This window comes from Alteribacter salitolerans, assembly GCF_016901055.1.
GTDB lineage: Bacteria > Bacillota > Bacilli > Bacillales > Salisediminibacteriaceae > Alteribacter > Alteribacter keqinensis.
On record NZ_JAFEUX010000004.1, the window covers coordinates 286177 to 341555 of the forward strand.

A 55379-nucleotide genomic window follows, 5' to 3' on the forward strand; every position below is an offset into this window, starting at 1 on the left:
AGTCCCAAACCTCTTTGAGGAACGGGTTCACGAACGCTTCGCCACGGCCGTTTTTCCACACTTCGCCGCTGTCTGTCGTAAATGACCACTCCGGTTTTTCTTCAGCAAGCAAGGTATCCTTAAATACTACCACCCGTGCAATCGGATACACCTCATGCTCTTCAAGACGGCTCATCATTCCTTCAGGATCACTGATGAAGGGGCGGCTGATGTCATAAAAGGGATCGTCCTCTTCAGGCTTATACGTTAGAAATCCATCATCATCTTTAATATCGATGACCATGGAATTTAAATCCGTTGTATCCATCAGGTCAAGGAGTGACTCCATGCGCGCACCGCCGGCTGAATGAGCGGTTACAAAAATCCCCCGGACGGCATCCGGATACTCGAATGTATAGCCCGAATCAAACGAAAAACGCGCCACACGATCCGGCCACTCCCGGACCTCAAGGGCGTTTGCCTTCTCGCCGTGAACGTTCATCGACACCGTTTCTTCTTCTGCAGAAGCTTGTCCTGATACCATGAACAAAGACACCCCTGCCACAAGCGCTGCTACCGTACTTTTACCGAATTTCCCCATTTTTTCACTACCTTTTCTGCCGAGTTATGTAGGCCACTATTTCCTTTATTTTATCCTATTGCCTACATTATACAACGAATTCCAGTGAAACCCAACGACATTTCCCGGCGGATTTTGTCGCATTTTCGCCAGTTCAAGGGATTGTCATTCACCCTAGCTGTGTTTTTCCTTTATAATAGAAACATATTGTCCGAAACGAGACTAAATTTGAGGTGGAACTGTTTATGCATCGCAACTTACGATCCTTTATCGATCAGTTAAAAAAAGAAAACGACCTTGTGGAAATCCACGCCGAAGTCGATCCTTATCTTGAAATTCCCGAAATTCACCGGCGCGTGATTGACGAACAGGGCCCGGCCCTTCTTTTCACAAACGTCAAAGGAAGCACTACGCCTGTTGTCACAAACCTGTTTGGAACCGTTAAACGCGTCGATATGGCCTTTGGCCCAAAGCCTGAAGCCTTTGTTAAACAAGCCGTAGGTGCACTGGATAAACTGATGCCCCCAACCCTCGGCTCACTTTGGAACGAGAAAAATCTGTTTACAGATGTATTAAAAATGGGAACAAAAGGCGTCAGCCAGTCAAAAGCACCCGTCATGGAGCACCATACAACCGATGTAAACATGAAAGAACTCCCGGCCCTTACAGGCTGGCACCATGACAGCAATCCGTTTGTGACCCTTCCCCTTGTGTACACAGAGCACCCGGATCATAACGAACATAACCTGGGCATGTACCGGATTGAAATTAAAGAAGCCAAAAAGACCGGCATGCACTGGCAGATTCATAAAGGTGGCGGCTTCCATCACAGTGTTGCCGAAGAAAAAAATCAGGCACTTCCCGTTTCCCTTTTTGTAGGGGGACCGCCGGCACTGATCGTTTCTGCGATCGCACCGCTGCCTGAAGCTGTGCCTGAACTGATGTTTTCATCTCTTCTTATGGGTGAAAAATTAAACGTAGTGAATGTGGACAACCATCCGCACCCGATTATCGCTGAAGCAGAATTCGCTTTTGCCGGAGAAGTTCCTCCACACGTGAGAGAACCTGAAGGGCCGTTCGGTGACCACTACGGCTACTATTCTCTGGAGCATGACTTCCCGGTATTTAACGTAAAGCAGATGTGGAAGCGGAAAGATGCCATTTATCCGGCCACAGTCGTTGGTAAGCCGCGCCAGGAAGACTACTTTATCGGAGAGTACCTCCAGCGCCTTATGAGCCCGATCTTCCCGGTTGTCATGAACGGGGTAAAAGATCTGTGGACTTACGGGGAAACAGGTTTCCACTCCCTTGCCGGAGCCGTTGTCCGTGAAAGCTACTATAAAGAGGGCCTTGCCCACGCCCTGAGAATCATGGGTGAGGGCCAGCTGACCCTTACGAAATTCCTGATGGTGACGAATAAACCGGTGGACCTCTCCAACTTCCCTGAACTTCTGGAAGCTGTGCTTGAGCGTTTCCAGCCGGAGCGCGACCTTCTTATTTTAAACGACACGTCCATGGATACTCTTGATTACACCGGACGTAAGTTTAATGTAGGTAGTAAAGCGATTATGACCGGACTCGGGGAGCCGGTCAGGGAACTTGCCCGTACGTATGAAGGCGGCTCCATTCCGGGGGCAAAAGACGTAACGCCTTACTGTGGCGGCTGTCTCGTCATAAGCGGTCCGTCCTTTGAAGAAGATCCTGAATTTGGAGATGCCCTTGTAAAGCATGCCGGCACACAGCTGAAAGACTGGCAGCTCGTCTTCCTAGTCGATGACACTCGCATCACAGAATCCCAGCAAGCGATGCTCTGGACGACGTTTACCCGTTTCGATCCGGCCTACGACCTTTATGCGGACCGTGATATTGTCCGGAACAACATCCGCTACAAAGGACCGGTCATCATCGACGCCCGGATGAAGCCATTCTATCCTGACGAAGTGGAAACACGGGAAGACATTGACCAGCTTGTTACCGACCGCTGGAAAGAATATTTCCCCGGATAACCCAAAAAGCACTGGACCGGGAGGAACGCTCTGATGCTACAAGCACGGAACCGGCTTGTAACAGACAAAAACTCGAATGGAAAAGCCTGACCCGCAACCGGGTCAGGCTTTTTCGCTGGCATTTGGGTAGTGCTCCGGCGCTTAAACAGGTTCGGAGCGGCTTTAAACAGCTTATGCATGGATTTAAACAGGTTCCGCTGCACTTTCAACAGATTGCCCGCCGCATTAAACAGGTTCATTCCCCTTTTAAACAGGTTAGCCCTTTTTCCTCCCGAATTCCAAGGAATATTATGTTAAAATGTATGCAGAAATAAGCAGGTCCCACCTTTGTAAACTGACAGGAAAATAAAATAAAGCGGAGGTTTGCTTTGAAAAATAACAAAACCGCACTAATGATCTCTATTTTGGTATTAACAGGCTTCCCGGTTTTCTTCCTCTTTGTATCATTGTTTACAGGGCAATGGAGTTATCTTGCCTGGAGTATTCCACCTTCTTTTCTTGCTGGATTCACCGGCCTGATGGTTACTCTGAACCAAATAAAAAAAGGCACTCAATGATCCCTCTCCTATTTCGTTATAAGTCCTTTTTGACATGAACTGCACCTAAGAAGGAGAGCTCAGAGCCATCTGGGCTTGCTTTTCTGTTCACTATTTACTTGGCCCCGAAAAATGCACAGTGTAACCGCTACAGCAAACGAATCGTAATGAACCGTTTAAATGAAAAATCACCCTAAAAGGAGTGAACGCCTTGGAACTTTGGGATATCTATAATAAAGACAGAAGCCTGACAGGCAGGAAAAAGCAGCGTGGGGATCTATTTGAAGCCAACGCTTATCATCTAGTGGTGCATGTATGTATTTTTAACGAACGTGGCGAGATGTTAATTCAACAACGACAGGCAGATAAAAGCGGATGGCCCGGGATGTGGGACGTAAGTGTTGGCGGAAGCGCATTGGCCGGGGAAACAAGCCAGGAAGCCGCAGAAAGAGAGACGAAAGAAGAACTTGGGTATACACTATCTCTAAAGGATCACCGCCCCTGTCTTACAGTCAACTTTGAAGCCGGGTTTGATGATTATTTCCTTTTGGAAAAAAACATTCAAATCGACTCACTGCCAATGCCGACAGAAGAAGTGAACCAAGTGAAATGGGCGTCAAAACACGAAGTTTTGTCCATGATTGACGAAGGGGTTTTTATCCCTTATCACAAAAATCTGATTAAACTATTTTATGATATGAGAGGCCTGATTGGTGCTCATACTAAAAGGTGAAAACAATTTTTTCTTCATCATGCCTGAAAGAGTGCAGAATTAGAATTAATTCAGTCATATTCCCCTGGGACGGCTCATATGATTACTACAGTGACCATTCTTTCAGAGGAGTGAATCCATTCAAAGACAAAATCACCCTGCTTACATCAGAGTTGAATTCGCTCTTAAACAAGCTTTATGAACATAATAAAACGTCCCAACAGGTAACTGAAGTATTGATTGCCAAAAACACGGTTCAGTTTATTTGGAAAAAGGTATTGACGCTTATCTCCCTTAAAGGGTTGTTTGCCTTCCTTCTCGTTTTCGTTCCAGGATCGGTTCTTTCCTTTATGACAGGGGTTTTTCATCCCCTGTGGAACTTACCCGCCCCAACCCTTTTCTTTGCAGCCCTCATTTTTCTGACTGTCTTCTTTTTTCTCATCAGAAAGATCGTCCTTTATGAAATGACCAGGCTGGACAGCCCGTTTTTTCACATCGGTCTTTATGAAAAACTCCGCCCTGCTGAATACCAGTCTCTTGTACCCCTTGCCAGACAGAAGGACTTTGTAAACAGGTTAAGAGAGGATCTTTTTCACGCCCTTAAGGAATCGCCTGACACACTTGAACCCCTATTGGAAGAAAAAAATACAGCGATTCGCCGCCTCCTTGTTCAGCTTGAGAGCACGGAAGAAAAGGTCCTTCTTTTTAAAGAAAAGTACGATCTCCTTCTTCAGTTTCTGTTTCAGCTAAAACGAAAGCTGAATCTTCTCGTAAACGACCGCTTTACACTGGACAGCATAAACTTCGGAACGAACTACTCGTTATATAAAGTAATTAATCAGCGTCTGATCTTTATCGATGCCTATGGCGTCAATAAAGCCGAGCTTGATGAAACGATTGATACTGCCGACACGAGCAGCCCCTTTGTTCAGGCACTCCATTACTCGTTTAAGGACCCTCTTATAAATGAACACATGATCAGCTGGAATCGAACGCTTCAGGACAATTCCGAGTGGGTTCTCTCTCTTCATCTTGACGAATCCAACCGGACGAGGTTTCTGGAGAATACGGACGTGGCAAGGCTGAACCTCGCAATCACACAGGAACTTCTGTGGATCTGCTGCGAACTCGTAAATAAATTTAAGCAAAAAGGATGATAAAAGGCCCGTAAACGTTCCTTTTATCATCCTTTTATTTGTCCAACGCTTTGTTGGCTTCTTCTTTCGCTTTTTCATTGTCTTTTTTCAGATCATGGATCATTGCGTCCATCATCTGGGATGATTGTGACTCAGCCAAAATAAGTCCCTCCTGCATACGGGTTGTCCTGTTCAGTGTATCCGGTTCTTTTTTACCATATACGCGGGATATGGAATTGGTGCATCTAGACGTGTCCTGTTGCTGTTTCTTTAAAGAGAAAAATGAGATATGAGTGAGAATTCAGCATAAATGAAAAAAAGAATCATGATATCTGTATGGAAATTCATCATAATCTGAATGAACAAGTCGTCCCGAAAAAACAGACTCCCGGATTTTACACCGGGAGTCTGTTTTCCACTTTTATTTATTCATCCATCCACTCCGGCTTGCCGAAGCCCTGGAACTCTTCATCGATTGTATTCGCAAAGGCTTCAGATTCAACAGCTTTTCGGAGATCCTCTGCAAATGGCTCGTCAAGTGAGTCGGTGTTCACAACCACACGGTTTCGGTAGTCATCGGGCATTTCCTCCAACGCCAGTGCATCAAGCAAATCCATTTCCGCTGCGAGAGCAAAGTTCCCGGGAACTGCTGCCAGGTCAACACTGTCTACAGCTCTCGGCAGCTGGGCAGCTTCAATCGCCTGGAACTGCAGGTTTTTCGGATTGTCTTCAACATCACGTTCCGAGACAGTTGTCGGTGTTGCATCATCACTTAGTGTGATGAGACCCTCGTCCTCAAGCATTAAGAAAACACGGGCCACATTGGTCGGGTCATTTGGAACGGCAATTTGCGTACCGTCTTCAATGTCATCAAGTGAGTCATATTCATCTGAATAAATCCCCATAGGTGCCGTTGGAACAACAATCACTTCAGAGAGATCAAGTCCGTTGTCCTCTGCGAAAGTTTCCATATATATCTTATGCTGAAACAGGTTTGCGTCGATGTCGCCGTTTGCAAGAGACAAGTTTGGCTGAACGTAATCACTGAATTCCACTACATCAACCGAATAGCCTAACTCCTCCAGTGATGGTTTGATGGCTTTTTCCACCATATCGCTGTACGGCCCTGCAGTCGCACCGATTTTCAGTTCTTTTTTCTCTTCTCCGCCTGCTTCACTCTCTCCTCCGGAACATGCTGCAAGTACGCTTAATCCAAATCCTAATCCTAAAAGTGCTGCTTTTTTCATCGTATCATTTCCCCTTATGTTAGTTTTTAAAATTCCTGCTCAAATATTATGATTTTTTATCCACTACCCGGGCCATCCGGTCGCCGGCAAATTGAATAAGCTGAACGAGACAGATCAACACCACAACAGTGGTGAGCATCACGGTGTTGTCATAACGGTAATACCCGAACCGGATTGCCAGGTCACCGATTCCCCCGCCTCCGACAATACCTGCCATGGCAGAGTAGCCGATTAAGCTCACTGTCGTAATTGTCACGCCTTTAATCATCGCCGGCTTCGCTTCGGATAAAATAACGTCCTTGATGATCATCCACGGAGTGGCACCGGCTGCGATCGCCGCTTCGATTACCCCTTTTTCAATATCCCGGATGGATGATTCTACGATCCGGGCAAAAAACGGTATCGCTGCGACTGACAGAGAAACAGACGCTGCAGTAGGACCGATCGTCGTTCCCGTGATCCATTTGGTAAACGGCAGTAATGCCACAAGCAGAATAATAAATGGAATAGAGCGGATTAAGTTAACCACCACATCCACGATCGATTTGAGTATCGGGTTTTCCAAAAACAGATCCTTTTCAGTAACAAATAATAAAATGCCGAGTGGCAGGCCGAACAGTATTGCCACAAACAAGGCGATCGCAACCATATAGACCGTTTCAAAGAAAGCTTTGTTCAACTCAGGCAAGAGCTCGATGATGGCTTCCATGCTGAATCACCTCCGTTGACTGGGTTCTGTTTTTCAAATACTCAATCGTTTTTACGACTTCGCCAGGCTCCCCTTTAATCTCCATAATGAACGTCCCAAGAGGCCTGTCCTGAATGTATTCGATATTTCCGTGAAGGAAGTTGCCTTTAACCTGAAATTGCTGAAGAGCATCTGACACGATGGACTCTTCCGCTGCTTCTCCCTGGAATTTTACTTTTACAATCGTTCCTTCACATCGGTCGATTAATGGCTGTGGAAGATCAAACTGAATAATCGTTTTAATAAAGTCCTGTGTTAGCGCTTCTTTTGGTGACGCGAAGATGTCATACACAGGTCCTTGTTCAATCACCTGCCCGTCCTGCATCACAGCCATCCGGTCACAAATGTCCTTCACCACTTCCATTTCGTGTGTAATAAGAACAATCGTTAGGCCAAGCTTTTTGTTAATATCCTTTAGCAGGTTAAGTATGGATTTCGTCGTACTCGGATCGAGTGCTGACGTCGCTTCATCACATAAAAGAACTTTAGGGTCATTGGCCAGGGCCCTTGCAATGCCGACCCGCTGTTTCTGTCCCCCGCTCAGCTGGGCAGGGTATTGATCTTTTTTGTCATAAAGACCCACAAGAGTGAGGAGATCATCGACTCTTTTACTTGCTTCGCTCCCGGATTTCCCCGCCGCTTTTAAGGCAAACGCTACATTGTCATGAACGGTTTTGGAGCTGATCAGGTAAAAGTGCTGAAAGATCATCCCTATTTTCTGCCGCGCTTCCCTCAGTCCTTTTTTGTCCAGTGACAAAAGCTCTGTTCCATCCACTTTAATCGATCCCGATGTCGGTTTCTCCATCAGGTTAATACACCGGAGAAGGGAACTTTTCCCGGCACCGGAGTAGCCGACGATGCCAAACACTTCCCCCTTTTTTATGTGAAGGGACACATCGTCAACTCCGATTACTGTACTCTTTTTTGTCTTGTATTCTTTCACCAGGTGGTCAATCTCGATCACGATGACCTCTCCTTTCTTTAATAACAGTCCTTACCGGAGTATAACGGTAGTTTTACTCCAACCAATTGTGAAATAATAAACATTCAGGAAAACAGAATAACCTCTTTCATCTGAAAGAGGTCATGGACACGTTCATGTCTTATCTTCCAGAATCTACATTCTGCAGGAAGTGGCACCGTTCCATCATGGAGGTTGCCGGACGTCATAGGGCCTGATCCCTCAGTCACTCTCGATAAGGAGTATGAAATTATTATTTTATAATAAAGAAAAGTTGGACAATTGTCAATAATCTTCTTTCAAAGTTGCTTCAACCTCAAATATCGTTTAAAAAAGATTCACAAGATCCTCAGGTACTACATTTAGCTTTCTTTTTTTCATATCCTCTATAGAAATCCATAGAAGCTTGAACATTTCCCCGTTACTTTCCACACCTTCAAAGGACTCTTTATCGTAATACGCGGGATCCGTGAACGCCGCATCATACACCTGGACGATCTCGTGACCCGTCTTACCGTTAAAGGTAAAGATGTTTTCAATCGTTCCAAGGTATGTAACGCCTTTGACCGAAGTCCCGAGCTCTTCTTTTACTTCCCGTACGACTGCATCCTCACTCTTTTCCCCGTGATCGATGCCTCCGCCGACGGGGCGGTAAAAATACTCATCCTTTACATAGTCATAACCTTCAGCGACTAAAATGCTGCCGTTATTTGAAAACACACAGACAGCCAGCGTCCTGATCTCGTTTTCTCTCATATGACTTCCCCCTTTTACCACTGACCATGAAACATCATCCGTTCCATGACCGCTACGAAAAGTGTTGTAATGATATTTACGGTAATGATTACAATAAGTAATGTTTTTACCTGACGCGTGTAGCGTTTCAAAGCGTAGTAAACAATCGGGACTTCAACTAAAACCGTCAGCCCAAGGTAGCCGAGCAAAATAATATAGTAAGGACCGGATGTGGCTGCCATGTTCCAAGCAATGCCCCATTCACCGCTGTAGATAAGGAAATTCCCGGCCCTCACGGCATACGGCAGGATAAATGATACGAAGTTTGCCAGTACGACCGCTCCAATTCCTATGACGAGTACCCGGACTGATTTTACCAGTCTCCCAAATAGAAAAATCCCGGTTATTTCAATAACGAGCGTAAGGGCAATCGCGACCGGCAAAAGCGTCCGGGGACTGTCCGTTACCCACTGCCATGACGAATTGGCAAACGCCGGTGATGAAAAAACAATTAAGACAAGGATTACTGCAGCTACACTTACGGGTACTTTCTTTTTCACCACGGTTTCTCCATTCTTTTACTGTGTTCTATTTTATATCGATGTCGTACTCCATACGCTTCGCTGTCGTCTTCGCCACTTCAGCACCAAGAATCCTCGTGATGATGTGAAAGCTCATATTAATGCCCGCAGATATTCCTGCAGATGTGAGAATTCGTCCTTCGTCCACGAATTTGACGTTTTCTTTAACCGTTAAATCCGGAAACTCGCGGCCCAGCCGCTCCAGGCTTCCCCAGTGGGTAGTGGCAGCTCTCCCCTTTAACAGCCCCGCCTTAGCCAGTAAAAAAGAGCCGGTACATACACTTGTCATGAGGTCCACCTTTTCGTTCTGTTCAGCAATCCATTCGATGACTCGTTCGTTATGGAATTCAATCTCCCGTGCTCCCCAGCCGCCGGGAACGATAAGAATATCCAAATCCGGTGCGTCATTAAAACTATAGTCAGGAACAACCTTCAATCCGTTTCTTGCCTTCACGGGCTCCCCCGTTTCAGAGACCGTGCTGACCTGAAACGGCTGAGTGCCGTCTTTATTTACAGTTACGGAAAACACTTCGAACGGCCCGGCAAAATCGAGAACCTCTGCTTCGTTAAACAAAAAGATTCCAACATTCCATTTGTTCTTTCTCATCGGATCGACTCCTCTCTAACCATTTAGATGGTACTGTTCTAGTTTAAATCCTTTTTAAACACAAAACTCACCTTTTCGTACCCCATCTTTTCTTCATAAAAGCGGTGGGCGTCTGTACGCTGCAGACCTGAAGAAAGGGCCACTGAAGCATACCCGTGCTCTTTTGCCCAGCCATGAACAAAGGTAAGCAGTTTCTCCCCCGCTCCCTTTGAACGTAAGTATTCATCCGTTACAAGATCACAGACCCACACAAACTTTCCATAATACAGTGTGGTCATCGGCTTAAAACCGGTAACAGCCGCAAGCTTTCCATCTGTTATAAGAGCAAACATCCTGTAGCGGTCATTCTTCATGGCATCCTGTACGAGTTCTATGTAATCCTGTTCATTCAGATGTGTACGCAGCTGGTTCATGACAGGATAAGCCCGGCGCACCTCTTCTTCTGTGACAAGCTCCTTAATCAAAATATTCAGCTCCCTTTATTCGTCTGCCCCTGGAAAACACGCCAGACACCCGTTACTCTAATTCCTCATCAGACAAGGTAGTTCCTTCTTTCCATGAGGAAACGGGTGCTAACCCGTTAAAAGGGGATTTTAAGCCGTTAATGATGCTGTTGAAGCCGTGAGAGCGAGCTGGGAAACCGTTAATCAGAGCTAATGTCTAATTCCCTCCTTACCGTTCAGTCAGGCGGGGAACTCATCCTTTCACGACACTGTTACGGACACAAAAACAACAAACAGGCTGGGACATAAAGAAAGTGTTTAGCCTGGAATCCGAACTATTCCCTGACATATCGAATGAACTATACGTAGACTCACGGGGGATTAAAAGAAGCCACTGGAAAAAGTTAAAGATCGAACTTCTTCAGTGCCTTCGATGAAAAGCCAAGGTGAGACCCCGCAGTGACGAGCGTTAACTTCATGAAAATGCGACGAGTTGCTTCGACGCAGACAGCTGCAAAGGTTAGCCGGCCGAGGAAGAAGCAGGGAAGCTGGAGGAGGGTAACTCGCTTCCCGCGGAAAACGAAGTATATTTCAGGAACGGTTTATCAGCGCCGCTTTGGTTTGTTCGGATTTTCGTTTGACTAACACACTTTTGTCCCAGCCTCTTTGCCAGTCCTATCACTTATCCTCTTTTTCCTTTACTGCAGCTAAAATTAGCACAACCATTAATGGAATAAAGAAATACCAGTGCATAAATACGTCTGCACCTGTCTCTCCCGTTTGAATATAATGATAAATACTGTTTATGACCATAGCTGCCGCAAAAATACCGATCAGAACTTTAAACACCCACATGGGTACAGGTCTCAGGATGTCTTTTAGCATAACGATAACTCCTTTTTTTACAAGTGCGTTTATTTTATCATATCCCCGGATAATCAGGCATTCCGGTCTGGACATTAGGACAGATATTGTATACACCTCTGCCCATACTAATAATTAAATGTTGACATCCCCCCCTAGTCATCCGTATAATCTATAACAATATACTTCTTTAAGGAAGCCCGGATGTTTAAACTTTTTACAGAGTGTTAAATAAATAGAAAAGGAGGTTTTGTATATGTCACGTGTAACGATGCAGGACATTTTGAATCATGAGATCACACAGAAATTTGTAAAGCGGTCGGGCCTTGCCCATGCAGTAGCGACGGCGGAATATGCGCTTAAACTTTCAAAAGTGCACAGAGTCAATCCCGACCTGGCCGTAAAAGCTGCTTTTCTTCACGATATCGGTCACTACACCTGGTACCGGAACGGAAAATGGGACTACTCTCTTTATAAAGAGAACGATATACACGCCATTAAAGGAGCCGAACGTGCCCACAAGCTCCTCATCCGTCTCGGGGAACACCCGGTTAACGCTAAGAAAATTGCTCTGGCTGTGCTCCTGCACACCGATTCGTACCTGCCGGAAGGCGAACTTCACCTGGATCCCCTTCAAAATGTCGTCGCCCTTGCGGACAAATGTGATGAAGAACCCGGCGGCAGCCATCATTACAAACAAATCTCTGATTACGATGCTTTCCAGCGTCTCGGAGAGCTCGATGAACAGATTGAAAAAGCGCTTGAAACAGATGAAAATGCTCAATCAGCCTCTGTGTCCTGATTGGGCATTAATTTTACACAACTTTACAACGAAAGATCCGTTGACGGTTTGAAGGCATCGTGCTACATTTTTAGTAAGAAAACATTCCTTTGTAAAAAGGGGAGTAGCGACCGGGAAACCGGTTAGCGAGTCGTCACTTCAGTGCGTTACGCACTCGGTTCGCTAAGCTTGTCTGCTTTCTATGAAACAATGAAAGCAAAAGTACGCAAGACCTTTTTATGAAATGAAAGTCTGAGGCTTTTTCAGGCTTGATTTCATAAGAAGGTCTGTTTTTATTTTACCGGGGCTTGTCCCTGAAAATAAAAGGAGAATGTTGATATGTTTCCATTTGTCTTGTTTGCTCTGGCTGCGGCTGTAACTGTGATTGCCGCTGTACGCTTATCCACCTACGCTGATGTGATCAGCGACCGTACCTCCCTCGGAGGAATGATGGTCGGAACCCTCCTCCTGGCAGGAGCCACGTCTCTCCCGGAAGTGACCACCAGTGCGACAGCCGTGTTTGTGGGAAGCCCGGATATTGCCGTAGGAAACGTACTGGGAAGCAATTTGTTTAACCTGATGATTCTCGCAAGCTTTGATATTCTGTACCGGAAAAAGAGACTTCTTGGAAACATTCACTCCGGACATCAGATGAGCGGATTTGTGAGCCTTGCCCTCACCGCCCTGGTGATGGTGATGATTCTCGCACCGACGGGCGTTACGATTTTAGGCATCGGCATTGAGATGTACCTGATGGTTTTCTTCTATGTTTACAGTCTGCGTAAAATGAACGAGCAGGAAAAAGCCATTCCTGAAATTGCGGCAGCAAATGAAGAAGGAGAAGAAGCCCTTCAGAAAACAACGAGCCACATTCCGTTGAAAAATGCCAAGATCGGATTTGCCATCAGTGCCGCTGTCATTTTCGTTGCAGGATCCCTTTTAACGATTGCAGGTGACCAGATCGCCACAATAACCGGACTGGAAGCAAGCTTTGTAGGGAGTTTCTTTATTGCAGCTGCCACTTCCCTTCCTGAAGTTGTCACTGTTCTTGTCGCTCTTCAGCTTGCCAACTACAACCTGGCTGTAGGGAACATTCTCGGGAGTAATGTTTTCAACATGATGATTCTCGTCGTGTCAGACCTCTTGTTCCGATCCGGCGCGATCCTCGGGGCCGTGAGTCCGGTCCTCGCCCTGACCGCTTTCTTCGCCATCGTCCTGAACCTGATCGTTCTCGGCCACATGGTCTATTTACGACAGAAGAGTCCGAACCGGTTTTACATTGTTCCGTCGGTTGTTCTTCTGATCGTGTATTTTGTGGCGAGTATTATGATGTTTTAACTATACCGCAAAAAATCCCCGGCTCTTTCTGATGGAGATGACGGGGATTTTCGTTTATTCGAGGGAAGACAGTGACTTTGGAAACGGCGGACTCCCTGTCATGCTATTTTTCAATTTCAAATTCATAAATTTCATCTTTTTCTATATCCCGGACCCTAACCATCCAATGGTCACTTTTTTCCTCCACATCGGTGACCGCCACAACATATCCTTCAGGTCTCTCAATCCATTCGAGAGCTTCTTTTACCGCAGGCTGGCTTTCCCTGTTTAACACTTCAACCAAAATGGCCTCGGATTGTCCGGGCTAGGAGGTGAGCACGTGGTCGTACTCAATTTTCACGTAGTCCCCTACTAAGACATCGTCACCGGCACCTGAAAAATTGATCGCTTCATAATCCTCTGAAACACCACCGGTTTCAGAGAAGTCCTGACTCCCGGGTGCTACAGCCAGGACGGTGTCGTCTTCTTTCTCAATGATATACGCTTCCATAAACATATAGGGATCTTCATCGTTTGTTCCGCATCCGGTTAAAGTAATGATTCCTGCGCAATAAACAATACGAACCATTTCATCTCTTTCCCCCTCCCCGTTGGCTGTACATTTACCTTACCACACCGAGTTTCCATACAAAGGTTGCTAAAACAAACCAGCTGTTCGAGAAGTAACGGGTTCACTTCAAAGGTGCAAACAAGGAATTCCCCCCTCACTTCATTGGTGGAAATAAATATATTCATCTTGTGATTTCAGTGTGATTTGCCTAAGTTTTTTTCCTTATTACAAATAGTTTGCTTCAAATCCTTTCAATTAGAAAAAAATGGTGTTGACTATTCAGTTGAACTGTATTACTTTAATATTAAGTTGAACTAAATAGTCGAACTGAATAGAGGGGTAAAAATATGAAACATAAATTATTGCCGCTGTCTGAAACCATGCATTATATTTTATTAGCTCTGCGTGAGCCTCTCCACGGCTATGCCGTAATGCAGAAGATAGAAGAAATAAGTAACGGTACCGTTATTTTAGCTGCTGGTACTTTATACGGTGCAATTGAAAACCTGAATAAACATGGCTGGATTGAACCAGTAGGAAATTCAGGCCGGAAAAAAATCTATAAGATTACTGCAGAAGGTAACGCCATTTTAAAAATGGAACAGGAACGGCTATTGCATATTTTATCTTTGTATGAAGGAAGTGAGTGAAATGAAGAAGTTTAAAGTATTTTTTGATATTGAAAAAGAGGAGCAATGGCTGAACGAGCAATTACAAAAAGGCTATCGCTGTACAAATATTAGCGGCCCGGGAATATACACTTTCGAAAAAACTGAAAAGAGATATGTTATGCGCCTTGATTATCAGGATTATTTATCCAAGGAAAAGTACGAGGATTACAAAGAGGTGTATGAGGATTTCGACTGGAAGGATATTAAGAGGCCCTGGTATAGCGGCATTCGATACTGGCAAAAAGAAAACGATGCTCAAAATGAAATCTTCTCTGATCGTCAGTCAAAGGGAAATTATTATCAAAGAATAATGGGTTATTCGTTTTGGCTCGGTACGCTCTGTTTGACTTTTTCTTTTATGCTCTACATGGACTCGGGTTTATTATATCATCAAGGTCTTTGGAGTATGGAAGGTTCATTATTCTGGAAAGCATTGTTATTTGAAACTCCCTTTGTCCTTTTAAAGCTGTCACCGGCAATTATGATTGTTCTTTTCGGTATAAGTTTCTATAAAGCATATGGAAAATATTCGATGTTAAAAGAAAGATAACACGTGGAGGTTAAGGGCTCATTTCTTAATAAGAAGGCATCTTAAGGAAATGACGATTGAGTTCATTGTGTTGTGTAAACATTGTGAAGTATTAAATTTAAAGTAACAGGATCCTTTTAGGTAAAGAATCAAAAAAAATTAAGGACATGGAATTCAAGCTCCATGTCTTTATTTAAAGTAAAAACTATTGTTATTGAAAATTGTGATAATTACTTACGTTGTCTGGTCTGCGATTTACGATTAACCTCACAAGTAAGCCAGGTGGCTGAGAGGCACCTGGCTTTTTTTACTCTTTATTCATTAAAGAACGGATCCGACTCCAGCATCTGAGGAGACAGGCTACCTAAAATACGTTTGTATACTTTCTGGTTCTCATCTACAAGGTACACCGTCGGCATTCCGACGATTTCAAACTGTTCTTTGACCTGGCCGTCTGTATCGACGAACACAGGGAGGGACTCCCAGCCGCTGAAATACTCCTTGAGGTCGGCATTGGTATCAATGTCCTTTAAATGAACCCCGACGATTTGCGTGTCAGCCAGTCCTCCCGCTTCCTTCATCTCTTTTAACCCCGCCCAGTGCTCCGTACATACTTCACACCAGGTGGTAAAAAAGATGACGACCGCTTTTTGTTCCCCAATAACATCATAAAGGTTCTCCTTTACACCCTGCGTGTCCGGCAACGTAAAGTTTACGATCTGGTTTCCTTCATGAACGCCTTCATCTGCAGCAACCATCGCCCGCTGGGACAACGCCCAGTCGTGCTGTGACTGACTGGCCCAGAAAGCTCCCGCTGCCAGGAGCAGACACGTAATTACAAGCGGCCACTGCCGAAATCGTTTAACAACCATACCCATTCCCCCTAAAAAAGACTTGTCTCCTATAAAGGTATGTCCATTTACGGAAAAAATGAATAGGATGATTTTTTTACAATAGAACAAGGGGTTAGTTTCATCACGGATTGGGAAAACCATGAACTAAGGAGGGATACTTATGTCAAAAGATCATAAACATGACGTTCACGAAAACCATCCTCACGAGCACAGCATCGCCTGCGGTCACACGAAAATCCGTCACGGTGACCACATTGACTACGTTCATAACGGCCATCTGCATCACGAACATAATGGGCACTGGGACGAGTGTACCATTCCCGTAAGCGAAACCAACCCTGATGACTGCAACAAAATCAGCTGCGGGTGTAATCATGAAGAGGACTGCGGTCACGAAATGGTTCCCCACGGCGATCACATGGACTATCTCGTAGACGGCCGCCTGCACCACGTCCACGGTGACCACTGCGACGACCACGGTCCTGTAGAAATCGTTAACTTAAAGTAGCTGGTAGGTAAAAGCCTCTTCCTAAAGGGGCTTTTTCTCATGACACAACTCCCCCACAATTTTACACAAAATCGTGCGGGGACAGTCCCCCACCGCTTTAGAGAACAAAAGAGGTTGACACAAAAGGTCGGTTTTACCTTTTGAGTCAACCTCAAAGCAATGAGCAGAGCTGCTGCCCTCTTTACAGAGCCCGGCAGGAGTGGGTTTCTCCTGCCGGGCGTGCAGCGTGCGGAGCTATTTGCCAATCTCCTTTGTCCTTTCGGGACATCCTTTTGATAAGGTTTATTCTGCTGCACTTTCCTTCTTGCTGAACTTATTGACGATCATGTTAATCGCTCCGTCACCTGTAACGTTAGTGGCAGTTCCGAAGCTGTCCTGAGCCATATAAAGAGCAATCATCAGACCGACTGCGGCTTCTGAGAAACCAAGCTGTGTGGTGAGCACTCCGAGTGCCGCCATAATCGCCCCGCCCGGCACACCCGGTGCTGCAATCATGATCACACCGAGCATCGCGATAACGGGAACCATCTGACCAAATGTCGGTACAGAGTATTCACCGAGAACACTCATGACAGCCACTGCTGTCGTCACGATCGTAATGACACTTCCGCTCAAGTGAATCGTGGCACAGAGCGGCACACCGAAGTTTGCCACTTCTTCACGGACATTATTTTTCTTCGCCTGGGCAAGCGTAACAGGAATGGTAGCCGCACTGCTCATCGTACCAAGTCCGGTAAAGTAAGCCGGGAGCATTGTCTTAAGAGCTCTGAACGGATTCTGTCCTGTTACTGCACCGGCTGTGATAAACTGAATCACGATCCATAGCCAGTGAGTTGAAATCGCCACGAGAAGCACGACACCAAAGACGCTCAGTGTGTTGAACACTTCCCCTTCTGCTGCAATTTCAACGAAGATACTCGCAATGTATACAGGTAAAAATGGAATGATAATTTTACGTATCACAAGATCGATAATGTTTTTACCTTCATCAATGACTTTCATAAGCGTCAGGCTGTTTGTTTTCGCAATCCCGATACCAAACAGGAATGCGGCTACAAGTGCGGTTACAACGCCCATCAGAGGTTCAATTTCAAACTGGAAGAACGGCTGAAGCCCTTCACCTTCTGCTACAGGAGCTTGTTCCGTCGAAAGCATAGGCACAATGGCAACGGCAATAAAGAAAGCCACCACACCAGCTAAAAACGTGGAGAGGTAGGCTGTTCCAACTGTCGTACCGACCATTCTGCCCGACTCGCCGCCAAGCTTTGAGACCCCTGCTGCGATAAAGAATAAAATGATAAATGGAATAACAAAATTAATAAATTGCCCGAACAATTCCTTGATTGTCACAAAAAGCTGCGTAACCCCATCGATATTCATAAGACCGATTAAAATACCGGCTGCGATACCGATGACGAGTTTGAGTATGAGCTTCATCTTTTTTTCCCCCTGTTCTTCTTGTTGTACATTGTCCATGACACACGGACAAGTGTCTTTCGATATGAACATGCCTTATATCTTGCCTTCTTTTTGGATAAAATGCAAGTAGTGAGCATAAAGTTTTATTTTTCTGATAATTAGTCCTGTTGCTTATTGACCAGAGGTTCGCTATAATAGCTTCAATACATACGATTGCGATGAGAAAGAAGAGTACGCTTTTCCATGCATTACCAGAGAGTCTGCGGTTGCTGCGAGCAGACAGTGCAGATTGGCGGAATGGACTTTCGAGCATTCAAACCGAACAGCCGCACCCGGCTCAGTAGGCTTTGACGTTTCTCATACGTTACAATGAGACCCCTTCGCGTCATGCACGCCGAGGGTAATGAGTGATTTTTCCACTGAGGAAAAATAACCAGGGTGGCAACGCGGTCCATCGTCCCTGTTTTACAGGAGCGATGGGCCTTTTTGTATGCTCAAAACGCAACCGTAATCTCAAATCGAAAGGAAGATAAACGAATGAAAACCATCTTTTCAGGCATTCAGCCAAGCGGTACACTGACCATCGGTAATTACCTTGGTGCGATGAAACACTTCGTCGGACTCCAGGAAGACAACAACTGTTATTTCTGTATCGTCAACCAGCACGCCATCACCGTCCCCCAGGATAAAGAAGCGCTTAAAAAGCAGACCCGCTCCCTTGCTGCTCTTTACCTGGCCACTGGAATCGATCCGGAAAAATCCACTCTGTTCATTCAGTCGGAAGTTCCGGGCCACGCCCAGCTGGCATGGATGCTTCAATGCGTGAGCTACATCGGTGAGCTCGAGCGCATGACCCAGTTTAAGGACAAATCAGCAGGTAAAGAAGGCGTCTCAGCCGGTCTTCTTACTTATCCACCGCTGATGGCGGCTGACATTCTTCTCTACAACACCGACATCGTTCCGGTCGGGGAAGACCAGAAACAGCACCTCGAGCTTACCCGCAATTTAGCCGAGCGCTTCAACAACAAGTATAACGATATCTTTACCGTGCCTGAAGTGCGGATCCCGAAAGTAGGCGCCCGCATCATGTCACTGACCGAGCCGACGAAAAAAATGAGCAAGTCTGCCGAAAACCAGAAGAGCTTCATCTCCATGCTCGATGATGAAAAGACAATTACGAAGAAAATTAAGAGTGCCGTTACAGACTCGGAAGGAATCGTACGCTACGACAAGGAAAATAAGCCTGGCGTATCCAACCTCCTGTCCATCTACTCTCTTTTCTCCGACATGAGCATTGAAGAGCTTGAAGCGAAATACGAAGGCAAAGGCTACGGGGATTTCAAAGGTGACCTGGCAGAGGTGGTCGTTGCGGCACTCAAGCCGATCCAGGACCGCTACAATGAACTCATCGGGAGCGATGAGCTCGACCGCATTCTGGATGAAGGGGCGGAAAAAGCAAACCGCCACGCCCGCAAGACCCTTTCGAAAGCAGAAAGAGCGATGGGACTTGAGAGGAAGCGCAGATAGGTATGTTTGGAGGACCGTCCGTTGGGGCGGTTCTTTTTTATGGAGAACTTTCTTTGATTTATGCAGACTTTTCACGGTTTTATGGAGAATTCGGGGCTGTTTATGGAGAACTTCAGACCATTTATGCAGACTTTTGGCTCACATAAAGAGAATTAGTCAATTTACGACAAAATTCGACCTCTACCTCCGCACTCCCCCCTCACAAAAAAACAACCGGCAAAGGAACCCTCTTCCCCCACCGGTTGCTCATCCAATCTCCTATTTCACACTCTCACCCTGCTGCAGATCCCACAGCTTCTCGAAAAACGGCTGCCCCTTGATCATCGCCTGACAGTAGTCATCATGCTTTTTTGACCAGCCGTCCTTAATATCCTCAAACAGCCCGTCCCAGCACTCATCAAATCCACAGTTCTGAATAAACGCATACTTCTCAGGAGCCCACTCCGTATACCAGTACCGAAGCTCCGCCAGCGTGGCTTCCGCATAAAGCTGATCCAGCGCCATAAACAAAATCTGCTTCACCTGCCGCTCACGGCGGATCAGCCCGTGCATGAACGACGGATCCGGCGAAAGAATATGGTACTCCTTTTCAGGCGCCCCGTTATAGTAGCCCATAAAGTACTGACGCATAGGCTCGTCCTTCACAAGCTCAAGCACCTGCCCCTCCTGACGCGGCACCATCCGACTCTTCCGCACAGGCGTGTGGTACCCCATCGTATCCACCACAAGACAACGATCCCCGTCCGTTGCAACAAAACAATAATCGAGTTCCTGGCGCTGACTGTTCTTTCTCACATAGCTCTGCTGGTGTACATCCGCCAGAAGCTCCTCCGGCAATTCCTGAAGCGAATTCTCTATGTAGTCAAAAAGATCCTCACTCAGCTTAATAATCACCGCCTGATCCAAAAGCTCAATCCGGTCCTCTTTCCGCCATTCAAAAAACTCACACACGTTGTATCCGTTCTCTTCACCTTCAAACCAGTTTACCCATACGTCCCTCAAGTGCAGCATCGCTTCGGAACCCCCTTGCACATTGGCTTTTTTGTTATTCCTAAGTATGGGCAGACACTATCCAGTTTATTCCACACTCTATATATTTTTCTCCTCGTCCTCATTTTTCCCGGGATAATAAATCGCCAGCCAGATCATCCCGATCCCCGCAAAAAACAAATACGACTCCAGCCTGAGCGCCATAAACAGCACATACTTCATAAACGAAAATCCCACCGTAAACAAGTTCAGGTACGCCACAAACGTTATCCCGCCCAGCACCGAAAACCCAAATCCCACAAACAGTCCCACCACGCGAAACATCTGCTTTGCACCTCCTCTTTCTTCAATACTATGTGGGAAAAAAAGAAGCATGTCCGAAACCTCACAGCGGATTGTCTTATCCCTTTCTCCTCTTATCACAGACCAGCCGATTTCCGGCCGGGGCCATTCTTCAGAGCTTCAGCCCAGAATCAGATCCCCTCCGCCCCGCCTAAACCTGAAGTTTACAGAAACCACCAGAGCGGGAATAACCAACTGTACTCGGGAGAAATCTACATAAAAATAAAAAGGAGATGACCTATGAACGTAAAAACCCCCATCCCAAAAGCAAAAGGTTTTGACAACACACTCACTCTCATTAAAGAAGGCTTTGATTTTTTACCAAAGAGGCGGCGTGAGCTCGGCTCCGACATGTTTGAAACCCGTCTTCTTGGCAAAAAAGTCGTCTGCATCGGCGGTGAAGATGCAGCCAAAGTATTTTATGACAATAACTTGTTCAAGCGAAAAGGTGCCGCTCCTGCACCGCTGAAAAAGTCTCTTCTCGGAAAAGGCGGCGCCCACGGCATGGACGGGGAACCCCACAAGCACCGGAAGCGGATGTTTCTCTCCATGATGACACCTGACCGCCTGGAAGAGTTAAAGCGCATCGTCATCCGTCAGCTTGACGCCAAAGTCACAGAATGGGAGAAGATGGACAAAGTCATTTTTTTCAACGAAGTTCAGGAAGTACTGACCCGCACCGGCTGTGAATGGGCAGGCGTTCCATTGGATGAAAAAGAAGTCAAACAACGAACCCGTGAACTGGCTGCCATGGTCGACTCTTTCGGCGGTTCAATTACCCGGTTCAACGCTGGAAAAAAAGCAAGGGAAAGCCAGGAAAAATGGCTGAAAGGAATCATCAAAGCCATCCGGAACGGGGAGCTCGCCCCACCGGCCAACACCGCTGCCTATATCATTGCAAACCATCGTGAAATGAACGGGAAGCCACTTGACGATCACACTGCTGCAGTTGAGTTAAACAACGTCATCCGCCCGCTCATTGCCACAGCCTACTATTTAACTTTCGGTGCTGTCGCACTGTTTGAACACCATCAAGTGGTTCAGAAAGTAAAAGAAGACAAAGACAACTACAGTCACATGTTCGCCCAGGAGGTGCGGCGCTACTATCCGTTCGCCCCGGCGATGGCGGCAAAAGTGAAGCAGGACTTTACCTGGCACGAGTACCAGTTCAAGAAAAACATGCTTGTCGTTCTCGATATTTTTGGGACGAACCGCCATCCCCTATCCTGGGACAACCCCGATGAATTCCGCCCGGAGCGCTTTAAGGACTGGAAGGAAAGTCCTTTTTCCTTTATCCCGCAAGGAGGCGGTGATCATCATATTGGCCATCGCTGCGCCGGGGAGTGGATGACCGTACTTATCATGCGAGCTTTCTTCAAATATGTAAGTGACCACGTGAGCTACACGGTGCCCAAGCAGGACCTGAGCTACAGCATGTCCCGGATGCCCACCATCCCGAAAAGCGGCTTTGTGATTACCGAAGTGAAAAAGACGAAATCGTCAACGAAGGACCTTGAGAAAACTTCCAAAACCCAGACTGTGATGAAATCATAAAGAAAAAGGCTGTCTCAGTAGTTTTCACCTGAGACAGCCTTTTTTAGATTTTCTTTAAGCCACTTCTTTGTAAAAGTAAGTACACCACCTGCGAAATTTCCTCACTGTCATGTACCTGCATGGCAAAAGCAGGCACACCATCCACCGCATTTACGCTCCACCATGTACAGACTTCACAAAAAAAGTTGACTATCTAAGGCTTTTCCCCAGTTTGATCTCGAAAGTGACCCCCATTTGCATTCGGCTTACCGATTCTCTTTCGAAAAGTTCAAATCCCAGGTTACGCCGAAGGGATCTTTTATCTTCGCATATTTTGCGTCCCAGAACGTGTCCTGCAGCTCCATTAATACCGTTCCTTTTTCTTTTAACCGGTCGTACAGGGTCATGATTTCCACTTCACTGGCCAGTTCGAGAACAAGGGCCACGTGACCTCCTTCAGTAACGGGCTGGCCGGGGAACGTATCGGAAACCATGAATACCAGTTCCCCCTTTTTAAATCTTGAATGAAGGATACGGTTTTCAGCCTCAGGTGGTGTCGGAAAGTCCGCTTCGCCAAACGTCTGCTTTTCCACCACTTCTCCCTCAAATACTTCACTGTAATAGCCGAGTGCTTCTGTTGCCTGTCCGTCGAAGCTCAAATATGGTGTTGCCTGCTGTTTCATCAACATCATCTCCCTGATAATTATTTGCATGCCCCATCTCTTTTCGCCAGCTTTTACATAAACCCTGCCACTTTTCCTAAAAATAAACGGGTCAGGAAAAATGGAGGTGGCCATTTGTATGGGTTCCAATGCAGAGAAAAGTGCTGAAAAGAAAATAAACTGGCTGCAGCTTGCCCTCCTCGGGGTTGCTGCCACCATCGGAACGGGCTTCTTTCTCGGATCTACGATCGCCATTCAAATGGCAGGTCCCTCTGCTGTTTTCGCCTATATTATTGCCGCTATCGGAACGTATTTCGTATATGAAGCCTTGGCAAAAATGACGATCGACGACCCTCAGACGGGTTCTTTTCGAACGTATGCCAGCAAGGCTTTCGGACACTGGGCCGGGTTTACAAGCGGATGGGTGTACTGGGGATCGGAAATTCTAATCATGGGAAGTCAGCTCACGGCTCTTGCCATCTTTACACAATTCTGGCTTCCAGGCGTTCAGCTGTGGATTTTTGCAGCCATCTATGCGGCTTTGGGAATTTTTGTGATTCTCCTCGGCTCTTCGGGCTTTGACCGGGTGGAAAATGTCCTCGCCGTCATGAAAGTGGCAGCCATTCTCATGTTTATTATCCTGGCCGTCATTGCCATCCTCGGCTTTATTGGTGTAAAGCCCCCGGGAAGACTCATGGTCCCCAGAGCCTATGGCGGCCTTTTTCCTAACGGAGTAAAAGGGCTTCTGCCTGCCCTTATTTATGGATTTTACGGGTTTGGAGGTATTGAGATTGTCGGTCTGTTAACGGTCCGCCTGAAGAAAATGACCGACGCAACGAAAACGGGAAAGGTTATGCTGTCTACGCTCGCCCTTATTTATGTCGCTTCCATCGGCCTTACGATTCTGATGGTACCGTGGGATACATTCGCCAGTGACCAGAGTCCGTTCGTAACCGCCCTTACAAGGTACCGAATCCCGTATGTGGTGAACCTTTTTAACGGGGTATTTATCATCGCCGGATTCTCAACGATGGTGGCATCCATGTTTGCTGTGATCCGGATTCTGACCGTCCTTGCCCAGGACAACGATGCACCTGCTTTTTTAGGCAGAAAAATACACGATAAGGTCGCCCTGCCTGCCATCAGCTTTATGGCATTCTGGGTTATCGTGTCCGTGATTCTTTCTATTTTAATGCCGGGCAAAGTTTATGAATACTTCACTACCGCCGCCGGCATTATGCTGTTGTATAACTGGCTGTTTATTTTAGCTTCATACGGGCGTCTGCAGGAGCTCACCGGGTTTCAGCAGTTCAAACGGTTCGGCGGCATTCTTCTCGTGGGCCTTGTCATTTTCGGTACACTGTTTCACGAGACGAGCAGACCCGGCTTTTTTATCAGCCTTATCTTTGTCGGTCTCGTTGGCATCATCACTTTTTTCATGCGCAATCACTGGAACAAGCCGAAAACACCGGACGCACCGAGCCTGTTTACAAAAATAAGACGTTAAATGCCTGTACAGCAAAATAAATCCCGAATCCGATGAGTGATGTTCCTGACAGGATCGAGACAAAATAAAGGAAGCGGTCAGTAAGTACCCGCTTTAAGCTGCTGGACAGAAACGCCATCGTCAGATCCCAGACGACGATACCGAGAAAAATCGCTCCTGTATAAATGATAATCTGCTCGATTCCATAATCACTCACTGTTTTTGCCAGAACAGATCCAAAGATCCCGAGCCAGAACAAAATGGTAAGAGGGTTAAAAAGAGACATCATAAACCCCGAAAAGAACGACTTTGTGTAGGTCTGGACCTTTCGGTAATCCTCTTGGATCATCGTGATTTCTCTTGCCCCTAGAAGGCTTTCGATCCCTGTATACACAAGGACGAAGAAGCCGAACAGCCATAAAAAAACCTGAATAAACGGCACGTCCATTAAATGAACAAAGCCAAGAAACACAAGAAGCATGTAAAAACCATCAGCTGCGGTAGCTCCCAGGCCCACAAGCCACGAATGGAAAAAACCGTTTTTAATTCCCCGGTCGAGCTGGGCCGCATTCACCGGCCCGATCGGTGCGGCAAGTGATAAGCCTAAGAGTACGTAGGTGAAAAATATCGTCATCGATCGCCCTCCATCATAAGAAGCTTCGCTTGTACATCTTATTAGGACGAGGAGGAAGTTATCACTAATGTTTTTAATTCGTTCAAGGGGGATTTTTCATAAACGCTCTGTTAAACTCATATGTTGATTTACGCTTACCACACTCCCTTTCCGCGGGGACGCCGGTGAGCCTCCTCGAGGTTTATACCTGCTTCTTCCTCTACCAGTAACGCTACGTAGATATATGCGTCGAAGCAACTCGTAGCTTATTGTGGTGAAACCGCTCGTCGCTCCCGCAGGAGTGTCGTGCGTTCGCTGCAATCAACTTTTCTAATAAACCACCAATAAGCCAAAAAAAAGCCGGACTAATCGCCCCGCTTTTCACATCATCCTTTTTTCTTACCCTGAAACTCCACATCGAGCTTCTTTCCCCCCGCTGTGAGATAGGAATACACATCCATTTCAGGATCGATTTTCAGAAGTCCCTGTACATAGGGCTTCACAAGATCTTTAAAGTCTTCTGTGACGCCTTCATTTTCGAGTACGCCGAACACATACATCTTCTTGTCTTTCATTAAAAAAGTCAGGTATCCGACAGGTTCGTTATTTTGTGTAACGATGTTTAATACTTGTGAGTCTTCCTTAAAAAACTCCGGCGAAAAATAAATTTGCAAGGTAAGCCCTCCCTTACCCTACATTATTTCCCTTCCTGAAAAGGATCATGTATAAAGTCTGTGCTCCTCTGTATAAATAGGGAGTTAATTAGTTGCGGGACTGCTTCTGTTTTTGACAGATCCATATGAAAATAACAACAACGTCCTTACTAGTGCTTTATTAACCCCTAAGTTTCTCCTTCCGCAGGCAACCTTTCTTTCACCTGTATAATTTGTTGTACCCTTCAATAAAAAAGATACCCCGGCTGCCTGCCAGGGTATCTCCTGTTAACCTGTAAAAATGTCCCCTTTGGGATAGCGGACATTGCTTGATTTCGACTTAGCCAGAGCAAAAGCCAGGGTCACCGGACCAATTCGTCCGATGATCATCAGAACGATGATGACTTGTTTTCCAATTCCGGACAGTTCATCAGTGAGGCCCATGGATAAACCGACCGTACCGAAAGCTGAAAATGCCTCAAATACGACTAAGATATAAGGGGCATCTTCGGTAAGAGACAGGATGAAAATACTCACCAGCACCGCAGACAGACTGACCACTACGATAGCCAGTGCTCTTACAACAATGTGATCCTGAATCGTACGTTCAAAAATAACCGGTTCTTTTTTCCCCCGCAAATAAGCGGTAACTGCAAGCACAATCACAAGAAAGGTAGTAAGTTTTATCCCACTTCCTGTAGAAGCGCTGCCTGCTCCTATAAACATAAGGAGAAGCATGAATGTAATGGTACTAGGTTCCATACTTCCAATATCGATCGTATTAAACCCGGCTGTCCGGGGTGTAACAGCCTGAAAATAGGAAGCCCATATCTTTTCATACCATAAGAACCCACCAAGGGTCTCAGGGTTTCCATACTCCAGTATGAAGATAATAAACATAGCAGCAACGTTGACAATAAGAGTCCCTGTAATCATGATTTTTGAATGGAGGGACAACTGTCTGAAGTTCTTCGTTCTAATCGAGTCATAAACAACGGTAAAACCAATACCCCCGGTAATAAAAAGGATTGTAATGATCAGGTTGACAGCAGGGTCTCCGACATAGCCCGACAGACTGTCAGACCACAGGGAAAAGCCTGCGTTGTTAAAGGCTGAAATGGCGTGAAACAAGCTTGTGAATAAGCCAAATGACCAGCCATACTCAGGTACCCACCTGAGAGCCAGAAAGACGGTTGCAATCAGCTCCATGGAAAAAGCAAATACCAGCAGCATTTTCACCAGCCTGACCATCCCGCCCATTGTAGGCTGATTAAACGATTCCTGAACGAGCATACGTTCTTTCAGGCCGATTTTCTTTCCCAATGCAAGGACAATTAAGATCGCAAACGTCATGAGTCCCAGGCCGCCAAGCTTAATTAGTATCATAATCACCGTCTGACCGAACACAGTAAAGTCGGATCCGGTATCCAGCACGACCAGCCCCGTTACAGTCGTTGCTGATGTGGCTGTAAAGAGAGCATCAATAAATGAAACTGGCTCTGTTGCAGCGAATGGAAGAAGCAGCAGTATTGTGCCGCAGATAATTGCCCATATAAATCCACCCGCCAGCACCTGAGGCGGGGTTAAATGGTTAAACGACTTCCTGAGACGCCCCATTTTTTTACAGACCTTCGTCTTCAAAACGGTCAAGGTCATTTTTATGGCCCATCACAATGAGAATATCATTTTCACGGACGATGTCATCAGGAAGAGGGGCGATATTCATTGCCTCTCCTCTTTTTATAGCAAGAATTGTGACACCGTATTTTGCGCGAACGTTCAACTCAATCAGCGTTTGTTTGCTTACTTTTTTGGAAGCAAGGAGTTCAACGATGCTATAGTCATCGGACAGATCGATAAAGTCAATGATCTTTTCAGAACTCATGTTATGTGCAATTCTTTTCCCCATATCAAACTCGGGGTGCACAACAAGATCTGCCCCAATCTTATCGAGGACCTTTTGGTGGTAACTGTTCTGTGCTTTTGCCCAGACTTTTTCAATACCCATTTCTTTAAGAACAAGTGTGGTTAAAATACTGGCCTGAATGTTGTCCCCGATCGCCACAACAACATGGTCGAAGTTACCGATGCCAATACTCTTTAAAGACTGCTCATCCGTGCTGTCCAGCTGTACGGCATGGGTAGCAAATTTTGCATATTCATTTACCTTTTCCTCTTCTTTGTCCACAGCAAGCACTTCATGGCCCATTTCAAAGAGTTCCTTACACACGCTCCCTCCGAAACGACCAAGGCCTACAACAGCAAACTGCTTTTTCTTTTTAGACATGTTCTCCACTCCTTTGATGTTTTAAAAAAGAAAAAAACCATCTCAAAGAAATGGTCTGTTAGTCAGACCTTTCTCTCCTACATGACGCTTACGAGGTTAGCTGTCGGATTAGGGACTGAGAGTATCCCTTCTTTTAAAAATAAAAAGATTCACCCCAAGGCAGATTGCCGGTTGTGGTTCCCCCGCACTGTGTATACTTACAGTTTCAGCGATGAAAAGGCGTCATATTCGGTTTTATGAAATGAATTTACTCCTCCAGCCAGGTTTTGTCAATAAAAATAAAAGAAGTCTGAATATTTAATTTCATGAACATTCGTTATCATTTCACCAGTCATGGTAAAATAATGAAGAATCTCCATTGAGGGAGGATATTGGATATGAACGATGAAGTAAAACGAAAAGTGATTGACCAGTTTGGTAAAAACGCAGAGAAGTATGTAACAAGCGAAACGCATGCAAAAGGGGAGGATCTCCCCGTAATCGTGGAGTGGCTCAAACCGTCCAAAAAGGATGTTGTCCTGGACATTGCCACCGGCGGCGGGCATGTTGCTAAGACTTTATCCCCTTTTGTCTCCCGGGTTTTTGCTACCGACCTGACAAAAGACATGCTCTCAAACACGGCGAGACACCTGAATGACACTTACAAAAACATCTCCTTTGTGATTGCCGATGCCGAGGAACTGCCCTTTCTCGACGGTACCTTTGATGTGGTAACCTGCCGGATTGCCCCGCACCATTTTCCAAAGCCGGATGCTTTTGTCCATGAAGCTGCCAGAGTGCTAAAACCCGGCGGTGCTTTTTTAATGATTGATAATGTTGTGCCTGAAGATCATCAGCTTGCTGAGTTTATGAACACAATGGAACACCTTCGTGACACAAGTCATAACCGTTGCCTTTCCGTAAACGAATGGCGCATGCTGTTTTCCTCCTCCGGCCTTGAAGAATCGCAATCCATTCTGCGCAAAAAAACATACACCTTTCCTGCCTGGGTTGAGCGTACCACTGAAAGTGAAGAGCAGATCCGTTCGGTGTATGACCACATCCTACACGCAAATAAAGACATTCAAAGCTACTTCCAGGTAAAAGTTGAAGATGACACCGTAACGTCCGTCTCCATTGACGAATGGATGGTTCTCTGCAGAAAAAAATAGAGGAGCGAGTGATATGGGATACGAGCTGAAAACGAAACAGACCGAAAACAGTGTGGTCGAATTTATTGAAACGGTCGGCAGCCCAAAGAAACGTGAAGATGCATACAGGCTCCTTGATATATTTACCGAAGCGAGCGGGTGTCCTGCAAAGATGTGGGGTCCCAGTATGATCGGGTTTGGAAGGTATCACTATAAGTATCCTACCGGTCATGAAGGAGACATGTTCCTTGCCGGTTTTTCTCCAAGAAAAGCAAAAATCAGTCTGTACTTTGCCACAGGAGATGAAAAGCGCCATGATCTTTTGAAGGATTTCGGCAAACATAAGACCGGCAAAGCATGTGTATACATCAACAAGCTTGCCGACGTAAATGAAGATGTGCTCAGACAGCTCATCATCCAGTCTGTAGTCTTTCTAAAAGAAACCTACCCCGATTCCAAATAATAAGAGTGTGCACGACAGGACTCCATTCCTTTCGTGCACACTTTTATTTTTATTCAGCATTAATAGAGACAGACGTTGATTTATTGCAGGACGCCCCCATATACCTAAGCATGTCTAAGTTTTTTACATAAATTATTAGTACATACGAAAGGAGGCGTTCTGCATGAGCCACAGAAAAGACAACAACGTATTTGGTTTACTCGTTGTGTTGTTCGTACTATTAGTCATTGTTGGTTGCGCTTGTAGTTTCTAAAATAAAAATAAGAAAGGGCAGTCATCTTCCATGACTGCCCTCTTTTTTTGCTGTTTTATATAGCATTACTATAACATGAAATTACTTCACCCTGCTTACAAGAACACCGTCCCCGATAGGAACAAGGATGGACTCGAGTCGCGGATCCTTTGCTGCAAATTCGTTGAACTCTCTGAGGAATCTGGTATTTTCTTCGTCATTACCCTCATCCACCACTTTTCCTCCCCAGAGGACGTTGTCTGCGACAATGAGTGCACCAGGCTCTGCACAGAGCAGGGCAGATTCAATGTAGACTGGATAGTTTTCTTTATCTGCATCAATAAAAAAGAAGTCATACGTCTCGCCATCAGCCACCAGATCTGTGAAGCTCTCAACAGCATCACCTACCCGGTATGTCACTTTATGATCAAGACCGGCTTTTTTCATATTCGTTTCTGCAACCTTTGCATGTTCAGACTCCAGCTCAAGAGACGTAAGCCGCCCGTCCTCCGGCAATCCCCGGGCCATCCAGATCCCGCTGTATCCGCCCAGTGCTCCTACTTCCAGAATGTTTTTCGCCCCTGCGATTTTAACGAGCAGATAAAGAAACTTACCTGCTTCACTGGGTACTGAAATCTCGGGCAGACCGTTTTCCTTAAGGAAGGTTATTACGTCTTTTAACACATCGTCTTCTTCAGCAAAAAGGTTCTGTATGTAATCGCTTGTTTTCACATCAACCACCTCATTTTCCTTTAAGAGTAAACTGTCAGCTTTTCTTTTGCACTCGTTCTTGTTTTCGCAACTGGAATGTCCTCTTCCCTAAAATAACCTAAGTGAAGGAATCCGGCTACCTTTTCGTCTTTTTCAATGCCCAAAATATCATGAACTTTCGGTTCGTAAATATGGGGGTTCGTTTTCCAGACCACACCAAGCTTTTGTTCCCAGGCAAGAAGCTGGAAGTTTTGAATCAGGCTGCTTACAGCCCCGAAATTTTCATCCCACTGCTTCTGCCTCGGGTCTTGTTTCATTACAACGATGAGAAAGGCCGCCGGCTGGCTGAAATAGTTGCGGCGGTTTTCCTGTTTTTCTTTCGGAAATGTTGCAACCAGCTTTGCTACAAACTCCTCTTTCTTCTCACCCGGGACAAATATAAACCTCCACGGCTCTCTCAGGCCGTGATTCGGAGCGTAGACTGCATCTTCAAGTAAACTCAAAACTGTCTCTTCTTTAACAGGATCACTGGTATACCCTGATTTTATTGAACGTCTTTCACGGATCGTTTTTGCTATTGTAGTCATGTCTTATACTCTCCCTGTCAGGCTGATCATAGATAGGTAACAATAATTGAGATTCATTCTCAATAAACTCATTCTAGTGAACTTTCTGATATGTGTCAAATGATACTTTAATAATTACAAGAGGCAGACTCTAAGGTGACAATATACCTTTTGAGTCTGCCTCTGCTTCTTTCCTCTTTTGGATCATCAACTTTCATTTATCCGGCTGCCGTTTGGCTTCCTACGATATCTTTTCTCCTGTACACACTTAAAATCAGGCCGGTAAACACAGCAAAAATGACATGACTCGTAAGCCCGATGCCTATAAGAGGCAATGGAAAAGTTACGATCGGTAGAATGCCGAACATCATTAACAGATTCCAGGACGTAGAAAAGATCATAACTGTGACTCCTGCAGTAACAATCATCATTCCCGGCCGATCCGCAGTCTTTCTCGTGATGATAAACATTCGAATTAACAGACCGATCAATAAAACAGCTGTAACAGATGCGGGAATCCAACCAAAGTTGTAAACAATGCCTACAAAAATATACTCATTGAGTAAATTCAGACTGAGACTGGAATCCCCCCTGCCGAACATGACAGAACCATCCAAAAATCCTTGAAGAATGTTCGGAATGTAGGCTTCAGAGCTGCCTGGATAACTGTTCGGGTTAATCCAGTATTGCAGCCTCCGCAGCTGGTATCCGGGAAGAATAAGTAACATCCAGCATAAGCCGAAAAAGGCAGATCCAACCTGAATGGCGGCTAGTTTGAATATATCTCTCTTGTTCTTCAATGAAACAAAGAGAATCGTCATCGCTGTGAACAGATAGTATACTCACAGATATGGAGCCGAATGTGCCGAAAAACAAAGCCGGGACCCAGACAGCCGCAGTAACGGTCAGGGAAAAGTACTTCTTTCCCTTTCGTTCTGTAACCAGTCCAACCAGCCCGATGATACAAAGCATAGCAACAAACCAGGAGTCGATCCGGATATGATCCCCCAGCCGGAAGAACACCTGTCCATTATAGAAATTGCCGGAAATGAAGAAAAGAATGATCAAGCTCAGGGAACCCCAGTAAAACCGTGGCCAGGCCTTTAAAATAGGACGGTAATCCAGAAACATAATTCCTAAAACAACGGCCAGCGAAACAGCGCTCATGAAAAGTTTGCCGGAAATGAGAGAGTACGAAGATCCACCCATCCATGGAGTGAAAAAAAGGACGGGCATCATCCCAGCTCCTAAAAGAAGGGAAAACAACCCGATAATCAACCAGTCGACCTTTGGTTTATGAAGCTGATTCATTACTCTCCCTAATGAGGATGGACTTCCCATCTGTTCGACAGCCAATGTGGCTGCTTCCACATGAGAAGAACCTTTATCCTTGTTTTCTCTGATCCGTTTTTCAATATGGGAGCGCAATTCTCTGTCTACAAGCTCTTTCGCTTCCTTTGAACGGATATGACTGGTAACCCGGCTTAAAAATTGGTCGATTTGATCAGAAGAATTCATTACACGAGCCCACCTTCCAGGTGAAGCTGCAAAGAGCGGCGCTCAGCCTGATCATCTGCTTTCTCCCATTTCATGAGAATACGGGTCCCCTTTTTCATGAGAATGTACTCTTTGACCTGCTCCCCGTTCTCATCTTTCTGCCACTGTGAACCGATCAGCCGCTTCTGTTCGAGACGGTGAAGGAGAATATAAAGCTGTCCTTCCTGAGCCTCAAGGTCTACGGCTTCCCTTTTATGACGGATTGCCTTGAAGATGGAATATCCGGAGAGTGGTCCGCTTTCAAGTGACTGCAGCAGTAAGATAGCCATACTTTCTTCTACTGGTTTGTTGACGATGTAGGATGCTGATGTTTCTTTAATAATATTCCGGGCCTGTTTATCTGAAAACCGCACTTCACGAAACACCGTTCCATCCATCGCCTTTTTCAATCCTTTTAACGGATCACTCATGTTGTTTCCTCCTTCCCGAGCTTTTCTTTCAGCATTTTTCTTGCACGTCTCAGTCTGGTCTTGACCGTATTTTCCCTCACATTCATGAGTGTGCTGATTTCCTTTGAGGTTAGTTCTTCGTAGTAATATAAATAGACAGCTTCTCGGTATTTCGCAGGCAGTCCGAGAACCGAATGAACAAGACACTCCTCTTCAGAACGTGCAACGATTTTGTCGTCTATGGATTTATCTTTTGACCGGGCATGCATCACTGTATCGTTATCGTATATAAACTGCCGGTAATGCCAGCTTCGGACATAGTCTTTACAATGATTAATGGCAATCCGGTAAATCCAGGTTTTCAGTGTGGATTCCTGCTTAAAGGAATCAAGCTTTTTGAATACTTTTATGAAGATTTCCTGAGTCAGATCCTCTGCCAAAGCCTGATCTTTCACATAGGTATAAACCAGCTGCTGAATGGACTGACCGTAATCCGTAACGATAGCTGTAAAATCATCAGTATGTATATTTCCTTCACTGCTCATATGACTGTATGCTTCACTCTCTCCCATTTCCTTGCCCCCTTACTCTACTTCTTTGACGGAGCAGGTTATATGATAGTTTCACAGAAAATAAAAAATCTGCCTTGAATTTCCTTCAAGACAGATTCTATCACAGCTTTTGCTCCAAACTTGTAATCAGACCGGGTAAAGTCCTGAAATCTCTCATCACCCTGTCTGCATCGGTGCATTCAAGGGCAGCTGTTTCTTTCCAGACAGCCTTCATACCTGCTGCCCAGGCTGCCTTGACGTCGTTTACGGGGTGGTCCCCGATAAAGACAGCCTGGTCTGCTTTTACACCGAGACGGGCCAGGGCACGATGAAAAATGTCTGCATCAGGCTTTTTGATCCCCTCCCTTTCGGAGATCACGATTGTATCAAAATAAGGTTCAATGCCCAGAGCCCTTATATTGTTTAACTGAAAAGGAACTCTTCCGTTTGATACGATCCCCAGTTTATATCTGTCTCGCTTTAACTGCTTGAGTGTATCAGCCATGTGGGGAAAACCGACGCAATGCCCCTGAAAGCTTACAAGATAATCATTCAGCAGTTCCGACCAGGTAATATCAGTGATCGAAAATTCCGCTGTAAGCTCCTTGTACACCTGGTCTTTCCATACGTAACCCCGTTCATCAAGTTCTATAAATCTCTCGGTGTAGCGAGCTTTTGAGACATTTCCCAAAAGCATGCCCAGACGATCGTACTGGTTCTGTATAAAGTGCCACACGGAAGTATCCCTGTCCAGCAGCGTCCCGTCCAGATCAAAGAGAACGGCCTTAATCACAGTTTTACCGCCTTTTTAACAGTCCAAGCTAAAGTAAGCATGTGTTTCCTCCTTACTTTACTGCTTCGAAAGTCATGACCTGTCCCGCTTTATCTGGATATTTTCCAAATTCATAGTCCGCTGAAATAACAATATCCGTAAAGCCCGTCTCTTTGAGGACCATTCTAAATTCCTCCACACCGTACCAGCGGAGACAGAAACGTTCGAGCTCTGTCTGCACGAGTCTTCCTTCGTGCCAGCGTTCATAGCGGTTGTAGGAAACGGAATACTGGTTTATCCGGTCGACTTCAACCGTTTTGGACTCGAGAGTAATAATATCACCGTTTTCCTTTTCCCAGGATCTGGTGGAAACAAGTCCTTCTTTAAAGTCCTCCGGCAAAAAGAGGTCAAGAATCAGTCGTCCCCCCGGCTCAAGGTGATCATAAAAATTCTTCAATGCCTGAAGGGAGGCTTCTCTTTCGTGAAGTAAAAGAAACGTTCCCGTAGGCACAACAATCACTTCAAAGCTTTTATCAAGAGTAAAGGTCTCCATTTCACCCTTAAAAAGGCTTGGCTTGAGCCCTCGCTGTCTCCCGTTCTTTTCGCAGATGGCAAGCATTTCACGGGACACATCAAAGCCTTCAACATCGAACCCCTTTTCCAATAGAGGAATGAGGATCCGTCCTGTTCCTGCAGCCGGTTCAAGAATCGGCCCCCTGCATCCTGCAAGACGCTCAGCGTAAAACTCAATATCGCCGAATGAATGACCGACCGGTTTATCCATATCATAAACTTCAGCGGAAAGCGTACTGTAATAATTCAGCAAAAGAAAAACCTCCCCCAATATCATCTGCTATTAGTTTAGCAGATTTCCTGGAAGAAGTATCCTGTACCAAGCTATAAGACTAAGGTATCTGAGTTAAAGAGAGACTGTATATGTACTGCTCCCCCACCGGTCCGGTTATCTTACGCCCCGTGTCTGCAAAACCTGTTTTAATGTATAACCTTTGGGCGGGGATATTTTTTACATTCACAGACAGGACAATTTCACAGCAGTCCGGGAAAGCGTCGTGCATAAATGCTTTTAACTGAAGGAGTCCGGATTTTGCGACCCCCTTCCCCTGATACTTGTAGTCAATTGAAAAACCGGTAAGAAGCATGGCCTCCGGATTTTCTGTATACGCTTTTACCCGCTCCGATTTATGCAGTAAAAAGAAGCCAGCGGGCTGATCGTCACTCACAATGACGATTCGGTGCTGCCCTTTCTTTACCTGGATCATATCTCTTGGAAAGGAAGTGAAAACCGCCTGTTCCCTTGGTAATTGAAAATTCATCAGATTGATCAGATACTTCGGATGATAGTGTGTGAGTCGGACTTTTGTCGTGTTCTTCATGGCGTGCCCCTCATAATAAGTTCTCTCTTTATTTAAACACATTCAAGGTTTCCGATACACTTTCGAGGCTTGTGACTGGCGGAAGTTTGCCGTTCCCATCACGGACGATCATGTATGCATGCTCCGGAGTTCCTTTAAATCTGACAATCAGTTCGACACCGTCCGCTCCTTCCTTTTGAAGTTGCTTCCAATAGGAGTAAATCTCATTCTCAACAGCTTCTGTCAATGGCTGATCAAAGGAAATCGCCAGATCAATGTAAATGGTCAGCCAGAGTTTCTCTTTCATGTCCTCAACAGGCTTACCAAGATCCCCGGGGTCTTTTTCTGCCTCGTCACGGTAGTTGACATTGATGTCTGCCGACGCCACGTGACTGAGTTCGTTTCTTTCATTGACCCAGGTCTGAAGTGCTCTTTCCCGCCACACTTCTTCCAAATAACGGTCAATGGTCTCCCCGGGCCGTTTCCAGGATTCAAAGACAACGCCGTCTGAGGTTGTGATGGTTGCACCGTACCCCGCAGTGCGGCTGTAAAAACCATTCGAATGTGCAATCGTGATTTGATATTTTTGCTCCATCTCTTTCTCCAATAATTGTACGGTTTCTTCGATTTGTTGCGCCTTTCCGTAAACCTGGTCGTATACCAGAAAAGACATTGTCACTGCAAAAAGAATAACCAGTGCACCGGTCCAAAACCATGTTCTTTTCACCTTTAACCACCTCTTCCCAGAGAATTATTCTGCAGATTCAGCGGTTTTTCCTTCCTGTTAAAACGGCAGGGAAGTTTCCTTGTAGCTAATGCCCAGCTCTTCATACCATTCATTCAGTCCGGTCCACAGTTTTTCGCAATGTTGATAAACCACTTCCAGGTCATGCAGCCTGCCTTCCATAACCAATATAGCCAGCTCCTTATAGCCTTCTGGTCTGTATGGAAGATTGAGAGATTCTTCAAAGGTACTCACTCTTGTGACGTAGATGTGCCTGTTGGCGAGGCCGATCAATTTCGCTGTCTGCCAGACGAGATCCCTTGCACCCATAGGCAGGTAATGAGGATCTCCTTCCTCATACTGATTTCTGATTTTCCCCATCGTTTCATAAGGTTCCCAGATCATGAATTCGCGCATCGTTTCTTTTATTTCAGACTCGGGGATCTGCAAAGGAACTTCCTTCACCTCTTCAAACAGACCTTCCGGGTCAAAGAGCGGCATAATACGGGTGAAAACACCGGCTTTAATCGACCATGAGTCGTCTATCAGCCGGGCACGTTTAAAAAAGTCACTTTTTTGACGGACACTCAGCTCAATTTTAAATTTGCCGTAAATGAATTCATAATTCTCCAACGTAAATCCTTCTTCTGTCACAACATGCATTTCAATATCTGAATAAGGACCTTCTTCGTTCCTGCCAACGGAGCCATAGACGCCGATTGCCAGAACCTGTTCACTGTATGTATCCAGCAACCTGTCCTTTACCTCTGTGATCATCGTCATTTTTTCTTCTCTCGTAGTCTTCGCCGGATATGAAAGCAATGTCTGTTCCTCCTTTAGAAAAAAGATGTTTCTGACTGTTAAAAATGCGTAAATCAGGACTGTGGCTGCAAAGGTCAGAATTGCCGCCATCACAAACCCGTGTAGAATTCGCCTTGGGCAGCCAGTCCGAAATCATATCTTTGATGTGATCCCCCTGCTACACCCGCCTTTTCCATTATTATTAAAGGTTAACATAAATACCCACTTTCCATCACCTTACCCTGCCAGGCACCTCTCCCCTTTGTACCCATAAACTAATAGAAAAACAGTATGGGGGTTTTCGGTATATGGAGAATGATTTTTATGTGCCCCGTTTGTTTCCTGCGTCGGTGAACACAACAGAGGGTAAGGTGTGGGGATATATAAACAGCCGGGGACAGTTCGTCTTCCAACCTCAATTTGAAGAAGCCCTCGACTTTCAGGAGAACGGGCTGGCCATAGTGAGTGATAAAGGGACCGGGGTGATTAATGAGGACGGGGAGTATGTGGTTCCTCCGGTTTACAGCTGGATCCTTCCATTTTCAGATGGGAGGGCTGTTGTGATGGAAGAGGATGGCGGTTCCCGTGTGATTGATGAAGAGGGGAATGTTCTGAGTGATGCGGTCTATCCGTTTATCAGTCCATACAAGGAGGGGCGGGCGGTTTTTCAGACTGAGACAGATGATGGCTCGATTGTGTACGGGTACCTTGATCTGAGCGGCAGCCCGGTGATTCCCGCTCAGTACCGGTATGCGTTTGATTTTAGTGAAGGAAAAGCTCTTGTTCAGGTAAGGGACGGCCTTTATGCTCTGATTGATATGGAGGGTGAACAGCTTCAGACCTTCCCCTATGCACAGATGAGCGGCCCCGGTGACGGACTTCTTTCGTTTAAAGAGACGTATCAGGATAAGGCAGGGTACGTGAATGAACAGGGGGAAGTGGTGATCGAGCCGCAGTTTGCCATGGCCCTGCCTTTTGAGAATGGGAGAGCGGTGGTAAACATGTCTGACGACGTGAAAAACCTGTACGGTCTGATCGATAAAGCAGGGGCATTTGTAATCGCTCCTGAGTATAATGACATTCTTTTACTCGGCCATGACCGTGCAGCTGTCGGCAGGGCCATCCGTGAAGATGCGCCGTATATGGGATCGTATTATGCCATTGCCGATGCCGGGAGCGGCGACATTCTTACAGATTTTTTTTACAATTCCGTAAGCGACTTCCGGCACGGGTACAGTTCTGTGACAGAAGGCAGACGTTCGTTTTTTATTACGAAAAAAGGGACCCGGGCACAGAACCTGCCTGTCATTGACGGCACGGGTACCTTAACGCTTGAAGGTTCGCTCATTAAAGCATTTGTGGATCAGCGCCTGTCCTATTATGACCGGAACGGCAGGATTGTTTGGGCTCAGAATACGATGATCCCACTTACAGACACCGTGTCAATTCGCGAGGAAAAGTACAAACCGAACAAAGACTATCTTGTCTACTATCCTCAATTGGAAGGTATGGCAGACACCTCAGCTCAGGAGCGGGTAAACCGCATTCTTAGCCAGGAATCCCAAGTAAAGCCTGTTCCGCCGGGTAGTCAGCTTGATTACAGCTATACAGGGGATTTTTCGGTCAAATTCTTTGAAAAAGACCTGCTTGTTCTTGAGCTTGCCGGCTATAACTACCCATTTGGCGCCGCTCACGGGATGCCCACTCAGACGATGGTAAATGTCAATGTCGTAACAGGCGAAATTTATGAATTGAGTGATTTATTTTTGCCCGGGAGTGATTATGTTGCAGTCATCAGTGACATTATCGGAACAATGATTGTAGCCGAGACCGATGGGTACTATTTCCCGGATGCATATGAGGGAATCAGGCCCGACCAGCCGTTTTATGTAACGGAAGATGGGCTTTGGATTTATTTTACCCCATATGAGATTGCTCCTTATGCAGCAGGCTTCCCTACGTTTAATATCCCGTTTCCAGAAATCATGGAGCTGATCAATACTGAAGGGGCGTTCTGGAGGGCGTTTCATTAATAGGTCCTGGGGGCTGTAACCGAGGTTTCATACAATTGCTATTTTAATAAAGACGTCTCCGCAAATTGACAATCGCTCCGTACGCTCGTTTTTTACGAGGTTGACCCGGAAAATAAAAACGACTTTTGGATCAGCCTCTTTTTTTGCAGATGATTCACATTGCAAAAACGATGGATTCACGGCTTATGTCTCGGATTCAAGGCTTCCACACGTCTATTAACGGGTTCACATTGTTAATAAACGTTTTCTGCTTGGCCATTAACGGTTTCCCTCTCTAAATTAACGGGTTGTGGTAAAAACCCTCGTGCAAATTGGGGAACTCAGATATGGAAGGTTGAGAAGCTCCTCCCTACCATCGGATGAAATAAAGCACTGCATTAACTGCAAAGAGGAAGGAAAAGAAAAACAGTTTATGCTCTTCATTCTTATCTGCATTTTTCTTTTTTAATGCAACAGCATTCACAAACATGGCTGTGCTAAGGAAAACGAAGGCAATCCCGCTCATCAGCCTGCCTGGTATGGAGAAATCAATAAACAAGCTGATAAACAGAGAAACCATGATCGCACCTGCGAATCCGATTAATAACTTGACTGTAAGATTCATCCCAATCCTCCAAATTTTAAAAGAGGCTGGAACAAAAGTGTTTTTTATCAAAGAGAATCCGAACAAAAATTGCATTTTCATGAAGTAAACGCTCGTCACTGCCGGGTCTCACCTTTGCTTTTCAGAAGGCACTGGAAAAGTTCGATCTTTAACTTTTCCAGTGCCTTCTAAGCAATGAGCGTAACGGTTGCATTTTTAAAAAGCCTGGTATGAGTGGGTTTCTCGTAACAGGCGCGCAACCTCAAATAAAAGGCACTGAAAAAGTTGTTTTGTACTTTTTCAGTGCCTTCCTTTTAATCCCGAGGGGGTCTGTGTATATTTCATCCGCTAAGTTAATGCATTGTCCGAATTCTCAGCTAAACACTTTCTTTATGTTCCAGCCTATTTACTGTGTCAGCGGTCATAGGCATTTAACGCATTAATACCATGGGCAAGTGCGGAACCTGCTTTCAGCGTTGTGGCGACCATGATCGCTTCGGAAATTTCCTTAAACGTGGCTTCTGCCTTTTTTGCCCCTTTCGTGTGAATGTTGATGCAGTATGCACAACCGGTAGTATGAGCGACGGCGACGGCAATCAGTTCTTTTTCCTTTACCGTCAGATGCCCTTCACTCATCACCTGCTTGTCGAAGTCCATAAATGCCTGTGTGGTTTCTCCGTTAATTTCAGCAAACTCTCTCAGCCTCTCAAAGTACGCCCCTTTATACAGCTCATCCTGACCTTTTCCATCAAAGGCATTCAAGGCGTTCACGCTGTGAGCTAAAGCCGAACCTGCTTTTAGGGCAGAAGCAACCATAATCGCTTCGGCTACTTCTTCTTTGGAAGCTTCCTGTTCTTTTACATTGGCAATGTGAAGCTCAATGCAGTACGCACATCCCGTAGTGTGGGCAACCGCTACAGCAATGAGTTCTTTTTGCTTTGCCGTAAGGGTTTCAGAAGCCAGCGCTTTGTTGTTTACTTTCATAAACGCATCATAAGACTCCGGTGCAAGACTTTTCAGCTCCTCCAGCCGTCCGATCGATGATTTTGTGTACAGCACATCCTGATTCATTTTGGATCCTCCTCGTGTTTTTTGAGTCTTCTAGTCCATTCCCCTTCTAAAGCGAATAAAACAGGGAATATCGTACTCATTTTCATTCACAGTTATTACACATTTTCACACTGATACTCCCGGCGGTAACTTGTTATACTGATATTGTTTTTGACTACAGCGATCGGAGTGACATTATGAAAGCATATATCGTTTCTTTATCAATACTTTCATTCTTTCTGTTGACCTCCTGTTCAATGGAGGACGAACCTGAGGAAATTGTTGAAAAAATAAAGTCAGGCTATGACGGTGTTGATATCGTTACTGAAGTACTCGAGGGTGAGACCTACCGCTACTCCCTTTCATACCCTTCTTTGGAAAACGAGGAAGCAGATGCGGAAGTTTCCGGCTACGTGGAAAAAGCAAAATCGTCTTTTCTTGAAAAGGCAGACGAGTCTCCTGAAAGCGGGGCGATGCCTCTCGTGATGACGTTCTCTTCTAATATTGAGAAAGTATTGGACGGGAACTATTATTCTTTCATTTTTACACACGACTACTATCTGGGGGATGCCAATGGCATGGTCCACCGGACTGCCATGACACTGGATACGAAAACAATGGAACCCGTTGAAATTGAGACCCTCTTTGATGAAGACTACCTGGAAGTTCTTTCCGGCCTTGTTAAAAAAGAAATGCGGGAAAAATACGAGGACGCGGTTTTGGATGAACACATAGATGAATTCACCGCCCCGGTAAAAGAAAACTTTACTGACTTTTCCCTGACTGAAAACGGGATTGTTTTTACTTATGAAAAATACAAGTGGACAAAAGGGTCTGCAGGAGCGCCTATGGTGGAGGTTCCGTTTGAGGACCTGGAAGACGTGATGGACGAAGAGTTTCTGAAGACTGTGGCTGGTAAGGAGAGAGGCAGTATGCCTGAAGAAGAGCCGGCAGGGGAAGAACAAACCGGTGCGCCCGGGAGCGGGGATGAGGAAGCTGGGGGTGTGCCCAAAAAACAGGTAGCCCTGACTTATGATGACGGCCCCCATTCGGAGCATACCACTGAGCTCCTTCGTCACCTGGATGAATTTGATGCAAAGGCAACCTTTTTCCTTCTTGGAAGCCACGTGGAATCCCATCCCTCTATTGTAAAAGAGATATCCGCATCGGGACATGAAATCGGCAACCATACGTGGAATCACCCCGATTTAACAACGTTGGAGCCGGATCAGGTTGCAAAGGAAATCCAGGCTACAAATGAAATCATTTATAAGGTTACGGGGGAAAAGCCAACAGTTTTTCGCCCTCCGTACGGCGCCAGTGATGACACAGTAGGCCAGGCACTTACAGAGCCGGAGATTCTCTGGACCCTTGATACCTTCGACTGGCAGACAGAAAGCCCTGAGGAAATTACGAAAGTGGTGATGTCTGAGGTGACTGACGGCTCGATCATCCTTTTGCACGACATCCACGAGAGGTCCATTAAAGCCTCACGGATCATTTTAGAAGAATTAAAGGAAGAAGGCTATGAGTTTGTGACCGTATCAGAGCTCATAGACCCATAAAAAAACTGTTCCGGAGGGATGCTCTCCGGAACAGTTTTTTTTAGGGCTGGTTTGTGGTTCCAGCTGTCAGGCGAATGATTTTAGACTGGGTTGGGCTCGTTGTTCATCGCTTTCTTCCAATTATCCATCTACTTCATCCCTGACAGTCATTTATTCATCATCTTCAGCGGTTTGTTCCACGAGTTTACCGATTTGTTCATCGACTTCCCCCCGCACACTCCTTACTCTCCACCGACAATCGTAAAGGAAGATGGTGATTCATTTTCATAGAGTTCGATCACGTCATAGTCCTGATCAAACGTAATTCTGTAAAGGCTGTGATACTGTAAGTTATCGTTCCCATAGTCCTCTGTCCATTCACGGGAGAAGGAAATTGTAACCGTATCCCCATGACTTTCAGTTTTTACATTACTAAAGTGAGACGCCTCTTCTCCCACGGTGACCACGCCGCTGGTGAGAAAAAGGTAAGCTTCTTTTTTCCCTCCAACCTCATAAAGGTGAGCTCCTCCCTGACCTTCTACCTCTTGGACGAACTCTCTTACACCTTTTCTTGCCTGATCCATGCTGACTTCCGTAACAGCCAGATCCTTACTGCAGCCCGTCAATATTAGTAAACCAAGAATCATTACCCCAGATCGTTTCATCGTTTCCTCCCGGATTGCCGTTTTTGCTGAACCAGTAAGTGTAATGAACACTCGAGATTAGCTTCCAACATTTTCAACCTCTTTACTGAATGATTATTTTCGCTTTTCAAAGTCAATTATCCTTTGTTATCCGTTATTCAGCTTCAAGCGAAAAGAGGAAAGCTTTACTATTTACATTCAAAAAGCACGGCACATCCATTATCAGATAAACAAAAACTGCCTTTTAACCAATTGAATAATCAGTTCTTCACCTGTTCTTCTTCAAAGGGGTTGAAAAGCTCACTCCAGTCGGACACGTATTCCTCGGGGGTTAAAAGACAACGGTCCAGTTGTGCTTCTATTTTCTTCTGATCGAGTTTGACTACTATGATTACAAGCTCTGTTTTTCTGTCCCCGAATTCCGGATCCCACTCTTCCTCAAGTTTTGGGTTGGCTTGTAAATACTGCTGTTGTTCTGATTCAGCCAGTGTGGCAACCCAGTAAGCAACCGGATTTATGGAGATGGACGGACCTGCCTGCGAGAGGAGCAGTGCATAGTGGTTATGTGTCGCACACCATATGATTCCTTTTGCACGGACTACTTCTTTTGGGAGAGCGTTAAGCCATTCAGCAAGCCTTCCTGAATGAAAAGGCAGCCTTCTTCTGTAAACGAAACTTGAGATACCATACTCCTCTGTTTCCGGTGTATGTTCAGGTGACTGAAGCTCTTTAATCCACCCTGCAGAGCTGCTTGCTTTCTCAAAATCGAAGCGTGTCTCATTGAGTAATTGACTCACACTGATTTTTCCATAGTTTGTTTTAATCAGTTCAGCGTCAGGTTGAAGCCTGCGAAGAACACCTTCAAGCTCATCAACTTTTTGATCGTCAACCATATCTGTTTTGTTCATAATCAGGACGTTGCAAAACTCAATCTGATCAATCAGAAGATCCACCACTTCACGCTGATCGTCTTCACCGAGTGCCTCAGCCCTGTCCAGCAGCGTGTCACCGGATGAGAAGTCATCCCAGAAGCGATACGTGTCTACAACGGTAACCATATTGTTCACATAGCAAAAGCGTGTCAGGTCAATCCCTGTTTCTTCATCAATGTATGAAAACGTCTGAGCCACCGGTACAGGTTCACTGATCCCCGTTGATTCGATAACAATGTGATCAATGTCTCCCTGCTTTACCAGGGCTTCTACTTCCACGAGGAGGTCTTCGCGAAGGGTACAGCAAATACACCCGTTTGACATCTCTACCAGCTTTTCTTCTGTCCGTTTGAATCCGCCATTTTCAACAAGATCTGCATCCACATTAATTTCACTCATGTCATTTACAATTACCGCTACCCGGAGATTTTCCCGGTTTGCGAGAATATTGTTCAAAATGGTCGTCTTACCCGCACCAAGATAGCCGCTAAGTACAGTAACAGGGATTTTTCTCATCTTTTTGTCATCTCCTTTTTATTCTCTAAAGAAAGCCCGGTCAAGAGCCTGCCAAGGCATTAGCGCACAGTTGTGGCGGGCTTTTAATTTATGAACACCTTCAAGAGAAAGGGCGTCGCCTAAATCGATTTCCTGATCGGTTGGAGGAACTCCGTTTCTTATAAGCTGTTCCATTGCTTCTTTCATTTGATTTACTTCAGTTACATGTTTTCCCCGCACCAGAACTGTCATCATTGAACAGGAAGCCATACTGATGCTGCATCCTTCCCCTGTAAAGCTTACATCTTCTATTACATTGTCTTTATTTATCGTCCAGTAAAGGGTCATCACATCTCCGCACGTGGGATTTTTATAATTCAAATGCTCGTTGCCGCCTTTACGGTGGTTTCTTCTGTACCTGGCATGATCCATGATGAGCTGTCTGTATAAATCATCAAGCATTTTTATCAGCCTCCATTCATAAAAAAGAGAGCTGAGTGTATGCTTTACACTCAGCTGAAAATCGTATTATAGAGGGGGAATCGTGCTTACCAGCTTGATTTTTTAACACCAGGAACCTGTCCTTTGTGGGCAAGCTCCCGAAGTGCAATCCGGGACATTTCAAATTTGCGCAGGTAGCCTCTTGGTCTGCCTGTTACTTTACAACGGTTGTTCAAACGTGTTGGAGAGGAATTGCGGGGCAGCTTTGCCAGGGCTGCATAATCTCCTTTCTCTTTCAGCTCACGTCGTTTCTCTGCATATTGTTCTACTAATCTCTCGCGTTTTTTCTGGCGTTCGACCATTGCTTTCTTAGCCATACTATCTTCCTCCTAATCATTACTTACTTTTTTCACACGTTTTAAATTGTGACTGAAACCACTCATAGTCAAGGTCTTTTCCGATAATCACAAATTCACTTTTTCGACTGCCGCGGGTTTCCCAGGGAGACCCTGCTTTACCTGCAAAGAGCATATGAACACCTTGAAAGACGATCCTTTTCTCAAATCCCGCAGCAGAAATAATTCCTTTGTACCGGTACATCTGCTCGCCTTTTTCGTCAATAATCCTGCCAAACCACTTTTCAAAAGCAGTCATGTCCATATCGTTTTTACTCGTCAAAACAATGGCAGTAATGTCAGGATCAAGGTGATGGGAATTGAGCTCGGATGGTTCAATCAGCCGCTTTTCATGCAGATCAAATGAAAACTTATTGAGCAGATCTTTTATGACCACACTTCCATGAGATCCTGACTGAATTTGCGGACCGGGATTTACTGCCAGCAGACGGTTACTTACCTTTTTAACATCTTCCTCTGATACCAGGTCAGTCTTATTTAGAATAAAATGATCTGCAAACGCCGCCTGCTTAAGAACCTCTTCATGCTCATGCATCTGTTTTGGAAAATGATAACAATCAATAACGGTGATAATGGTGTCCAAATGATAAATCTCTGAAAGTTCCGGGTCGAAAAAAAAGGACTGGGCAATCGGTGCAGGCTCTGCCAGGCCTGTGGTTTCGATTAAAACACGATCAAAAGGGGTATGTCCCCCTTCTTCCACTGCCTGAATCAGTGCATACAACGTGTTTATTAAATCTGTACGGACTTTGCAGCACAGACAACCGTTATTCAACTCATAAATGTCTTCTTCCGAACTGATCACCAGTTGATGATCAATACCGGTTTTTCCAAACTCATTCACAATAACAGCGATTCGTTCTTCCTGCTTGTTCATAAGTATTTCATTTAACAGCGTTGTTTTTCCTGACCCGAGGAAACCTGTCAAAATCGAAACAGGGATTCTTTCAGGTCGCTTAAACACCATATAACAACCACCCGCAATTCTTTGAATGATCACAACATATCGTAACTATTACGATTTACACTTTGGATTATATCGTAATGATTACGATTTGTCAAAGGGGGTCTTCTGTTTTACATTTTTTACTTCCATGTCCTTATAAATCATGCTGCCAACAGCACCGGTCTGATGCTGATACTTGCCTTTGTACGGCTTTTCACTTGGACGATCCATCTCTGCAAAAACGAGCTGACAGATGCGCCTGCCCGAAGTCAGCTCAATAGGTACTTTATTTGCATTGAATAATTCAAGAGTGATTTCACCTTTAAAGCCCGGATCAACCCATCCCGCATTTTGAATAAAGAGCCCCATTCTCCCAATACTGCTTCGTCCTTCAACAAATGCAGAAAGGCAGTCTGGTAACTCTATGGACTGTTCCGTTGCAGCTAGAAGAAATGATTGAGGGGGGATGATCACACGTTCAGTTTCAAAGGAAACTTCCTGTACCGGCCGGTTAAGTGAAATCAGCTCCACCTGATGCTCGTTCATTTTTCTGAAACTGGTCCCCAGAGTCAGATCCACAGAAGCAGGTTGAATCTGCTCTTCTGTTATTGGAGTAATGGATAACAGTCCCTGCTGCATATACTGTTTTATTCCTGAATCCGATAAAATCATTGGCATCCCCTCTTTACATGTATGAATAGATTATGATTAAATACCATTATAAAACGTAACTATTACGATTTAAAGAGCGGATTTGAGGAAGGGGTCGTCCAAGATGAACGAACGGCGATATGAATTTGCCCGTCATCAGTGTATTCAGCGTTTACCGGAGCCGGAACGAAGCGTCTATTTATTTGTTGAAAAAAGAGAGCTGTCTCTTGCTGACGAAGCAGTGAGTGAAAACCATTATGTACGTCTTCTTCAGCAACAGTCTCCGATCTTTGCGGCAGCGGAACACTTCAAAATGGAAGCGGCCGTTGTATTCGAAACCGTTCAGCGTATTGAAGCTTCTCTGGAGGCGAAGGTCTCAGAGTATGAAAAGCGCCTTAAGCTGATTGATTATACAGACGAATTTCGTTTGCAGGGGCTGTGCCGGGGAGATGAGCGGGTAAAGTATTACTTTCTGGTGGAGGGATAATCACGGTGAGGGGTGCAGGAGCTTCTTAACTTCTTTAACGGCTTCATCACTGTGATTAACGGATTAACCGCTCCCATTACCGGGTTGGTTGAAAAAATCACTCAATAGAAATAAAAAACGAGGCTGAGACATAAAGAAAGTATTTAGCTGAGAATGCGAACGATCCGCTGTCAAAGCGGATGAAATATCCGCAGAATCCTGCGGGATGAAAAGAAGGCACTGGAAAAGTTAAAGATCGAACTTTTCAGTGCCTTCTGAAAAGCAAAGGTGAGACCCCAGTGACGAGCGTTTGCTTCATGAGAATGCGACGAGATGCTTCGACGCATACAGCTTCATAAGGGTAGCTGGCAGAGGAAGAAGCAGGTAAGCTGGAGGAGGGTAACCCGCTTCCCGCGGAAAGCGAAGTATATTTCAGGAGCGGTTTATTAGCGCCGCTTTGGTTTGTTCAGATTCTCGTTAACTATAACACTTTTGTCCCTGCCTCGCCTCTCTATCTATTACGCTGTTTTCGGAAGTATTGTTGCTTTTACACAAGAAAAGTTGAAGCAGAAGGGCTCAAGACTCCTGTGGCAGTGACGAGCGTTGGCATCATGAATCTGCTTCGAGTTGCTTCGACGCAAACACTTCGAAGCATAAGCTTGTAGAGGAAGAAGCAGGAACCACTTCTACTGAAGACCCCACAGGGCGCAGCCCGAGGAGGCTTGCCAGCACCGCCACGGAAAGCGAAGGGCCCGTATGCTTCAACAACAATTCTAAGTGATGAAGAAAATAATAAAAAAGCACCAATCTATACGAAAACAGCCATCTATTATGACTGCATCGGGCGCACAACCACTTCGTTCACATTTACAGAAGCGGGCTGTCCGATCGCATAGACAACGGCATTGGCAATATCCTCTGCCTTAAGCTTGTTCATGTCACGGTCTTTAAACATAGCAATGACATCCTCATCCGTAATGTGTTCTGTGAGCTCAGATTCCACAGCACCAGGTGAAATGTTTGTTACCCGGACACCGGCTTTGGACAGCTCTTTTTCCATCCCCATGGACAGTGCGCGAACCGCGTATTTCGTGGCACTGTAAACGGCACTTGAAGGGAAAACTTCGTGCCCGGCAACACTGGAGACGTTAATAATCTGACCGCCGCCCTGTTCCAGCATGGCCGGAAGTGACGCATGGATGCCGAAAAGAACCCCTTTGATATTCACATCGACCATTCTTTCCCATTCATCGACCTTGTCGTTTTTCATAAATGACAATTGCATCACACCTGCATTATTCACAAGCACATCAACACTGCCAAATTCCTGTTTCGTCTTTTCAACGAGCTGCTCAACTTCCGTTCTGTTTGTCACATCGGTTTTCACAACAAGTGACTTTTGTCCGGTTTCTGATTCAATTCGAGATGACAATTGTTCAAGCTTGTCCGTCCGGCGTGCTGCAAGAACAACCTTCGCACCAGCTTCTGCGGCTCGTAAAGCAATCGCCTCGCCGATTCCGCTGCTTGCTCCTGTAATAACAACAACCTTGTCTTTTACATTTTCCATTTTGCACCTCTCCTTTCGATCGTTGAGCAATTGAACTCACCTTTTTACCTTAGCACGGGTTCCTGAGCTGATGAAAACAATCCGCCTGAGATTAATGGTTAACCATACTGTTTGCTACACGAATCAGTTCAGCTTCTCTGGTCTTCCCCTTAAACTCTATCGTATAAATCATCTTGTTTTTCACAAAACGAAGCCCGCCAGTCTCAATGCAGGCTTTGGTCCCGTCTGTAAGCTCGACCTCTTCACCGGTTTTCATTATCTCTGTTCCATGCGTTATTTTTACGGTTATCGATTGAAGCAATTCATGATTGCCATACTCTATAGTCAGGGTTTCCCCCTCATACTCCGTCTCCACATGGGTGATTGGATAAGGAAATGCTGATGGAACGAGGACACGCATCTTCACCTTTTTTTCGAACCGTTCCCGTCCTTTCTGCTCATTCATAAACGGATTGGCTCCATCATAGACAACCCGGATATCTGTAATTATTCGTGCTTCGTTGGTTGTCACTTCCCATATAAATGCCAGTCTTGCAGGTTCGTCACCTTCAAAGTAGCCCAGGGCCACTGTTTTATTTTGATGGGGAGAATTCAGTCCTTCATAGCTCGCAATGGCCGTGTGTTCCCGGAATGGAGGAATAACCACACCTTCTATTGTATATTCCTTTGCCCTTTCCACTTCTCCGCCTGCTAAATATCGTACAAACTCACCCACTTCTTTTTCAGCCGCTTCAACAGAATTTCAATTTAAGAACAATACACCTATTAAAATAAGCAGAGCCATCACGCTTTTTCCCATTTTCAAAAGTCCCCTCATGCTTTACGTTTTTACCTGTCCCTCATCAGGCAGGTCTATGCACTCAGCCTCTCCCTAAATTATCCATTTATCCGTTGCACACTTCCTACCCCCACACCTGGACTTCTTTACTCTTTTAAAGTGTGTACATATTTTTAGTATTTTCTTAACTTTCAACACTTTCCCATTCTGCTATATTAAAAGAGTTCGACCAAACATACCTTTGAAGGAGAGAAAAGCTGATGCACACTTATGTAAAACGTTCGTTGTCTACGTTCCTCGCTCTTATTGTCATGCTTATTGCCCTGCCTGTTTCGGAAGTGGAAGCTAATACATATGATTGGAATATCTACTCCAATTCCATTGAGTACAAACAAACGGGTCAGTCATTCGCCAACCGATCCTGTGGTCAGGTTAACAATGCAACTCAAGGATTCTTCCGTCTCCCCAATACCTCTTCATCTCAAACCATCGCAAGCTACCCGATCGACCAGCGAAGTGTTGAACTCGATTTTGGAAGCTGTTCCACTTACGGAATGACACACGTGTTAGCCCGCCACGCTCCGGAACACTTTATCGGTAACCCGACACCTGTACAATCTTTCTTTAACCCCGGCCGCTCCCTCGGAAACTATGAAGCAATTATCGGCGACATTATTGCCCAAAACCGCACGCAAATTGCCAACTATGGATTTACAAGTAACGGTACTGTCGTGTACGGTAATGTTAGTCAAGGCTCTGTCCGCCTCGTCATTAAAGGCGGTAAAGTTATTACCATGTATCCATCAGGGTGGGGACTTGGTGAACGTCAATATTAAGAGGACTGATGCCGTTTGATTTCAGTAGAAAGCTACTTTACAGTGCAAGATAAAAAGGAGAAATCATGGATCCCCTGCTCAGACCTGGAGAAACTCTCAACACATCTTCCCTTAACTCAACCCGTGTTCCCGGGTATTCTCGTTATCCAGGGGGACGAGTACTTTGCTTTTGGTGAAAAGTATGAAGACAGCATCGACCAGCTGTGGCTGGGACTGCTTCACTCCCTTGAAAATCTGGGTGAAGAAGGAACATCGCCTTTCGTTTATCAGCCCATCGATTTTTATATGAAAAAGAGCGAAGACGCTTTGGTTATCAGCATTACCCACAGGGGTACCATCATGGACGAGTGGACGTTTCCATTCTATGAAGCTGTAACCGCGATTCTTCATGGTGCCGAAGATTTTTTTACTACAGTCAAAATGCTGAACCTCCAGCTGTTTAAAGACGACATTCATCTCATACAATGCCGGATCATTAATTTGAAAGAAGACTATAAAAAAAGCAGCGGGTCCCAGTAGGGAACGCTGCTTTTTTTATATTTTACAGGCCGTACCACGAAAGGTTTGTACTGTTCATTATAAATTTCCGGGTCCCTGTTCCCAGCCATCTGCTACTGCTTTTTTCTGCGATCGTTTCCCGTAAAGAAAAGAGCCAGGAATAAGCCAACACCACCAAGCAGAAATGACATGGATGAAGCAACGGCAATGAAAGCTTCGTTGGTAGCAAAACCGGATGTACCGGCTGCGAAAATACCGAACAGCACAAGTCCAACAGCGGAAGCGTATAGGAGTGCCCGGATCCGGTTCATGGCAAATTTCTTTTTCGTTTCCATCGTCAGAGCACCGTAAGTGAGGACCGTCCCGCCGGCTACAGCGAAAATACTTGCTCCCACCACACTGACAGCCGGGGCATTCATAAAGTAGAGCATCAAAGGAGTAAGTAAACCGAACAGAATTAACAGAGAGCCAATGACAATTCCAGTTGCACCGATCCGGTTGGTCCAGGAGGAATACACGGTCTGTTTCGTTTCGTCCTGCCCTGCTTTTCTCATATCCTCAACAAGACCTGTGAGATCCCCCATGGACGCAGCCGCTTCCTTGAACGCCTGATCTTCATCGAGTCCCCGGATTTTGTAGTCGGCTATTTTCTCCTTCATATTTGTAGCCAGTTCCTCTTTTAAATCATACAGTTGCTGACTTTCCCCTACATTTGCAAAAACATCGTCCAGGTACCGGTGGACTCTGTTGTGTTTTGTTTTTTCACGATTTTGCATCGCTGATCTCTCCCTTAATTAATTTATCCAGGACTTTTTGTGCAAAAAGCCAGTCTTTCACGTTCTGTTCATATCGTTTTTTTCCCTCATCGGTAATCCGGTAATATTTCCTTCTTCCTCCCTGGGTTTCATCTCCCCAGTAAGAACTGATAAACCCTTCTTTCTCCAGTCTTCGAAAAGCGGTGTAGAGCGTCGCCTCCTTTAACTCGTACTCATTGTCACTCAATGCAATGATGGATTTATAAATTTCATATCCGTAGCTGTCTCCCTGCCGGAGTATGTTTAAAATAATGGTCACTGTATTTCCGCGAATAATATCGGTGGATATTGTTCCACTCATATTACTTCACCTCCTAATGTATACTTTATGAAATATTACTATGTCTGTCAAGGTAATATTCATGAAAAAATTGACTGCCAGTACGCAGTCAATCTTTAAGTCATCATTCCCATGGATCCGTGAAGAAAATTTCCGTTGGTATGTGCGGTGCAGTAAGATAGATAACAACAGTGACTAAAAAAACAGCCCCAACCCAGAAGAACGCAATGATGTGCTCTTTTTCTTCTGGATTGTTCTTGAATTCCATCACGCCTCTGTAAGTGAGAAGAATGAAGAAAAACGGGAGCACAACATACATGGGGTTAATCATAACTGTGGTTAAATTAATGAACATACTTAAAATAAAGACACCCATGATGACAAATTCCGTAATGATCTGGTGCCTTGGTTTCGGTTTATTGAACTCCCATTTAAAGATGTTTTGGGTATTGCCGAGTTTTCTGCGTAGCAGGTATTCAATACTGTAAAAAACAAAAACCATAACAACGATTGCAAGAAAAAACCACATTGTAGGTGTAGAAGTCATATACGATTCACTCCTCGGGGTGACATTGATTCTACTAACCTACCATTATATGGATCCTTTTTCAAACTCAGCCACTATTCCAGCCCGAACCTGCCAAAATGTTATCCGCTTCTTTTTTAAGGCACCCCCGCTCACTGATCTCCGGGTTCTTTTCAAGAAAATCCTGAACGATATAAAAGCCTGTCACATACCCGATCATTCTCGGCATGTTGCGGCCGCCGTACATCCAGTGTTCATGGTACCTGCGTCCTTTTATGTCTTTTCGGTGAGAGAGAACCTGCTTCCACCAGTCTTCGCACTGTTCTCTTGAGAGCGTGCGGGTCCAGGGCGCTTGTTCGCTTTTGCCGAGGTGGTTTTTCACTGCGGCTTCAGCAAGACCTTCCATAAGCATGGACTCCATAAGCGTAACGGACTCTTCATTTTTCTTCTGGTAAAAAAGCCGGCATGCATGGTTGTACTCATGAGTGAGCAGGGCTTTCATGGCATTCAGGGATAAAGATTCGTCGATGAACAGGACGATAAAATCGGCAAACGTGACGCCGTTTTTACCGGCCAGGCGGTCGATCAGTTCCTCGTTCGTCGTATCAATCGGCAGAAGATAGATTGGCAGATCGGGACCGCTCCACTTCTTTTTCAGCACGAAAAAATGTTTTTGAAGCTCTTTCATATGGCCTTTTTTATGAAGCACTTCCCCAAACTTTGTCCAGTCTCCTGACGGTTTTCTCAGTCCCTGGGCAAGAAGGTAGTGATGCCACTCCGGGAGCGCTGCGTCCTTAAAATGGCGCAGCAGAGGCTCGCAAATGACTTCAGCCTGAAGGCGGAGGGCATCTTCCCAATACACGTCTTCCACTTTTTTATGAAACGACCGAAACGTCGTAAAATCGCATTTTAATCCCAAAAAAACACCCCCTGACTAATATGTATGCACACATTCAGGGGGACTTGTTACGATCCGTTAAAACGCTATTAACCTTGGAAAAAGAGGAAACCGAATACACCGAAAATGAGTGTGGAAACAATGGCAATGACAAGCCCGATCAGTGTTTCATGGGGCAAAATTTTAAACCGTTCTTTCATCGACATGTACACACTCCCACGGGTGATGTGAAAATACGTCCCGTGGGGCAGATGGTCAAGAACTGTTGCCCCGGAATTGACCATGGCTGCGGCGGCGAGGGCAGGGATACCCATTTCAAGCATGGATGGTGCAAAGACCTGGCCCGCCACCGCCGTACCGGCAGCCGTTGAACCTGTCGCACCGGACATGGTGATCCCTGAAATCGGTGCGAGAAAATAGGCTGGCAGATGCATCGCTTCAATGGCACTTAGGATTTGTACGATAATGGCAGAGTTTGCGATCACACCGGCGAGCGTCCCGGTACCAATGAGGAGAATCGCAACAGGTGCCATTTTTTCAAGTCCCGATCTTACAAAGTGATTGAGTTCATTCCCTTTTCTCATGGCAAGAGCCCCGGCAATTCCCCCGATCGGCAGGGCAAATAACGGATCGATATGAATGCCTGCTATGGGCTGCAATAATAAGAGAAAGATTGCCACACCAGGGCCAAAGAGAGCTGTGCCGAGTGTCGGCGTCTCCCCTTTCACCTCTGTGGAAAGCTCATGATCCTGAACCTTTTCCCCTGTGTCCCTCAGCTTACGGGCAATCGCATAGGTGACAGCCACCCCTGCAAGGGCAGGAACAATCCCTGCGAACATGACACTGGTTAAAGGAACGTAAAAAGCCTCGGCAGCGGCAATGGAGTTTGGGTTCGGTGAAATAATATTACCCGCTTTTCCTCCTCCGGATATGGCAATGAGAACGGCAATTTTGGACATGTTTGTCCGCTTTGCAATAGAAAGGGCGATCGGGGCCACCGTGAGTACCGCAACCCCGATAAAGACCCCTACTCCAGTGAGGACCATGGTGGCACCTGCAACAGCAAGGAGGGCTTTTGCTTCACCGAGGCCGTTCAGGATCGATTCGGCAATCTTTTTTGCCGCACCGGATTCGATAAGAACCCCGGCCAGAACGCCTGCCGCAAGAACCCGGAGAACGACCCCGGTCATCCCTTCTGCACCGCCGACCATAATTTGAACGGTCTCCGTAAGGGCTGCTCCCCCGATAATGCCTCCTGTAAGAGCGCCAGCCATCATGGCATAAGCAGGGGCAACGCGGATCAGGATGAGTCCGATCGTTACGGCCAGTGCGAGTATCGTACCGAATGAGGTTAGTTGTATTTCCTGTATATCCATTCGCTGCTTCACGACCTGTCTGAAAACGACTTTCTCCTATCATACTTCAATTCTCGTAATGAACTGAAGGGGAAAGTGCAAGATAAGTCTGAAAAAGGGAAAAAATAGTCGTAAATTTGGAAACCACATACAAAAACTGCCCCAAAAGGTACTTATCCTTTGGGGCAGTCTCTTTTAAACAAGCGAGTGTTTATTTGCGTAGATGGCTGCCTGGGTTCTGTCATCCAGCTCCAGCTTGGTGAGGATATGACTCACGTGGGTCTTCACGGTTTTTATGCCGATATGAAGGCGTTCGCCGATTTCTTTGTTGGACAGACCCTGGCCTATAAGGGACAGGACTTCTTTTTCCCGGCGGGTGAGGTCATTATGTTTCGGCTTGTGGCGCATCTGGTGAAACATCTTCTGTGTGACCTGTCCTTCGAAGGTGGGCTCTCCTTTGTATGCTTTTCGAATACAG

At 45.6% G+C, this 55379-nt stretch carries 68 protein-coding genes, 2 riboswitches and 1 other annotated feature (2 of these 71 only partly in view); of the genes, 21 read left to right on the forward strand and 47 right to left on the reverse strand.

All coding sequences use genetic code 11. The features are described 5' to 3' along the window. A protein-coding gene (locus JSY36_RS10045) for a putative glycoside hydrolase (RefSeq protein ID WP_122897420.1) crosses the window boundary here: on the reverse strand, positions 1-580 show its beginning. 641 nt of this gene lie to the left of the window's left edge; only the first 580 of its 1221 coding nucleotides appear in the window; the start codon lies at positions 578-580; the stop codon falls past the left edge of the window. Positions 581-804: 224 nt separating this feature from the next. Between JSY36_RS10045 and JSY36_RS10050 the strand changes: the two genes are divergently transcribed. The 4 genes from JSY36_RS10050 to JSY36_RS10065 all read left to right on the forward strand — a co-directional run bounded on the left by JSY36_RS10050 (position 805) and on the right by JSY36_RS10065 (position 4970). Further along, positions 805-2565 carry a UbiD family decarboxylase gene (locus JSY36_RS10050; protein ID WP_205166284.1) on the forward strand — a complete coding sequence of 587 codons (1761 nt, stop codon included), beginning with the start codon at positions 805-807 and terminating at the stop codon, positions 2563-2565. 368 nt (positions 2566-2933) lie between these two features. Then, positions 2934-3122, forward strand: a complete 189-nt coding sequence (locus JSY36_RS10055) for a hypothetical protein (protein WP_205166442.1) — start codon at positions 2934-2936, stop codon at positions 3120-3122. 181 nt (positions 3123-3303) lie between these two features. Continuing rightward, positions 3304-3834: an NUDIX hydrolase gene (locus JSY36_RS10060; protein ID WP_336511468.1), complete on the forward strand. Its 531-nt coding sequence runs from the start codon at positions 3304-3306 to the stop codon at positions 3832-3834. Between the two features lie 110 nt (positions 3835-3944). Further along, on the forward strand, positions 3945-4970 hold the full coding sequence (locus JSY36_RS10065) for a hypothetical protein (RefSeq protein WP_205166286.1): 1026 nt from the start codon (positions 3945-3947) through the stop codon (positions 4968-4970). Positions 4971-5374: 404 nt separating this feature from the next. Here the strand turns inward: JSY36_RS10065 and JSY36_RS10070 are convergent, their stop codons facing one another. The 7 genes from JSY36_RS10070 to JSY36_RS10100 all read right to left on the reverse strand — a co-directional run bounded on the left by JSY36_RS10070 (position 5375) and on the right by JSY36_RS10100 (position 10301). Further along, positions 5375-6196: a MetQ/NlpA family ABC transporter substrate-binding protein gene (locus JSY36_RS10070; protein WP_122897424.1), complete on the reverse strand. Its 822-nt coding sequence runs from the start codon at positions 6194-6196 to the stop codon at positions 5375-5377. A gap of 46 nt (positions 6197-6242) precedes the next feature. Continuing rightward, positions 6243-6905, reverse strand: coding sequence for a methionine ABC transporter permease (locus JSY36_RS10075; RefSeq protein WP_122897425.1), 663 nt, complete (start codon positions 6903-6905; stop codon positions 6243-6245). Continuing rightward, positions 6877-7908 carry an ATP-binding cassette domain-containing protein gene (locus JSY36_RS10080; RefSeq protein WP_205166287.1) on the reverse strand — a complete coding sequence of 344 codons (1032 nt, stop codon included), beginning with the start codon at positions 7906-7908 and terminating at the stop codon, positions 6877-6879. Before JSY36_RS10080 ends, JSY36_RS10075 begins: the two co-directional genes overlap by 29 nt. Before the next feature lie 136 nt (positions 7909-8044). Further along, positions 8045-8147: riboswitch (SAM riboswitch) on the reverse strand. A gap of 85 nt (positions 8148-8232) precedes the next feature. Continuing rightward, positions 8233-8661 (reverse strand): NUDIX hydrolase, encoded by a 429-nt coding sequence (locus tag JSY36_RS10085; RefSeq protein ID WP_205166288.1) that lies wholly within the window; start codon positions 8659-8661, stop codon positions 8233-8235. A gap of 14 nt (positions 8662-8675) precedes the next feature. Then, the gene (locus JSY36_RS10090; RefSeq protein WP_205166289.1) at positions 8676-9200 is read right to left on the reverse strand and encodes a hypothetical protein; all 525 of its coding nucleotides are present in this window, start codon (positions 9198-9200) and stop codon (positions 8676-8678) included. Between the two features lie 28 nt (positions 9201-9228). Then, complete coding sequence (locus tag JSY36_RS10095; RefSeq protein WP_205166290.1) at positions 9229-9828, reverse strand: DJ-1/PfpI family protein; 600 nt, start codon at positions 9826-9828, stop codon at positions 9229-9231. Between the two features lie 38 nt (positions 9829-9866). Continuing rightward, positions 9867-10301, reverse strand: a complete 435-nt coding sequence (locus JSY36_RS10100; RefSeq protein ID WP_236784764.1) for a GNAT family N-acetyltransferase — start codon at positions 10299-10301, stop codon at positions 9867-9869. A 447-nt stretch (positions 10302-10748) separates the two neighbouring features. On the opposite strand from JSY36_RS10100, the gene JSY36_RS10105 reads away from it, so the two are divergent. Then, positions 10749-10916, forward strand: a complete 168-nt coding sequence (locus JSY36_RS10105) for a hypothetical protein (protein WP_205166291.1) — start codon at positions 10749-10751, stop codon at positions 10914-10916. A 33-nt stretch (positions 10917-10949) separates the two neighbouring features. On the opposite strand, the gene JSY36_RS10110 is transcribed toward JSY36_RS10105, so the two are convergent. Further along, positions 10950-11156, reverse strand: coding sequence for a hypothetical protein (locus JSY36_RS10110; RefSeq protein WP_142996775.1), 207 nt, complete (start codon positions 11154-11156; stop codon positions 10950-10952). Positions 11157-11391: 235 nt separating this feature from the next. Between JSY36_RS10110 and JSY36_RS10115 the strand changes: the two genes are divergently transcribed. Both JSY36_RS10115 and JSY36_RS10120 read left to right on the forward strand, forming a co-directional pair. After that, positions 11392-11937 carry an HD domain-containing protein gene (locus tag JSY36_RS10115; RefSeq protein ID WP_205166292.1) on the forward strand — a complete coding sequence of 182 codons (546 nt, stop codon included), beginning with the start codon at positions 11392-11394 and terminating at the stop codon, positions 11935-11937. A gap of 318 nt (positions 11938-12255) precedes the next feature. Next, positions 12256-13254: a sodium:calcium antiporter gene (locus tag JSY36_RS10120; protein ID WP_205166293.1), complete on the forward strand. Its 999-nt coding sequence runs from the start codon at positions 12256-12258 to the stop codon at positions 13252-13254. A 103-nt stretch (positions 13255-13357) separates the two neighbouring features. Here JSY36_RS10120 and JSY36_RS10125 read toward each other — a convergent pair whose 3' ends face one another. Both JSY36_RS10125 and JSY36_RS10130 read right to left on the reverse strand, forming a co-directional pair. Then, entirely contained in the window at positions 13358-13537 is a 180-nt protein-coding gene (locus JSY36_RS10125) for a hypothetical protein (RefSeq protein WP_205166294.1), read from the reverse strand. Between the two features lie 21 nt (positions 13538-13558). Further along, positions 13559-13822: a hypothetical protein gene (locus JSY36_RS10130; RefSeq protein WP_205166295.1), complete on the reverse strand. Its 264-nt coding sequence runs from the start codon at positions 13820-13822 to the stop codon at positions 13559-13561. A gap of 329 nt (positions 13823-14151) precedes the next feature. Between JSY36_RS10130 and JSY36_RS10135 the strand changes: the two genes are divergently transcribed. Together JSY36_RS10135 and JSY36_RS10140 are read left to right on the forward strand one after the other, a co-directional pair. After that, the gene (locus JSY36_RS10135) at positions 14152-14454 is read left to right on the forward strand and encodes a PadR family transcriptional regulator (protein WP_205166296.1); all 303 of its coding nucleotides are present in this window, start codon (positions 14152-14154) and stop codon (positions 14452-14454) included. A gap of 1 nt (position 14455) precedes the next feature. Beyond that, entirely contained in the window at positions 14456-15025 is a 570-nt protein-coding gene (locus tag JSY36_RS10140; RefSeq protein ID WP_205166297.1) for a DUF2812 domain-containing protein, read from the forward strand. A gap of 293 nt (positions 15026-15318) precedes the next feature. Here JSY36_RS10140 and JSY36_RS10145 read toward each other — a convergent pair whose 3' ends face one another. Then, the gene (locus JSY36_RS10145; RefSeq protein ID WP_205166298.1) at positions 15319-15876 is read right to left on the reverse strand and encodes a peroxiredoxin family protein; all 558 of its coding nucleotides are present in this window, start codon (positions 15874-15876) and stop codon (positions 15319-15321) included. A 142-nt stretch (positions 15877-16018) separates the two neighbouring features. Between JSY36_RS10145 and JSY36_RS10150 the strand changes: the two genes are divergently transcribed. Then, entirely contained in the window at positions 16019-16366 is a 348-nt protein-coding gene (locus tag JSY36_RS10150) for a hypothetical protein (RefSeq protein WP_205166299.1), read from the forward strand. Between the two features lie 282 nt (positions 16367-16648). Here the strand turns inward: JSY36_RS10150 and JSY36_RS10155 are convergent, their stop codons facing one another. Next, the gene (locus JSY36_RS10155; protein WP_122897435.1) at positions 16649-17803 is read right to left on the reverse strand and encodes a dicarboxylate/amino acid:cation symporter; all 1155 of its coding nucleotides are present in this window, start codon (positions 17801-17803) and stop codon (positions 16649-16651) included. A gap of 191 nt (positions 17804-17994) precedes the next feature. After that, positions 17995-18250 (forward strand) — a binding site (T-box leader). A gap of 72 nt (positions 18251-18322) precedes the next feature. Between JSY36_RS10155 and trpS the strand changes: the two genes are divergently transcribed. Continuing rightward, on the forward strand, positions 18323-19312 hold the full coding sequence (trpS, locus tag JSY36_RS10160) for a tryptophan--tRNA ligase (protein ID WP_122897436.1): 990 nt from the start codon (positions 18323-18325) through the stop codon (positions 19310-19312). A 258-nt stretch (positions 19313-19570) separates the two neighbouring features. Here trpS and JSY36_RS10165 read toward each other — a convergent pair whose 3' ends face one another. Together JSY36_RS10165 and JSY36_RS10170 are read right to left on the reverse strand one after the other, a co-directional pair. Continuing rightward, entirely contained in the window at positions 19571-20323 is a 753-nt protein-coding gene (locus JSY36_RS10165) for a YjbA family protein (RefSeq protein WP_205166300.1), read from the reverse strand. A 78-nt stretch (positions 20324-20401) separates the two neighbouring features. After that, a complete protein-coding gene (locus tag JSY36_RS10170) occupies positions 20402-20626 on the reverse strand; it encodes a YuzI family membrane protein (RefSeq protein ID WP_205166301.1) in 225 nt (74 codons plus the stop codon). A gap of 258 nt (positions 20627-20884) precedes the next feature. On the opposite strand from JSY36_RS10170, the gene JSY36_RS10175 reads away from it, so the two are divergent. Further along, entirely contained in the window at positions 20885-22198 is a 1314-nt protein-coding gene (locus JSY36_RS10175) for a CYP152 family fatty-acid peroxygenase CypC (RefSeq protein ID WP_205166302.1), read from the forward strand. Between the two features lie 245 nt (positions 22199-22443). On the opposite strand, the gene JSY36_RS10180 is transcribed toward JSY36_RS10175, so the two are convergent. Then, positions 22444-22860: a VOC family protein gene (locus JSY36_RS10180; protein WP_205166303.1), complete on the reverse strand. Its 417-nt coding sequence runs from the start codon at positions 22858-22860 to the stop codon at positions 22444-22446. Between the two features lie 118 nt (positions 22861-22978). On the opposite strand from JSY36_RS10180, the gene JSY36_RS10185 reads away from it, so the two are divergent. Further along, entirely contained in the window at positions 22979-24346 is a 1368-nt protein-coding gene (locus JSY36_RS10185) for an amino acid permease (protein WP_205166304.1), read from the forward strand. Here JSY36_RS10185 and JSY36_RS10190 read toward each other — a convergent pair. The 4 genes from JSY36_RS10190 to JSY36_RS10205 form a co-directional block, all read right to left on the reverse strand. After that, entirely contained in the window at positions 24327-24959 is a 633-nt protein-coding gene (locus JSY36_RS10190) for a LysE family transporter (RefSeq protein WP_205166305.1), read from the reverse strand. The genes JSY36_RS10185 and JSY36_RS10190 overlap by 20 nt on opposite strands. A gap of 365 nt (positions 24960-25324) precedes the next feature. Further along, positions 25325-25612 carry a hypothetical protein gene (locus JSY36_RS10195; protein WP_122897443.1) on the reverse strand — a complete coding sequence of 96 codons (288 nt, stop codon included), beginning with the start codon at positions 25610-25612 and terminating at the stop codon, positions 25325-25327. Positions 25613-25879: 267 nt separating this feature from the next. Next, the gene (locus JSY36_RS10200) at positions 25880-27241 is read right to left on the reverse strand and encodes a TrkH family potassium uptake protein (RefSeq protein WP_419466040.1); all 1362 of its coding nucleotides are present in this window, start codon (positions 27239-27241) and stop codon (positions 25880-25882) included. Then, positions 27213-27878 (reverse strand): potassium channel family protein, encoded by a 666-nt coding sequence (locus JSY36_RS10205; protein WP_122897445.1) that lies wholly within the window; start codon positions 27876-27878, stop codon positions 27213-27215. The genes JSY36_RS10200 and JSY36_RS10205 overlap by 29 nt, the downstream gene beginning before the upstream one ends. A gap of 70 nt (positions 27879-27948) precedes the next feature. Beyond that, positions 27949-28099: riboswitch (cyclic di-AMP (ydaO/yuaA leader) on the reverse strand. A gap of 156 nt (positions 28100-28255) precedes the next feature. Here JSY36_RS10205 and JSY36_RS10210 point away from each other — a divergent pair. The 3 genes from JSY36_RS10210 (at position 28256) to JSY36_RS10220 (ending at position 29724) form a co-directional block, all read left to right on the forward strand. Beyond that, positions 28256-29029 carry a class I SAM-dependent methyltransferase gene (locus tag JSY36_RS10210; RefSeq protein ID WP_205166306.1) on the forward strand — a complete coding sequence of 258 codons (774 nt, stop codon included), beginning with the start codon at positions 28256-28258 and terminating at the stop codon, positions 29027-29029. 13 nt (positions 29030-29042) lie between these two features. Next, positions 29043-29471 carry a DUF1801 domain-containing protein gene (locus JSY36_RS10215; RefSeq protein ID WP_205166307.1) on the forward strand — a complete coding sequence of 143 codons (429 nt, stop codon included), beginning with the start codon at positions 29043-29045 and terminating at the stop codon, positions 29469-29471. A gap of 163 nt (positions 29472-29634) precedes the next feature. Then, entirely contained in the window at positions 29635-29724 is a 90-nt protein-coding gene (locus tag JSY36_RS10220) for a YjcZ family sporulation protein (RefSeq protein WP_205166308.1), read from the forward strand. A gap of 81 nt (positions 29725-29805) precedes the next feature. Here JSY36_RS10220 and JSY36_RS10225 read toward each other — a convergent pair whose 3' ends face one another. The 11 genes from JSY36_RS10225 to JSY36_RS10270 form a co-directional block, all read right to left on the reverse strand. Continuing rightward, entirely contained in the window at positions 29806-30435 is a 630-nt protein-coding gene (locus tag JSY36_RS10225) for an O-methyltransferase (protein ID WP_336511469.1), read from the reverse strand. A gap of 20 nt (positions 30436-30455) precedes the next feature. Further along, positions 30456-31001 (reverse strand): nitroreductase family protein, encoded by a 546-nt coding sequence (locus JSY36_RS10230; RefSeq protein ID WP_205166310.1) that lies wholly within the window; start codon positions 30999-31001, stop codon positions 30456-30458. A 197-nt stretch (positions 31002-31198) separates the two neighbouring features. Next, positions 31199-31762: an FtsW/RodA/SpoVE family cell cycle protein gene (locus JSY36_RS10235; RefSeq protein ID WP_336511477.1), complete on the reverse strand. Its 564-nt coding sequence runs from the start codon at positions 31760-31762 to the stop codon at positions 31199-31201. Beyond that, positions 31656-32498, reverse strand: a complete 843-nt coding sequence (locus tag JSY36_RS20840) for a permease prefix domain 1-containing protein (RefSeq protein ID WP_336511470.1) — start codon at positions 32496-32498, stop codon at positions 31656-31658. Before JSY36_RS20840 ends, JSY36_RS10235 begins: the two co-directional genes overlap by 107 nt. Continuing rightward, on the reverse strand, positions 32498-32947 hold the full coding sequence (locus tag JSY36_RS10240) for a helix-turn-helix transcriptional regulator (RefSeq protein WP_205166312.1): 450 nt from the start codon (positions 32945-32947) through the stop codon (positions 32498-32500). The genes JSY36_RS20840 and JSY36_RS10240 overlap by 1 nt, the downstream gene beginning before the upstream one ends. After that, on the reverse strand, positions 32944-33498 hold the full coding sequence (locus tag JSY36_RS10245) for a sigma-70 family RNA polymerase sigma factor (RefSeq protein WP_205166313.1): 555 nt from the start codon (positions 33496-33498) through the stop codon (positions 32944-32946). The genes JSY36_RS10240 and JSY36_RS10245 overlap by 4 nt, the downstream gene beginning before the upstream one ends. A gap of 100 nt (positions 33499-33598) precedes the next feature. Continuing rightward, entirely contained in the window at positions 33599-34270 is a 672-nt protein-coding gene (locus JSY36_RS10250) for an HAD-IA family hydrolase (protein ID WP_205166314.1), read from the reverse strand. 52 nt (positions 34271-34322) lie between these two features. Next, positions 34323-35075, reverse strand: a complete 753-nt coding sequence (locus JSY36_RS10255; protein ID WP_205166315.1) for a class I SAM-dependent methyltransferase — start codon at positions 35073-35075, stop codon at positions 34323-34325. A gap of 79 nt (positions 35076-35154) precedes the next feature. Beyond that, positions 35155-35643 carry a GNAT family N-acetyltransferase gene (locus JSY36_RS10260; RefSeq protein WP_205166316.1) on the reverse strand — a complete coding sequence of 163 codons (489 nt, stop codon included), beginning with the start codon at positions 35641-35643 and terminating at the stop codon, positions 35155-35157. A 28-nt stretch (positions 35644-35671) separates the two neighbouring features. Next, positions 35672-36349 (reverse strand): hypothetical protein, encoded by a 678-nt coding sequence (locus JSY36_RS10265; RefSeq protein ID WP_205166317.1) that lies wholly within the window; start codon positions 36347-36349, stop codon positions 35672-35674. 57 nt (positions 36350-36406) lie between these two features. Next, positions 36407-37168 (reverse strand): kanamycin nucleotidyltransferase C-terminal domain-containing protein, encoded by a 762-nt coding sequence (locus tag JSY36_RS10270; RefSeq protein WP_205166318.1) that lies wholly within the window; start codon positions 37166-37168, stop codon positions 36407-36409. A 287-nt stretch (positions 37169-37455) separates the two neighbouring features. Here JSY36_RS10270 and JSY36_RS10275 point away from each other — a divergent pair, with 287 nt between their 5' ends. After that, on the forward strand, positions 37456-39180 hold the full coding sequence (locus JSY36_RS10275) for a WG repeat-containing protein (protein ID WP_205166319.1): 1725 nt from the start codon (positions 37456-37458) through the stop codon (positions 39178-39180). A gap of 349 nt (positions 39181-39529) precedes the next feature. Here JSY36_RS10275 and JSY36_RS10280 read toward each other — a convergent pair whose 3' ends face one another. Continuing rightward, positions 39530-39784 (reverse strand): hypothetical protein, encoded by a 255-nt coding sequence (locus JSY36_RS10280; protein ID WP_205166320.1) that lies wholly within the window; start codon positions 39782-39784, stop codon positions 39530-39532. A 393-nt stretch (positions 39785-40177) separates the two neighbouring features. After that, the gene (locus tag JSY36_RS10285; protein WP_205166321.1) at positions 40178-40834 is read right to left on the reverse strand and encodes a carboxymuconolactone decarboxylase family protein; all 657 of its coding nucleotides are present in this window, start codon (positions 40832-40834) and stop codon (positions 40178-40180) included. Positions 40835-41010: 176 nt separating this feature from the next. Between JSY36_RS10285 and JSY36_RS10290 the strand changes: the two genes are divergently transcribed. Beyond that, positions 41011-42378: a polysaccharide deacetylase family protein gene (locus JSY36_RS10290; protein ID WP_205166322.1), complete on the forward strand. Its 1368-nt coding sequence runs from the start codon at positions 41011-41013 to the stop codon at positions 42376-42378. Between the two features lie 221 nt (positions 42379-42599). Here the strand turns inward: JSY36_RS10290 and JSY36_RS10295 are convergent, their stop codons facing one another. From JSY36_RS10295 to dcd, 6 genes are all read right to left on the reverse strand, one after another. Then, the gene (locus tag JSY36_RS10295; protein ID WP_205166323.1) at positions 42600-43022 is read right to left on the reverse strand and encodes a hypothetical protein; all 423 of its coding nucleotides are present in this window, start codon (positions 43020-43022) and stop codon (positions 42600-42602) included. Between the two features lie 239 nt (positions 43023-43261). Next, the gene (locus tag JSY36_RS10300; RefSeq protein ID WP_205166324.1) at positions 43262-44449 is read right to left on the reverse strand and encodes a GTP-binding protein; all 1188 of its coding nucleotides are present in this window, start codon (positions 44447-44449) and stop codon (positions 43262-43264) included. Between the two features lie 18 nt (positions 44450-44467). Next, positions 44468-44890 carry a Fe-S cluster assembly sulfur transfer protein SufU gene (sufU, locus tag JSY36_RS10305; protein ID WP_205166325.1) on the reverse strand — a complete coding sequence of 141 codons (423 nt, stop codon included), beginning with the start codon at positions 44888-44890 and terminating at the stop codon, positions 44468-44470. Positions 44891-44976: 86 nt separating this feature from the next. Then, entirely contained in the window at positions 44977-45246 is a 270-nt protein-coding gene (rpsN, locus tag JSY36_RS10310) for a 30S ribosomal protein S14 (protein ID WP_205166326.1), read from the reverse strand. Between the two features lie 19 nt (positions 45247-45265). Next, a complete protein-coding gene (locus JSY36_RS10315) occupies positions 45266-46252 on the reverse strand; it encodes a CobW family GTP-binding protein (RefSeq protein WP_205166327.1) in 987 nt (328 codons plus the stop codon). A gap of 81 nt (positions 46253-46333) precedes the next feature. Further along, a complete protein-coding gene (dcd, locus tag JSY36_RS10320; RefSeq protein WP_205166328.1) occupies positions 46334-46903 on the reverse strand; it encodes a dCTP deaminase in 570 nt (189 codons plus the stop codon). Positions 46904-47006: 103 nt separating this feature from the next. Here dcd and JSY36_RS10325 point away from each other — a divergent pair, with 103 nt between their 5' ends. After that, positions 47007-47369 (forward strand): hypothetical protein, encoded by a 363-nt coding sequence (locus tag JSY36_RS10325; protein WP_205166329.1) that lies wholly within the window; start codon positions 47007-47009, stop codon positions 47367-47369. Positions 47370-48177: 808 nt separating this feature from the next. Here the strand turns inward: JSY36_RS10325 and JSY36_RS10330 are convergent. Together JSY36_RS10330 and JSY36_RS10335 are read right to left on the reverse strand one after the other, a co-directional pair. After that, on the reverse strand, positions 48178-48915 hold the full coding sequence (locus tag JSY36_RS10330) for an SDR family oxidoreductase (protein ID WP_205166330.1): 738 nt from the start codon (positions 48913-48915) through the stop codon (positions 48178-48180). A 91-nt stretch (positions 48916-49006) separates the two neighbouring features. Further along, a complete protein-coding gene (locus JSY36_RS10335; protein WP_205166331.1) occupies positions 49007-49594 on the reverse strand; it encodes a hypothetical protein in 588 nt (195 codons plus the stop codon). A 359-nt stretch (positions 49595-49953) separates the two neighbouring features. On the opposite strand from JSY36_RS10335, the gene JSY36_RS10340 reads away from it, so the two are divergent. Together JSY36_RS10340 and JSY36_RS10345 are read left to right on the forward strand one after the other, a co-directional pair. Continuing rightward, on the forward strand, positions 49954-50529 hold the full coding sequence (locus tag JSY36_RS10340; RefSeq protein ID WP_205166332.1) for a hypothetical protein: 576 nt from the start codon (positions 49954-49956) through the stop codon (positions 50527-50529). Positions 50530-50544: 15 nt separating this feature from the next. Then, positions 50545-51048: a hypothetical protein gene (locus tag JSY36_RS10345; protein WP_205166333.1), complete on the forward strand. Its 504-nt coding sequence runs from the start codon at positions 50545-50547 to the stop codon at positions 51046-51048. Between the two features lie 92 nt (positions 51049-51140). Here the strand turns inward: JSY36_RS10345 and JSY36_RS10350 are convergent, their stop codons facing one another. From JSY36_RS10350 to JSY36_RS10375, 6 genes are all read right to left on the reverse strand, one after another. After that, positions 51141-51803, reverse strand: a complete 663-nt coding sequence (locus JSY36_RS10350; protein ID WP_205166334.1) for a permease prefix domain 1-containing protein — start codon at positions 51801-51803, stop codon at positions 51141-51143. Beyond that, positions 51790-52143: a PadR family transcriptional regulator gene (locus tag JSY36_RS10355; RefSeq protein ID WP_205166335.1), complete on the reverse strand. Its 354-nt coding sequence runs from the start codon at positions 52141-52143 to the stop codon at positions 51790-51792. The genes JSY36_RS10350 and JSY36_RS10355 overlap by 14 nt, the downstream gene beginning before the upstream one ends. Positions 52144-52246: 103 nt before the next feature. Next, positions 52247-52669 carry a DUF4181 domain-containing protein gene (locus JSY36_RS10360; protein WP_205166336.1) on the reverse strand — a complete coding sequence of 141 codons (423 nt, stop codon included), beginning with the start codon at positions 52667-52669 and terminating at the stop codon, positions 52247-52249. A gap of 67 nt (positions 52670-52736) precedes the next feature. Then, positions 52737-53567, reverse strand: a complete 831-nt coding sequence (locus JSY36_RS10365) for a DUF2268 domain-containing putative Zn-dependent protease (RefSeq protein ID WP_205166337.1) — start codon at positions 53565-53567, stop codon at positions 52737-52739. Between the two features lie 68 nt (positions 53568-53635). After that, positions 53636-54922, reverse strand: coding sequence for a GntP family permease (locus JSY36_RS10370; RefSeq protein ID WP_205166338.1), 1287 nt, complete (start codon positions 54920-54922; stop codon positions 53636-53638). Positions 54923-55096: 174 nt separating this feature from the next. After that, on the reverse strand, positions 55097-55379 hold the 3' portion of the coding sequence (locus JSY36_RS10375) for a response regulator (RefSeq protein ID WP_205166339.1). The gene runs 341 nt beyond the window's last position; the window shows 283 of its 624 coding nt (coding positions 342-624); its start codon lies beyond the right edge, outside the window; the stop codon is at positions 55097-55099.

Bases quoted from the DNA above. Each gene is read 5' to 3' on its own strand.
- JSY36_RS10050 (WP_205166284.1), top strand. From the start codon at position 805: ATGCATCGCAACTTACGATCCTTTATCGATCAGTTAAAAAAAGAAAAC.
- JSY36_RS10070 (WP_122897424.1), bottom strand. From the start codon at position 6,196: ATGAAAAAAGCAGCACTTTTAGGATTAGGATTTGGATTAAGCGTACTT.
- JSY36_RS10075 (WP_122897425.1), bottom strand. From the start codon at position 6,905: ATGGAAGCCATCATCGAGCTCTTGCCTGAGTTGAACAAAGCTTTCTTT.
- JSY36_RS10085 (WP_205166288.1), bottom strand. From the start codon at position 8,661: ATGAGAGAAAACGAGATCAGGACGCTGGCTGTCTGTGTGTTTTCAAAT.
- JSY36_RS10095 (WP_205166290.1), bottom strand. From the start codon at position 9,828: ATGAGAAAGAACAAATGGAATGTTGGAATCTTTTTGTTTAACGAAGCA.
- JSY36_RS10105 (WP_205166291.1), top strand. From the start codon at position 10,749: ATGAAAATGCGACGAGTTGCTTCGACGCAGACAGCTGCAAAGGTTAGC.
- JSY36_RS10110 (WP_142996775.1), bottom strand. From the start codon at position 11,156: ATGCTAAAAGACATCCTGAGACCTGTACCCATGTGGGTGTTTAAAGTT.
- JSY36_RS10115 (WP_205166292.1), top strand. From the start codon at position 11,392: ATGTCACGTGTAACGATGCAGGACATTTTGAATCATGAGATCACACAG.
- JSY36_RS10120 (WP_205166293.1), top strand. From the start codon at position 12,256: ATGTTTCCATTTGTCTTGTTTGCTCTGGCTGCGGCTGTAACTGTGATT.
- JSY36_RS10130 (WP_205166295.1), bottom strand. From the start codon at position 13,822: ATGGTTCGTATTGTTTATTGCGCAGGAATCATTACTTTAACCGGATGC.
- JSY36_RS10135 (WP_205166296.1), top strand. From the start codon at position 14,152: ATGAAACATAAATTATTGCCGCTGTCTGAAACCATGCATTATATTTTA.
- JSY36_RS10140 (WP_205166297.1), top strand. From the start codon at position 14,456: ATGAAGAAGTTTAAAGTATTTTTTGATATTGAAAAAGAGGAGCAATGG.
- JSY36_RS10145 (WP_205166298.1), bottom strand. From the start codon at position 15,876: ATGGTTGTTAAACGATTTCGGCAGTGGCCGCTTGTAATTACGTGTCTG.
- JSY36_RS10150 (WP_205166299.1), top strand. From the start codon at position 16,019: ATGTCAAAAGATCATAAACATGACGTTCACGAAAACCATCCTCACGAG.
- JSY36_RS10155 (WP_122897435.1), bottom strand. From the start codon at position 17,803: ATGAAGCTCATACTCAAACTCGTCATCGGTATCGCAGCCGGTATTTTA.
- trpS (WP_122897436.1), top strand. From the start codon at position 18,323: ATGAAAACCATCTTTTCAGGCATTCAGCCAAGCGGTACACTGACCATC.
- JSY36_RS10165 (WP_205166300.1), bottom strand. From the start codon at position 20,323: ATGCTGCACTTGAGGGACGTATGGGTAAACTGGTTTGAAGGTGAAGAG.
- JSY36_RS10170 (WP_205166301.1), bottom strand. From the start codon at position 20,626: ATGTTTCGCGTGGTGGGACTGTTTGTGGGATTTGGGTTTTCGGTGCTG.
- JSY36_RS10175 (WP_205166302.1), top strand. From the start codon at position 20,885: ATGAACGTAAAAACCCCCATCCCAAAAGCAAAAGGTTTTGACAACACA.
- JSY36_RS10180 (WP_205166303.1), bottom strand. From the start codon at position 22,860: ATGAAACAGCAGGCAACACCATATTTGAGCTTCGACGGACAGGCAACA.
- JSY36_RS10185 (WP_205166304.1), top strand. From the start codon at position 22,979: ATGGGTTCCAATGCAGAGAAAAGTGCTGAAAAGAAAATAAACTGGCTG.
- JSY36_RS10190 (WP_205166305.1), bottom strand. From the start codon at position 24,959: ATGACGATATTTTTCACCTACGTACTCTTAGGCTTATCACTTGCCGCA.
- JSY36_RS10205 (WP_122897445.1), bottom strand. From the start codon at position 27,878: ATGTCTAAAAAGAAAAAGCAGTTTGCTGTTGTAGGCCTTGGTCGTTTC.
- JSY36_RS10210 (WP_205166306.1), top strand. From the start codon at position 28,256: ATGAACGATGAAGTAAAACGAAAAGTGATTGACCAGTTTGGTAAAAAC.
- JSY36_RS10215 (WP_205166307.1), top strand. From the start codon at position 29,043: ATGGGATACGAGCTGAAAACGAAACAGACCGAAAACAGTGTGGTCGAA.
- JSY36_RS10220 (WP_205166308.1), top strand. From the start codon at position 29,635: ATGAGCCACAGAAAAGACAACAACGTATTTGGTTTACTCGTTGTGTTG.
- JSY36_RS10230 (WP_205166310.1), bottom strand. From the start codon at position 31,001: ATGACTACAATAGCAAAAACGATCCGTGAAAGACGTTCAATAAAATCA.
- JSY36_RS20840 (WP_336511470.1), bottom strand. From the start codon at position 32,498: ATGAATTCTTCTGATCAAATCGACCAATTTTTAAGCCGGGTTACCAGT.
- JSY36_RS10240 (WP_205166312.1), bottom strand. From the start codon at position 32,947: ATGAGTGATCCGTTAAAAGGATTGAAAAAGGCGATGGATGGAACGGTG.
- JSY36_RS10245 (WP_205166313.1), bottom strand. From the start codon at position 33,498: ATGGGAGAGAGTGAAGCATACAGTCATATGAGCAGTGAAGGAAATATA.
- JSY36_RS10260 (WP_205166316.1), bottom strand. From the start codon at position 35,643: ATGAAGAACACGACAAAAGTCCGACTCACACACTATCATCCGAAGTAT.
- JSY36_RS10275 (WP_205166319.1), top strand. From the start codon at position 37,456: ATGGAGAATGATTTTTATGTGCCCCGTTTGTTTCCTGCGTCGGTGAAC.
- JSY36_RS10280 (WP_205166320.1), bottom strand. From the start codon at position 39,784: ATGAATCTTACAGTCAAGTTATTAATCGGATTCGCAGGTGCGATCATG.
- JSY36_RS10285 (WP_205166321.1), bottom strand. From the start codon at position 40,834: ATGAATCAGGATGTGCTGTACACAAAATCATCGATCGGACGGCTGGAG.
- JSY36_RS10290 (WP_205166322.1), top strand. From the start codon at position 41,011: ATGAAAGCATATATCGTTTCTTTATCAATACTTTCATTCTTTCTGTTG.
- JSY36_RS10295 (WP_205166323.1), bottom strand. From the start codon at position 43,022: ATGAAACGATCTGGGGTAATGATTCTTGGTTTACTAATATTGACGGGC.
- JSY36_RS10300 (WP_205166324.1), bottom strand. From the start codon at position 44,449: ATGAGAAAAATCCCTGTTACTGTACTTAGCGGCTATCTTGGTGCGGGT.
- sufU (WP_205166325.1), bottom strand. From the start codon at position 44,890: ATGCTTGATGATTTATACAGACAGCTCATCATGGATCATGCCAGGTAC.
- rpsN (WP_205166326.1), bottom strand. From the start codon at position 45,246: ATGGCTAAGAAAGCAATGGTCGAACGCCAGAAAAAACGCGAGAGATTA.
- JSY36_RS10315 (WP_205166327.1), bottom strand. From the start codon at position 46,252: ATGGTGTTTAAGCGACCTGAAAGAATCCCTGTTTCGATTTTGACAGGT.
- dcd (WP_205166328.1), bottom strand. From the start codon at position 46,903: ATGATTTTATCGGATTCAGGAATAAAACAGTATATGCAGCAGGGACTG.
- JSY36_RS10325 (WP_205166329.1), top strand. From the start codon at position 47,007: ATGAACGAACGGCGATATGAATTTGCCCGTCATCAGTGTATTCAGCGT.
- JSY36_RS10330 (WP_205166330.1), bottom strand. From the start codon at position 48,915: ATGGAAAATGTAAAAGACAAGGTTGTTGTTATTACAGGAGCAAGCAGC.
- JSY36_RS10340 (WP_205166332.1), top strand. From the start codon at position 49,954: ATGCACACTTATGTAAAACGTTCGTTGTCTACGTTCCTCGCTCTTATT.
- JSY36_RS10350 (WP_205166334.1), bottom strand. From the start codon at position 51,803: ATGCAAAATCGTGAAAAAACAAAACACAACAGAGTCCACCGGTACCTG.
- JSY36_RS10355 (WP_205166335.1), bottom strand. From the start codon at position 52,143: ATGAGTGGAACAATATCCACCGATATTATTCGCGGAAATACAGTGACC.
- JSY36_RS10360 (WP_205166336.1), bottom strand. From the start codon at position 52,669: ATGACTTCTACACCTACAATGTGGTTTTTTCTTGCAATCGTTGTTATG.
- JSY36_RS10370 (WP_205166338.1), bottom strand. From the start codon at position 54,922: ATGGATATACAGGAAATACAACTAACCTCATTCGGTACGATACTCGCA.